Source organism: Caballeronia sp. ATUFL_F2_KS9A, from assembly GCF_023630765.1.
Lineage (GTDB): Bacteria > Pseudomonadota > Gammaproteobacteria > Burkholderiales > Burkholderiaceae > Caballeronia > Caballeronia zhejiangensis.
Genome location: NZ_JALQEK010000050.1, coordinates 1 through 57,671, shown reverse-complemented (window position 1 = coordinate 57,671; position 57,671 = coordinate 1). Strand labels below are relative to the sequence as shown.

The 57,671-nt window shown below is 60.2% G+C and carries 50 protein-coding genes (1 of these 50 running past the window's edge); 25 read left to right on the top strand and 25 right to left on the bottom strand.

Annotated features, from left to right (window positions below):
* The 3 genes from NCS67_RS28690 to NCS67_RS28680 form a co-directional block, all read left to right on the top strand.
* Positions 1–576: the 3' portion of an EamA family transporter gene (locus tag NCS67_RS28690; protein ID WP_250437591.1), read on the top strand. The gene continues 267 nt to the left of window position 1, outside the view; 576 of the gene's 843 nt are visible here — the last part of the coding sequence; its start codon lies off the left edge, out of view; its stop codon occupies positions 574–576.
* Positions 577–723: 147 nt separating this feature from the next.
* Entirely contained in the window at positions 724–2,652 is a 1,929-nt protein-coding gene (locus tag NCS67_RS28685) for a bifunctional diguanylate cyclase/phosphodiesterase (RefSeq protein WP_250437590.1), read from the top strand.
* A 260-nt stretch (positions 2,653–2,912) separates the two neighbouring features.
* The gene (locus tag NCS67_RS28680) at positions 2,913–3,131 is read left to right on the top strand and encodes a hypothetical protein (RefSeq protein ID WP_008346335.1); all 219 of its coding nucleotides are present in this window, start codon (positions 2,913–2,915) and stop codon (positions 3,129–3,131) included.
* Between the two features lie 65 nt (positions 3,132–3,196).
* On the opposite strand, the gene NCS67_RS28675 is transcribed toward NCS67_RS28680, so the two are convergent.
* From NCS67_RS28675 to NCS67_RS28655, 5 genes are all read right to left on the bottom strand, one after another.
* Positions 3,197–3,838, bottom strand: a complete 642-nt coding sequence (locus tag NCS67_RS28675; protein WP_208456986.1) for a hypothetical protein — start codon at positions 3,836–3,838, stop codon at positions 3,197–3,199.
* A 504-nt stretch (positions 3,839–4,342) separates the two neighbouring features.
* Positions 4,343–4,801, bottom strand: coding sequence for an SLATT domain-containing protein (locus NCS67_RS28670; RefSeq protein WP_250437589.1), 459 nt, complete (start codon positions 4,799–4,801; stop codon positions 4,343–4,345).
* 50 nt (positions 4,802–4,851) lie between these two features.
* The gene (locus NCS67_RS28665) at positions 4,852–5,265 is read right to left on the bottom strand and encodes a VOC family protein (RefSeq protein ID WP_008346331.1); all 414 of its coding nucleotides are present in this window, start codon (positions 5,263–5,265) and stop codon (positions 4,852–4,854) included.
* Positions 5,262–5,771 carry a helix-turn-helix domain-containing protein gene (locus tag NCS67_RS28660; protein ID WP_008346330.1) on the bottom strand — a complete coding sequence of 170 codons (510 nt, stop codon included), beginning with the start codon at positions 5,769–5,771 and terminating at the stop codon, positions 5,262–5,264. The genes NCS67_RS28665 and NCS67_RS28660 overlap by 4 nt, the downstream gene beginning before the upstream one ends.
* Positions 5,772–5,982: 211 nt before the next feature.
* A complete protein-coding gene (locus NCS67_RS28655) occupies positions 5,983–6,867 on the bottom strand; it encodes a LysR family transcriptional regulator (RefSeq protein WP_250437588.1) in 885 nt (294 codons plus the stop codon).
* 76 nt (positions 6,868–6,943) lie between these two features.
* Here NCS67_RS28655 and NCS67_RS28650 point away from each other — a divergent pair, with 76 nt between their 5' ends.
* A complete protein-coding gene (locus NCS67_RS28650) occupies positions 6,944–8,245 on the top strand; it encodes an aspartate aminotransferase family protein (RefSeq protein WP_008346328.1) in 1,302 nt (433 codons plus the stop codon).
* A 6-nt stretch (positions 8,246–8,251) separates the two neighbouring features.
* On the opposite strand, the gene NCS67_RS28645 is transcribed toward NCS67_RS28650, so the two are convergent.
* Positions 8,252–9,217, bottom strand: a complete 966-nt coding sequence (locus tag NCS67_RS28645) for a GlxA family transcriptional regulator (protein WP_175980239.1) — start codon at positions 9,215–9,217, stop codon at positions 8,252–8,254.
* 131 nt (positions 9,218–9,348) lie between these two features.
* Positions 9,349–9,510, bottom strand: coding sequence for a DUF1328 family protein (locus NCS67_RS28640; RefSeq protein ID WP_008346326.1), 162 nt, complete (start codon positions 9,508–9,510; stop codon positions 9,349–9,351).
* A 514-nt stretch (positions 9,511–10,024) separates the two neighbouring features.
* Between NCS67_RS28640 and NCS67_RS28635 the strand changes: the two genes are divergently transcribed.
* Entirely contained in the window at positions 10,025–11,941 is a 1,917-nt protein-coding gene (locus NCS67_RS28635; RefSeq protein ID WP_033536019.1) for an AAA family ATPase, read from the top strand.
* Positions 11,942–11,953: 12 nt separating this feature from the next.
* Here NCS67_RS28635 and NCS67_RS28630 read toward each other — a convergent pair whose 3' ends face one another.
* Together NCS67_RS28630 and NCS67_RS28625 are read right to left on the bottom strand one after the other, a co-directional pair.
* Entirely contained in the window at positions 11,954–14,161 is a 2,208-nt protein-coding gene (locus NCS67_RS28630) for a xanthine dehydrogenase family protein molybdopterin-binding subunit (RefSeq protein WP_250437587.1), read from the bottom strand.
* Entirely contained in the window at positions 14,162–14,617 is a 456-nt protein-coding gene (locus NCS67_RS28625; RefSeq protein WP_250437586.1) for a (2Fe-2S)-binding protein, read from the bottom strand.
* A 106-nt stretch (positions 14,618–14,723) separates the two neighbouring features.
* Here NCS67_RS28625 and NCS67_RS28620 point away from each other — a divergent pair, with 106 nt between their 5' ends.
* Positions 14,724–15,629, top strand: a complete 906-nt coding sequence (locus tag NCS67_RS28620; protein WP_250437585.1) for a LysR substrate-binding domain-containing protein — start codon at positions 14,724–14,726, stop codon at positions 15,627–15,629.
* Here NCS67_RS28620 and NCS67_RS28615 read toward each other — a convergent pair.
* Positions 15,607–16,500: a LysR substrate-binding domain-containing protein gene (locus NCS67_RS28615; protein ID WP_175980242.1), complete on the bottom strand. Its 894-nt coding sequence runs from the start codon at positions 16,498–16,500 to the stop codon at positions 15,607–15,609. The two genes, NCS67_RS28620 and NCS67_RS28615, sit on opposite strands and share 23 nt — an antisense overlap.
* 241 nt (positions 16,501–16,741) lie before the next feature.
* On the opposite strand from NCS67_RS28615, the gene NCS67_RS28610 reads away from it, so the two are divergent.
* Genes NCS67_RS28610 through NCS67_RS28580 form a run of 7 tightly spaced genes read left to right on the top strand, consistent with a single transcriptional unit; the run spans position 16,742 to position 24,452 of the window.
* Positions 16,742–17,674: an amidohydrolase family protein gene (locus tag NCS67_RS28610; protein WP_175980243.1), complete on the top strand. Its 933-nt coding sequence runs from the start codon at positions 16,742–16,744 to the stop codon at positions 17,672–17,674.
* Entirely contained in the window at positions 17,674–18,606 is a 933-nt protein-coding gene (locus NCS67_RS28605) for an amidohydrolase family protein (RefSeq protein WP_175980244.1), read from the top strand. The genes NCS67_RS28610 and NCS67_RS28605 overlap by 1 nt, the downstream gene beginning before the upstream one ends.
* 54 nt (positions 18,607–18,660) lie before the next feature.
* Positions 18,661–20,046 carry a UbiD family decarboxylase gene (locus tag NCS67_RS28600; RefSeq protein WP_250437584.1) on the top strand — a complete coding sequence of 462 codons (1,386 nt, stop codon included), beginning with the start codon at positions 18,661–18,663 and terminating at the stop codon, positions 20,044–20,046.
* Entirely contained in the window at positions 20,043–20,618 is a 576-nt protein-coding gene (locus NCS67_RS28595) for a UbiX family flavin prenyltransferase (RefSeq protein ID WP_250437583.1), read from the top strand. The genes NCS67_RS28600 and NCS67_RS28595 overlap by 4 nt, the downstream gene beginning before the upstream one ends.
* A 17-nt stretch (positions 20,619–20,635) precedes the next feature.
* Entirely contained in the window at positions 20,636–21,664 is a 1,029-nt protein-coding gene (locus NCS67_RS28590) for a CobW family GTP-binding protein (RefSeq protein WP_250437582.1), read from the top strand.
* Positions 21,665–21,704: 40 nt separating this feature from the next.
* A complete protein-coding gene (locus NCS67_RS28585; protein WP_250437581.1) occupies positions 21,705–23,042 on the top strand; it encodes a nucleobase:cation symporter-2 family protein in 1,338 nt (445 codons plus the stop codon).
* A gap of 30 nt (positions 23,043–23,072) precedes the next feature.
* Positions 23,073–24,452 (top strand): isoxanthopterin deaminase, encoded by a 1,380-nt coding sequence (locus NCS67_RS28580; RefSeq protein WP_502801883.1) that lies wholly within the window; start codon positions 23,073–23,075, stop codon positions 24,450–24,452.
* Between the two features lie 109 nt (positions 24,453–24,561).
* Here NCS67_RS28580 and NCS67_RS28575 read toward each other — a convergent pair whose 3' ends face one another.
* Positions 24,562–25,551 (bottom strand): GlxA family transcriptional regulator, encoded by a 990-nt coding sequence (locus NCS67_RS28575; protein ID WP_175980250.1) that lies wholly within the window; start codon positions 25,549–25,551, stop codon positions 24,562–24,564.
* A 588-nt stretch (positions 25,552–26,139) separates the two neighbouring features.
* On the opposite strand from NCS67_RS28575, the gene NCS67_RS28570 reads away from it, so the two are divergent.
* Positions 26,140–26,907 (top strand): class I SAM-dependent DNA methyltransferase, encoded by a 768-nt coding sequence (locus NCS67_RS28570; RefSeq protein WP_175980251.1) that lies wholly within the window; start codon positions 26,140–26,142, stop codon positions 26,905–26,907.
* A 37-nt stretch (positions 26,908–26,944) separates the two neighbouring features.
* On the opposite strand, the gene NCS67_RS28565 is transcribed toward NCS67_RS28570, so the two are convergent.
* From NCS67_RS28565 to NCS67_RS28555, 3 genes are all read right to left on the bottom strand, one after another.
* Entirely contained in the window at positions 26,945–28,321 is a 1,377-nt protein-coding gene (locus NCS67_RS28565) for an undecaprenyl-phosphate glucose phosphotransferase (protein ID WP_175980252.1), read from the bottom strand.
* A 35-nt stretch (positions 28,322–28,356) separates the two neighbouring features.
* Positions 28,357–29,859 (bottom strand): mannose-1-phosphate guanylyltransferase/mannose-6-phosphate isomerase, encoded by a 1,503-nt coding sequence (locus NCS67_RS28560; protein ID WP_502801882.1) that lies wholly within the window; start codon positions 29,857–29,859, stop codon positions 28,357–28,359.
* A 105-nt stretch (positions 29,860–29,964) separates the two neighbouring features.
* Complete coding sequence (locus tag NCS67_RS28555; RefSeq protein WP_008346305.1) at positions 29,965–31,083, bottom strand: DegT/DnrJ/EryC1/StrS family aminotransferase; 1,119 nt, start codon at positions 31,081–31,083, stop codon at positions 29,965–29,967.
* A gap of 362 nt (positions 31,084–31,445) precedes the next feature.
* Here NCS67_RS28555 and NCS67_RS28550 point away from each other — a divergent pair, with 362 nt between their 5' ends.
* Entirely contained in the window at positions 31,446–32,396 is a 951-nt protein-coding gene (locus tag NCS67_RS28550; protein WP_250437610.1) for a GDP-L-fucose synthase family protein, read from the top strand.
* A 39-nt stretch (positions 32,397–32,435) separates the two neighbouring features.
* Positions 32,436–33,401, top strand: coding sequence for an O-fucosyltransferase family protein (locus NCS67_RS28545; RefSeq protein WP_250437579.1), 966 nt, complete (start codon positions 32,436–32,438; stop codon positions 33,399–33,401).
* Positions 33,402–33,432: 31 nt separating this feature from the next.
* On the opposite strand, the gene NCS67_RS28540 is transcribed toward NCS67_RS28545, so the two are convergent.
* From NCS67_RS28540 to NCS67_RS28525, 4 genes are all read right to left on the bottom strand, one after another.
* The gene (locus NCS67_RS28540; protein ID WP_250437578.1) at positions 33,433–34,845 is read right to left on the bottom strand and encodes a hypothetical protein; all 1,413 of its coding nucleotides are present in this window, start codon (positions 34,843–34,845) and stop codon (positions 33,433–33,435) included.
* Between the two features lie 28 nt (positions 34,846–34,873).
* Positions 34,874–36,463 (bottom strand): endo-1,3-alpha-glucanase family glycosylhydrolase, encoded by a 1,590-nt coding sequence (locus NCS67_RS28535; RefSeq protein ID WP_250437577.1) that lies wholly within the window; start codon positions 36,461–36,463, stop codon positions 34,874–34,876.
* Positions 36,460–38,766 (bottom strand): GNVR domain-containing protein, encoded by a 2,307-nt coding sequence (locus NCS67_RS28530; protein ID WP_250437576.1) that lies wholly within the window; start codon positions 38,764–38,766, stop codon positions 36,460–36,462. Before NCS67_RS28530 ends, NCS67_RS28535 begins: the two co-directional genes overlap by 4 nt.
* A gap of 187 nt (positions 38,767–38,953) precedes the next feature.
* Positions 38,954–40,393, bottom strand: a complete 1,440-nt coding sequence (locus NCS67_RS28525) for a lipopolysaccharide biosynthesis protein (RefSeq protein WP_235366189.1) — start codon at positions 40,391–40,393, stop codon at positions 38,954–38,956.
* A 379-nt stretch (positions 40,394–40,772) separates the two neighbouring features.
* Here NCS67_RS28525 and NCS67_RS28520 point away from each other — a divergent pair, with 379 nt between their 5' ends.
* Positions 40,773–41,792, top strand: coding sequence for a phytanoyl-CoA dioxygenase family protein (locus NCS67_RS28520; protein WP_250437575.1), 1,020 nt, complete (start codon positions 40,773–40,775; stop codon positions 41,790–41,792).
* A gap of 70 nt (positions 41,793–41,862) precedes the next feature.
* Here NCS67_RS28520 and gmd read toward each other — a convergent pair whose 3' ends face one another.
* From gmd to NCS67_RS28505, 3 genes are all read right to left on the bottom strand, one after another.
* Positions 41,863–42,981 carry a GDP-mannose 4,6-dehydratase gene (gene gmd / locus NCS67_RS28515; protein WP_250437574.1) on the bottom strand — a complete coding sequence of 373 codons (1,119 nt, stop codon included), beginning with the start codon at positions 42,979–42,981 and terminating at the stop codon, positions 41,863–41,865.
* A gap of 79 nt (positions 42,982–43,060) precedes the next feature.
* On the bottom strand, positions 43,061–43,540 hold the full coding sequence (locus NCS67_RS28510; protein ID WP_175980258.1) for a cupin domain-containing protein: 480 nt from the start codon (positions 43,538–43,540) through the stop codon (positions 43,061–43,063).
* Positions 43,541–43,743: 203 nt separating this feature from the next.
* Positions 43,744–44,901: a glycosyltransferase gene (locus NCS67_RS28505; protein WP_250437573.1), complete on the bottom strand. Its 1,158-nt coding sequence runs from the start codon at positions 44,899–44,901 to the stop codon at positions 43,744–43,746.
* A gap of 316 nt (positions 44,902–45,217) precedes the next feature.
* Between NCS67_RS28505 and NCS67_RS28500 the strand changes: the two genes are divergently transcribed.
* From NCS67_RS28500 to NCS67_RS28490, 3 genes are read left to right on the top strand one after another with little or no spacing between them, the layout of a single operon-like run.
* Complete coding sequence (locus NCS67_RS28500) at positions 45,218–46,636, top strand: glycosyltransferase family 4 protein (RefSeq protein WP_250437572.1); 1,419 nt, start codon at positions 45,218–45,220, stop codon at positions 46,634–46,636.
* Positions 46,637–46,696: 60 nt separating this feature from the next.
* Positions 46,697–47,323, top strand: coding sequence for a DapH/DapD/GlmU-related protein (locus tag NCS67_RS28495; protein WP_250437571.1), 627 nt, complete (start codon positions 46,697–46,699; stop codon positions 47,321–47,323).
* 55 nt (positions 47,324–47,378) lie between these two features.
* Positions 47,379–48,635 (top strand): glycosyltransferase WbuB, encoded by a 1,257-nt coding sequence (locus NCS67_RS28490; RefSeq protein ID WP_250437570.1) that lies wholly within the window; start codon positions 47,379–47,381, stop codon positions 48,633–48,635.
* 11 nt (positions 48,636–48,646) lie between these two features.
* On the opposite strand, the gene NCS67_RS28485 is transcribed toward NCS67_RS28490, so the two are convergent.
* From NCS67_RS28485 to NCS67_RS28470, 4 genes are all read right to left on the bottom strand, one after another.
* A complete protein-coding gene (locus NCS67_RS28485) occupies positions 48,647–49,738 on the bottom strand; it encodes a GlxA family transcriptional regulator (protein WP_250437569.1) in 1,092 nt (363 codons plus the stop codon).
* Between the two features lie 673 nt (positions 49,739–50,411).
* Entirely contained in the window at positions 50,412–50,852 is a 441-nt protein-coding gene (locus NCS67_RS28480; protein ID WP_033536022.1) for a cupin domain-containing protein, read from the bottom strand.
* 553 nt (positions 50,853–51,405) lie between these two features.
* On the bottom strand, positions 51,406–51,708 hold the full coding sequence (locus tag NCS67_RS28475) for a protealysin inhibitor emfourin (protein ID WP_033536023.1): 303 nt from the start codon (positions 51,706–51,708) through the stop codon (positions 51,406–51,408).
* Positions 51,709–51,805: 97 nt separating this feature from the next.
* Positions 51,806–52,879, bottom strand: a complete 1,074-nt coding sequence (locus NCS67_RS28470; protein WP_250437568.1) for a M4 family metallopeptidase — start codon at positions 52,877–52,879, stop codon at positions 51,806–51,808.
* Positions 52,880–53,414: 535 nt separating this feature from the next.
* Between NCS67_RS28470 and NCS67_RS28465 the strand changes: the two genes are divergently transcribed.
* The 5 genes from NCS67_RS28465 to NCS67_RS28445 all read left to right on the top strand — a co-directional run bounded on the left by NCS67_RS28465 (position 53,415) and on the right by NCS67_RS28445 (position 57,455).
* Positions 53,415–55,172, top strand: a complete 1,758-nt coding sequence (locus NCS67_RS28465) for an alpha/beta hydrolase (RefSeq protein WP_250437567.1) — start codon at positions 53,415–53,417, stop codon at positions 55,170–55,172.
* Positions 55,173–55,485: 313 nt separating this feature from the next.
* Positions 55,486–55,743, top strand: a complete 258-nt coding sequence (locus NCS67_RS28460; protein WP_008346270.1) for a hypothetical protein — start codon at positions 55,486–55,488, stop codon at positions 55,741–55,743.
* Between the two features lie 43 nt (positions 55,744–55,786).
* A complete protein-coding gene (locus NCS67_RS28455; protein WP_008346268.1) occupies positions 55,787–56,044 on the top strand; it encodes a hypothetical protein in 258 nt (85 codons plus the stop codon).
* A 448-nt stretch (positions 56,045–56,492) separates the two neighbouring features.
* Positions 56,493–56,750 carry a hypothetical protein gene (locus tag NCS67_RS28450; RefSeq protein WP_008346266.1) on the top strand — a complete coding sequence of 86 codons (258 nt, stop codon included), beginning with the start codon at positions 56,493–56,495 and terminating at the stop codon, positions 56,748–56,750.
* Between the two features lie 447 nt (positions 56,751–57,197).
* Complete coding sequence (locus tag NCS67_RS28445) at positions 57,198–57,455, top strand: hypothetical protein (protein ID WP_008346270.1); 258 nt, start codon at positions 57,198–57,200, stop codon at positions 57,453–57,455.
* Positions 57,456–57,671: the final 216 nt, after the last annotated feature.

Genomic DNA, 57,671 nt, shown 5'->3' with positions numbered 1-57,671 from the left:
CCGATCGCGCGCGGATCGTCGCCGATGCTCGTCACGCTCGGCGCGGCCATCTTCGCGCACGAGGCGATCGGCCTGCTGCATGCGCTCGGGATCGTGCTGATCTCGGGCGGCATCATCGCGCTTGCATTGCAGGGCGGCCGCGTATCGCGCGCGGGCGTGCTCGCCGCGTTGACGACGGGCGTGACCATCGCGATCTACACGGTGATCGACGGCATCGGCGTGCGCCTGTCCGATGGCGAAGCGCTCACCTACACCGCGTGGATGTTCATGTTCTATTGGTTCATGCCGATGATTTTCGTCGCGAAACGCGGGCCCGCGGCGCTATGGACGCCCGTGAAGCGAGCGCCGATGGCCGTGGGTTCGTCGCTCGCGGGCGGCCTCGTGTCGATCGCGGCTTACGGCATCGTGATCTGGGCGATGCAATCCGGCGCGATGGGCACGGTCTCCGCGTTGCGCGAAACGAGCGTCGTGTTCGCGGCGCTCATCGGGCGCGTGTTCCTTCAGGAAGCCGTCAGCGCGAGGCGCTGGCTCGCCTGCGTGGTGGTCGCGGTCGGGGCGGTTTGCCTGGGGCTCTGACCGCTCTGCGTCATTTCGTCCGTAAGGCACATCTCGCGAACTGAGGGAAAAGCCGGCCTTTGATCGGCGAATCGGGATTGCGGAAGGTTCGATAAATTGCTCATCGTGGCATTGGGCCCGATGGCGAATACCGAATCGAGAAGAACCTTGCAACCCGTACACGAATGGCACACGGCGCCTCTGCCCGCCGACGAAGCGAAGCGGCTCCAGTTGCTGCACAGTCTCGACCTGCTCGACACGCCACAGGAAGAAGTGTTCGACCGCGTAACGCGCGTCGTCGCCGAGCTGTTGCAGGTGCCGATCGCGCTGGTATCGCTCGTCGATGAACATCGGCAATGGTTCAAGTCGCGTGTCGGACTCGATGTATGCGAAACCGCGCGCGACGTGTCGTTCTGCGCGCACGCGCTTCACTCCGAACGTCTGCTGCTCGTCGAGGACGCTCACGCGGATGCGCGCTTCGCCGGCAATGCGCTCGTCAGGGGCGCGCCACACATCCGCTTCTATGCGGGCGTGCCGTTGCGCTCGTCCAGAGGTCTCGTGCTCGGCACGCTTTGCGCGATCGACACGAAGCCGCGCAAACTCACGGCAAGCACGCAGGCCGCGCTGTGCGATCTCGCGGCGACCGTCGAGCGCGAGATCGTGCAGCGCGAAGCCGCGCGCGAAACGCGTGAGATTCAGGAAGCCGACCGCCGCAAGCTGCGCCTGTCCGAGACGCGCTTTCATACGATCTTCGAACAGACGCCGACGGGCAAGGCTATCGTCGATCTGGAGGGCCGCTTCGTCGAAGTGAATCCGAAGCTGTGCGAAATCACCGGTTATAGCGCCGATGAACTCGTCACGATGACCTTTCAGCAGATCACCGACGAAGCGGATCTGTCGGTCGATCTGCAACTCGTCGCGGAACTGCTCGACGGCACGAGCAAGACGTATACGCTGGAAAAACGATATCGCCGCCGTAACGGCGAGCCGGTTTGGGTCGAGCTTTCCGTCGCGTTGATTCGCGACGAACGCGGCGAGCCGCTGCATTTCGTGAGCGTCGCGCACGACATCTCGAGCCGCAAATACAGCGAACAGGTGTTGCGCGATTATCGGCAGGAACTGGAGCGCCGCGTGCTCGAACGCACGCGCGAGCTCACCAGCAATCGCGCCGCGCTGCAGACGATCACGGACAATCTGCCCGTTCTCATCGCACACGTCGATGCTGACCTGCGCTATCGCTTCAACAATCAGGTGTATCGCGAGGTGTTCGGCGTCGAGCCTTCGGCGTTGCGTGGCAAGACTGTGCGCGACACGATCGGCGCGTCGACCTTCGAGCGCTGTCTGCCTTACTTTCGCCGCGTGCTCGCCGGCGAACGCGTGACGCACGAGGACATCGTCTATGAAGGCGCGCCGAGCCGCGTCTGGAACGCGACGTATATTCCCGAGTTTCAGCGCGAGGAAATTGCCGGTTTCTACATCATGTCGCAGGACATCACCGAGACCAAGCGGCGCGAACATCAGATGCGCTCCGAAGTCATGCTCGACGCGCTCACGGGCCTGCCGAACCGGCGCGCGCTCGCCGAGCAACTCGCGCTTTCCGTCGATGCCGCCCGCTATGACGCCGTGCCTTTCGCGCTCTTCTTCATGGACCTCGACGGCTTCAAGAGCATCAACGATCAGCACGGTCACGACGTCGGCGACGCGCTGTTGATACAGGTGGCCGCGCGCCTGAAAAAGACGACGCGCGCGGGCGATCTCGTCTGCCGCCTCGCCGGCGATGAATTCGTGCTGCTGGCGCGCGGGATTTCGTCATCGAGTGCATGCAGCCGCATCGCGCAGGACATTTGCCGCGCGATCGGACGGCCGTTCGAACTCGGCCGCGTCGAAGCGCATCTCGGCACGAGCGTCGGCATCGCGATGTGCGCGGGCGGCTTCGACACGTCCGCCGAAGCGATGCTCGGCGACGCGGATCGCGCGATGTACGAAGCGAAGCGCAAGGGACGCAACGGCTTTCGCTTCGCATCCGTCGCGGCGGACGTCCCGCCGACGATCAACAACTATCTCGATGCCGATCGCCGCAGCGCCGTGCATCACTGACTTCCACGATATGCAATGAAGGTCCGTTTCACGAAAACGCGCGCTGCATGGCAGCATGCCGCGAGTTGCATATTGGAGAATGGGCTTTCTCATCATGGGAACCCGCAACTAGAGCATTGATTTACTTCGATAATTATTTGCTTCGCGACGTCGCGCATCGTCGCCGGCCGCGTCCCTTTCTTCGCTAACCTCTTATACAAGAGGCGCACGTTCGCCAATGCGAACCGCCCGGTGCTTTCCAATCAAGCTGGAGAAACGCGATGCAGAATGTCTATGTCGAACCGATGCCGAAGGGCCAGTGGGGACCGATCGACGGTTACGCGCTCGAATTCCCTGACGGTACGAGAATGACGCAGCAGAGTTATCGTTCGGAGCGGCTCGCCGTCGATGAAATCAAGCTGCGCGGCTATGCGCCCATGGTTGCGAAGGTACGCGTAACCGACAAGACCGTCGACGAACACTGGGAAGCCGTCGAATAAGATCGTCAGCGCGCTTCGCGTCCCGCGCGAAGCGCTTCCCTTTCCTTTCCGATCCGCGCGGGTTTTCAGTTCTTTTTCTTGCTCGGACGCCAGCTATCGTCGGCGGTCATCGCGGGCTTCACCGCCGGAGCGATGGCCGCGACCTTCTGAAATTCCTTCGTGTCGGTTTTCGCTCGTGCGACGGGCGCAGCAGGCGGCGCCGCGCGCGTCTGACGCTGCTTCGGCTCGGTCCTGGATACGCGGCCTTTCGCTGCTTCAGCGCACGCGCGCTCGGACTTGCGCGAACATGCAGAAGCCGACTTCGATACGGGTTTCGCTTTCGATGTCTTGACCGATTGCTTCGCGCCGTGCGTCGACGGTTTTTTTGCGATCGAGCGTTCGGGAATCACGCTCTGCCGCGTGCTGTCCTTGCTCGATGCCGTGACAGGAATCAGTGGCGACGCAGCTTCCGCTGACGGACGCGCGGCGGAGCGCAGCGGGCCGTCCACGATTCTGTCCGCCGAATCGATATTGATGGCGGCGATCGGTGCGGCCTTCGTCTCGATCGGACGGACCGTGCCTGCGACGGCCACAGGCAGCGTTCCCGCGCGCGGTGTCGATCCGTGCTGCTCGAAGTAAGCACGCGCGAGAAAACACGCACCGAGCACGACGGCGGCCATGACGACCGTTGCGAGTATCGAATGCGATGGACGCCCCGTCGCAAGCACGGCAGCGCCATTGGCGATGGAGGCAGGCGCAGGCGCGGGTAAACGCGCTTCGTATGTTCTCGAACGCGCCGGCCATCGCACGCGGGCCACTTCGCCCTGTGGCGCAAACTGGCGCGTCACGCCTCGCGCCGCCTCGACTGCCCGCAGAGCTGTCTCCGCGCCCCTCGTCAGCACGGCCCCGTGGCGGTCGGCGCCGCAAAACGGGCACACGCTTTCTTCTACTGATGAAAGGGTTTCACATCGGGGGCAGATGACGAAATAAAGCGAGCCATCGCCTCGCTGTTCCATTGTCACACTCCATCCGAATCAGTTCGGAAGGCCGATCGACAATCAGCGATCGTCCGGTCGCAAGTAATACATACGAATTACCGTAGCACACCGGGCATTGTTTCGGAAGCACAAACAACCCCTTTGAACTGGGTCATTTGTCAGTCGAATAGCGGGTTTCGCTTCGCTACGTCTAATAAATTACTAATCAGCACTCGGAACTTTACTAATGATTAGTCATGCGCGTGGCAAATGCGGCGCCGTCTGTGCGATCTGGTCGAGTTCATCGCGCACCGCATCGACGACACACGCATCACGCAGAGAAACATCTGCCGCATGAATCGCTTCGAGACGCCGCCGCACGGCGCCGTACTGCGCACCCGTACGGCGATGCAATTCCGCACGCTCGCTATAGCGCAAAAACGTCTGCAACGAGGCGAGCACGGCGGCGCTCAGACTCGTCATCCCGATCAGGATGTGCACGTCCGGCGACACCGCCGTCGCTACGAGCGATAAAAACGCGGACGTGCCCGTCGCCGCCGTGATGCCGATGACCGCAAGCCCGAGCCGTCTGCCGCAGCGCGTCAGCCGGTCGGCCATCGTGTAATGACGAATCTGCGATTCGCGCGCGCGCCGGATCCACGCCAGCACGAGCGTCGACATGTCTCGGGGCGGTTGATATGAGGTTTCGGTCATGTTCTAAGCACTCTACGAACAGACTTCATCCTCCCGGCTAATCAGGACATTTACCGTCCGGATGGCGCTTGAATCATCTTCCAGCCATTGCCCGCGGGATCGCGAAAACCGGCATCGACGCTGCCGTAGCGATCGACCGGTTCCTGCGTGAACTCCACGCCGCTCGCCTTCAGCCGCTCGTAAGTCGCGCGGCAGTCCGCGACGGACAGCACGAGCGGCGGCATCGCGCCCTTTGCGACCATCGCGCGCAGCGTTTGCGCGGTCGCATCGTCGTGGATCGGCGCGCCCGGCGCGAACAGGCCGAGCTGAAACGACGGCTGATCCGGATGCTGCACCGTGAGCCATCGATACGTGCCGTTGCGCACGTCGGTATGAACCCGAAAACCGAGCTTGTCGACGTAAAACGCAAGCGCTTCGTCCTGATCGTCGACATAGATGCCCACCACGCCGATGCCCTGATTCATGTGACCTCCTTCGTTGAAGATGGCCGCACTGTACCTTTCGCACCGCGCCGCCGCTTCTCCAAAACTGCGATCGTGAGATCGGGTCGTTGCGCTGCCTTCAGCACGCACGCGGGCACGCGATCGAGCGCGTCGACGCCGGCGCGCGCTTGCACGCGCATCGCGCTCGGACTGTGGCCGGTGATATCGCGAAAGATGCGGCCGAACGTTCCGAGACTTTCCCAGCCGGTGACGAAGGCAATATCCGTGATGGCGAGCTCGGTGTCGCGCAACAGCGTGACGGCCTGCTCGATGCGCCGCGTCAGCAGATAGCGATGCGGCGGAACGCCGAACGCGCGCTTGAACGATCGCGCGAAATGCGCTTCGGAGACCCCGCTGACTTCGGCCAGACGGCTGACCGGCCAGTCCTCGTGCGAACACGCGTCCATGCGATCTTTGGCGCGCAACAGACGCCGCAACAATGCCGGATCTTGCAACGCATCGGCGGTGGCGGGTTTGCGAGTCGGCATGGCGTTCGGGGTGCGGAAAACGAGCGGCTAGTGTAGCCCGGCGCGCACAAAGAAAAACGTCGTGCAGAGGCTATCCGCACGACGCAAAAGTCGCTCATTCCCTGAGAAGAAAGAGCTAGAGGAGATGGAAAGTATCTTAGCCCGCGTCCCCGATGCGCGATGTGCCGGAAAGCGGCCGTTTTGCGGCCCAATTCGCGCAATCGGTCTTGCATCACAACAACGGCAGCGTGAGACGGATGTGTTCCGCGAACGCCGATGTCAACATCGAAGGACGCTCGCGCGCGAACTTCAGCGATATGCCGACGCCCGGCAACGCCGGCAGCCCGGCATCCGCGTTCAGCACGCACAGATCGGCGGGCACGGCGGTCTGCGTGATGACCGCGAACGCCTGCCCCGAGCGCACCAGCGCCGTGAGCCCCGCGAGACTGCTGCTCGCGTACGCGATGCGATACGCCCTGCCCGCGCGCTGCAAGGCTTCGCATGCGGCGATGTGATCGAGCGTGTCCGGATCGGAGAGCGCGAGCGGCAACGGATCGTAATGCGCGGAATCCATCCCCGGACAGCCGATCCAGACCAGTTGCTGGCGCCGGATGACCTCGCCGCCGGGTTTGTCTTCGGGAAGCGAGAGCATCGCGAGATCGAGTGCGCGCTTTTTCAGTTGCTCGGCGAGCCGGGGCGTCGGCCCGCACACGACTTCCACCAGCGCGTGCGGATGCTGACTCGAAAATTGCCGCAGCAGGCTCGGCAGGAACACGGCGGCGTAATCGTCCGGACAGCCGAAGCGGATGCTGCCCGACAAGCCTTTTCCGCACAGATCGGCCATCGCCTCGTCGTGCAGACGCAGGATGCGCTGTGCGTGAACCAGCAGGCGCTCGCCGGGATTCGTCAGCACGACGCCGCGTCCGGTGCGCTGAAAAAGCGGCTGATCGACGATATCCTCGAGCCGCTTCATCTGCTGGCTCAGCGCCGATTGCGTCCGTCCGATGCGCTCGGCCGCGCGGCTCAGCGCGCGCACTTCCGCGATGACGGCAAACGAGCGCAACAACTCGATTTCCAGTGACAGGCTCAAGGTATTAGCGCCTCTTCTATCTCGCATTAGAACTATTCGATTCTATAAAACCCGAGCGTTGTCTACACTGCAGATTCCTTCCTATCCCGCCAGGAGAAGCACGGTGTCCCTGAACAACGACGCAACTTTCTGGCGCAACGCCAGACAGCACCTCATCCGCTACGGCGGCACGTTCGAGCCGATGATCATCGAGCGCGCGCAAGGCAGCTTCGTCTACGATGCCGATGGCCGCGCGATTCTCGATTTCACCTCCGGACAAATGAGCGCCGTGCTTGGCCACAGCCATCCCGAGATCGTGTCGGTGATCGGCGAATATGCGGGCAAGCTGGATCATCTCTTCAGCGGGATGCTGTCGCGTCCCGTCGTCGATCTCGCGACGCGTCTCGCCGATATCACGCCCGCCGGTCTCGATCGCGCGCTCTTGCTGAGCACCGGCGCCGAATCGAACGAGGCCGCGATCCGCATGGCGAAGCTCGTCACCGGAAAATACGAAGTCGTCGGCTTTGCGCAGTCGTGGCACGGCATGACGGGTCACGCGGCGTCCGCAACGTACAGCGCGGGGCGCAAGGGCGTCGGTCCCGCGGCGGTCGGGTCATTCGCGATTCCCGCGCCGTTCCCATATCGCGCGCGCTTCGAGCACAACGGCCGATACGACTGGCTCGCGGAACTCGACTACGCATTCGATCTCATCGACCGGCAGTCGAGCGGCAATCTCGCCGCGTTCATCGCGGAACCGATTCTGAGCTCCGGCGGCATCATCGAATTGCCGGAAGGCTACATGGCGGCGCTAAAGCGCAAGTGCGAAGAGCGCGGCATGCTGCTGATTCTCGACGAAGCGCAAACCGGCATCGGCCGGACGGGCACCATGTTCGCGTGCCAGCGCGACGGCGTCACGCCCGACATCCTCACGCTATCGAAGACGCTCGGCGCGGGCTTGCCGCTCGCGGCCGTCGTCACATCGGCGGAAATCGAAGAGAAGGCGCATGCGCTCGGCTATCTGTTCTACACGACGCACGTATCCGATCCGCTGCCCGCCGCCGTCGGCCTGCGCGTGCTGGATGTGGTCGAACGCGATGGCCTCGTCGCGCGCGCGAACGTGATGAGCGCGCGCCTGCAACGCGGCCTGCTCGATTTGATGGAGCGCTTCGACTGCATCGGCGACGTGCGCGGCCGCGGCTTGCTGCTCGGCGTGGAGATCGTCAAGGATCGCCGCACGAAGGAACCCGCCGATGGTCTCGGCGCGAAGATCACGCGCGAATGCATGAATCTCGGCCTGAGCATGAACATCGTGCAATTGCCGGGCATGGGGGGCGTGTTCCGCATCGCGCCGCCGCTGACCGTGAGCGAGGAAGAGATTGACCTCGGGCTCGATCTGCTCGGCAAGGCTATCGAGCGTTCGTTGTAGGCATCGTCAGCGCAGGCCGGCGCGCAGATCGCGCACGCCGCGTCCCAAGCGCTGACGTAAAAGCGTTCGCAAAGTCGCGCCGTCTTCGTAGCCGACTTCGGCGGCGATCGCTTCGAGATCGAGTCCGCTGCCGTGCAGAAGCGATTGCGCGCGTTCGACGCGCAAGTCCTGAAAGTACGCCAGCGGCGATTTGCCGAGCACTTCCTGGCATCGGCGCTGAAGCGAGCGCGTGCTCGTCGCCAGCGCGTTCGCCGCGTGCTGCAGCGAAAATCCTTCCTTCAGATGGTCGCGCGCCCAGCGCTCGAAACGCTGGATCAGCGGATCTGCCTGCGCGAGATGGTTCGGGATGATGTACGGCGCCTGCGACGTGCGGATATCGGCGAGCAGAAAGCGCGACACGAGCGCGGCCAGCTCGGGGCTCGACTTGCGCACGAGCCACAGCGCGAGATCGAGATGCCCCATCGCGGCGCCGGCCGTCACGCCGATATCGGTCGGCACGAGCATCCGCGATTCGTCGAGCAGAACATGCGGATAGCGTTGCCTGAAAAGCGGCGCGAGCGACCACGTCGATGTCGCCTGCCGATGATCGAGCAATCCTGCTTCCGCGAGCAGAAACGTCCCTATGCAGGACGCCCCGATCGATACGCCTTGCGCGCGCCACTTCTGCAATTGCCGCACGGCGTCCTTGACGTCGGCGCGTTCCAGTGCGGGCAGCAGCAGTTCCGGCGTCGTCGCGGCGAGCGCCGGAACGATGACCCAGTCCGGCTTCAAATCGGGCGTGACGGGTTCCACCGGAATCGCGAAGCCGTGACCCGAACGCACGCGCTTGCGCACGCCAACAGTGGATACATCGAAGCGCGGGGATCCGCCCATCGTGCGCGCGGCCAACCCGTTCGCGGCTCTGAGCGTGTCGAGCGTCACGGCGAGGCCGGTATCGAAGAGACCATCGAGAGCGAGTATCGCGATGTGCATGGCGCAAATGACCCAGAAGTTGTCATTTGCGACGATACCGATCTTTCGTCCAGGCGGCTACGTTAAACGAGGAACAAAAAAAAGGCGTCGTGCCGACCAGCCTCGGCACGACGCCTTTTGCGTGAGAGCCGTCAACGTCGCATGAGGCCCATTACCAGCGTCACGAGGAAAATCACGAGGAATATGAAGAACAGGATCTTCGCGATGCCCGCCGCGCCCGCCGCGATACCGCCGAATCCGAGCGCGGCAGCGATGATCGCGATGATGAAAAAGACCAACGCGTAATACAACATGATGTTATCTCCCTCTCGTCCGAGTACGCCGCGCGCCCCATGTGCACGGAGTTCTCTAGCGTAAGCAAGCAGTATTCCTTACCGGATGGAGCATCGTTTTCTGCCGTGCTATCCTTGGCCTCGTCCTGCATACGCCATCAAACCCGCATCACGCTGCGAGCGCGGATCACGCGTTTTTTACACTGCCGTCAAGAAGACCCGTTACCTGCCGTTAATCAAAAAAAGGGGACGTGTATTTGAAACGGCGTGTCGAACGCTCGTTCGCGCGCTGCTTCGCGTTATCGAATGGTCATGCATTACGGGCACCATTCCAGCGAAGCAATCCCTGCAAACAGGGCCATGCTCGCATGGTTGACGATCTGCGGTTCAAGGTCGATCGCTTCGCCATCTTGAGCATCAAGACATGCGCGCGGGCATCCCACCACCGAAGCACGATAAGAGACACACGTTCGGATGCCATTCCTCCGACGATTGCTTTAGGGCGCCGCGCGTGCGGGCCCATTGGACAGAATTGATGAAACCGGCAAGGAATTCGCTGCGGTCACGCGTTGGCCGATATATCGCTTATGGTGTGATCGCGGCCGCGCTCGTGACGGGCGCGGGCTTTCTGCATTGGCGCCATGAAGTGCGGGCCGCGCAATCGCAGACGGCGGCGCTGACGGGCGTCGCCAATCAGATGCGCCATGACGCATCGCCGTGGACGCATCGCGAGAAAGACGCATCGGAAATGCTGACCGATATTCGCGCGAAGAATGTCGCGACGATCGGCGTGAGTCCCGACGCGATTCTCGTCTCCACGACGAAGGGCGAGAAGTATTACGTGGCCGATCATAACGGCGCGTTCTCCAACGCATTGCTGCTCGGCGATATGAAGCCCGACGCGGCCTCGCCGTATCAACTCGTATGGCTGCCCGACGCCAACGTGCGCACGGGCATTGCGCGCTGGAGCGAGATGTTCGACCGTTCGCGCGACGCGCTGAGTCTCTTGCTGCCGCTCCTGATGATCGGCGGCCTTCTCTGGTTCATGCGCCGCGAAATGCGCGGCGGCGCGCAATTGCTCGGCGAATCGCCGACGCTGCGTTTCGATGACGTCATCGGCGCGGGCGAAGCGAAAGCCGCGCTCAACGACGTGCGCGCGTGGCTCACCGAGCCCGCGCAATTCACCGGCATGGGCGTGCGCGCGCCGTGCGGCATCCTGATGACGGGCGGACCGGGCGTCGGCAAGACGCGGCTCGCGCAGGCGCTCGCGGGCGAATGCGGCGCGAACTTCATCGCGATCACGGGCAGTTATTTCAGCGCGAAGTACTACGGCGTCGGCATTCAGAAGGTGAAGCACCTGTTCGAGCTCGCGCGCAAGAATGCGCCGACCGTCATCTTCATCGACGAAGCCGATGGCCTCGGCAAGCGCACCGATACCGGCGGCGGCCCGGTCGAAGCGGAAAGCAATCGCATCATCAATCAACTGCTCGCGGAGATGGACGGCTTCGCATCGAACGAAGGCGTCATCATCGTCGCGGCGACGAATCATCCCGACAATCTCGATGAAGCGCTGCGTCGTCCCGGCCGTTTCGATCGCACGGTGCAAGTGCGTTTGCCGGGCGTCGAAGATCGCGCGGACATCCTGCGTTTCTACGCGGACAGCTTGAAGACGAAGCGCGACGACATCGACTTCGATCAGCTCGCACGTCTGACGACGGGCCTCTCGCCCGCCACGCTGTCGATGATCGTCAATCAGGCAGGACTCGTCGCGCGCAAGGCGGGCGAACGTGAAGTATCGGCGGCGCATTTCCTCGAAGCGATCAAGATCGCGCGCATCGGCGATGTGAACGGCGCGGAACGCGCGCTATCGGATGACGAACGCACGCGCATCGCGGTGCATGAAGCGGGTCACGGCCTCGTTGCGGCGCTGCTCGGCACCGGCGTGCTCGAAGAAGTGACGATCCTGCCGCGCGGCGGCGCTCTGGGCGTCGCGCTCATCACGAAGATGCAGGACAAGCATCTGTATCGCGAAACCGAATTGCGCAACGAGATTCAGGTGCTGCTCGGCGGGCGCAACGCGGAACTGCTCATGTTCAAGGAAGCATCGAGCGGCGCGGCATCGGATCTTCAGGAGGCGTCGCGCATCAGCCTCGATATGGTGTCGAAGTTCGGCTTCAACGAGGAAGGCAATCTGTTCAGCCTCGCGGCGTTGCCGCAGCAGTATGCGGGCTTGCAGCTCAAGAATTCGATCGGTCATGCGAACGCGTTGCTGCACGATCTGAGCGACGAATGCTTCGCCCTGCTGCAAGCCAACGAGCCGGTGTTGCGCGCGATCGCCGATGAATTGCTCGAATCGGAAACCGTGCCGGGCGAGACGGTTTATCGCCTGATCCGCGAGCATGCGGCGGCTGTCGCGAATGTCGAGGCGGCCAACGAAGTGCTGGCCGCCTGAGCGGTTACTTCTTCACGCGAGCCGTCGCAAATCGAACGGCGTCTCGCGCAGGCGCTTGCCGGTCAGCGTGAACACGGCATTGGCAACGGCCGGCGCAACCGACGGGCTCGACAACTCGCCTACGCCGCCAGGCTTCGCCGGATCGCCCTGCATGATGCGTATGTCGATGTCGGGCATGTCGCTCATACGCATCACGCGATACGCATCGAAATTGGTCTGCTGAACCTGGCCGTGCCGAATGTCGATGCGGTCGGCGAGTGCGTGTCCGAGTCCCCACATCAAGCCGCCGTATAGCTGCTCTTCCACACCGCCGGGCGACACCGCGAGCCCGCAGTCGGCCACGCACGTGAGCTTCTCGATCACGATACCGTCATCCTTGCGCGAGACGCGCGCGATCACCGCGACATAACTGCCGTACGCGCGATTCGTCGCAATGCCGAGCGCGGTGCCGCGCGGCAACGGCTTGCCCCAGCCGGCCCGCATCGCGGCCTCGCGCAATACCGCGACATGGCGCGCGTCCTTCATATGCGCGATGCGAAAGTCCACCGCATCGCGATGTCCCTTATGCGCGGCTTCATCCATGAACGATTCGACCGCGAACACGTTCGGGATATAACTCACCGCGCGATACCAGCCCGTTGGCACGCCCGTTTCATGACGCACCCAGCCGATATCCACATTCGGCGCGCCATACGCGAACTCGAACTTGCTGATTGCTTCCGTGGTGCTGTAGTCCATGCGATCGGGACGATCGAAATAGCCCGGCTCCCATTGTTCCGGCGATGCCGGCATCACCGCGCGCAGTTGCAGCGCCGAAAGATTGCCGCGTGCATCGAGCGTGGCCTTTGCGCGATGATGACTCGCCGAGTGATAGAAGAGCGCGCGCATTTCGTCCTCGCGGCTGTTCATCAGCTTGACGGGCTTGCCGGTTTGCAACGCGAGCCATGTGACTTCGAAGAGCCAGTACTTCGATTCGCGCGCACCGAAGCTGCCGCCCGAAACCAGTTCATGCAGCACGACACGATCGGCCGGAATGCCGCCGATGACTTGCGCCGCCTCCTGCGCCGTCGACGGCACTTGCAAGCCGCCCCAATACGCAATGCCGCCCTCCTTCGACCACGCCGTCACGTTGATGGGTTCGAGCGGATTCGCGGCCTTGTACGGCATCGAATAAGACGCCTGAATCACGCGCGCGCCATGCTTGAGAATGGCATCGGCGTCGCCGTTCGTGATGGTCGGCACGACGCGCGCAGCGGGATCGTCGAGCCATGCAGCCTGGCGCGCGGGCATATCGCGGCTATCGAAGTTTTCGAACGGACTGTCTTCCCATTCGACGCGCAATGCGGCTTGTCCCTTGTGCGCGGACCAGTAGTCGTCGGCGAGAATGGCGACGCCCGCCTGATTGCCGCCGAGCACATCGGGACGTCCGGGTATCGGCAGCACTTGCCGCACGCCGGGCACGGCGAGCGCCTCTTTCGCATCGACGCTGCGCACGCGCGCGTCGATGACGGGCGCACGCGTCACGACCGCGACGAGCATGCCGGGCAAACGCACGTCGATGCCATACGCGAACGCGCCGCATACCTTCTGCGCCGCGTCGCGCTTCTTGCTCAGCTTGCCGATGTACCTGAATTGCGATGCGTCTTTCAACGGCACGTCTTTTGGCGCGGGCACGCTCGCGGCGATGACGGCAAGCGATCCATAGCTCGCACGCGCGCCGCTCGCGTTGTCGATCACGAAGCCGTTATCGGTCGAGCACGTTGACGGCGATACCTTCCATTGTTTCGCGGCGGCTTCGATCAGCATGGCACGCGCAGTCGCGCCCGCGCGCCGCAAGCGATCGTATTCCAGCGAGACGCTCGTGCTTCCGCCCGTGGAAAACACCTTCCACAAGGGATGAATGTAATCGGCATAGAAAGGATTCTCGGGCGTGATGACGTCGATGCGAAACGGATCGACATCCAGCTCTTCGGCGACGAGCGCGGCGAGCGCGGTGCGCGTGCCCGTGCCCGAATCGTGCTTGTGGACGACGAGCTTGATCGTGTCGTCGGGCAGCACGCGCACCCATGCGTTCGGCTCGAATTCGCCGTCACGCGGAAGAGCATCGCCGTTCTTCGCCAACGCATCGGGCAATCGAAATCCAACGGATAGTCCCGCTGCCAGCAGCGCCGAACTCTGCTTGATGAAACGACGGCGCGCTGCGTGATGTTCGATACGCATTCAGACCTCCGCCGCCGCGCGCTTGATGGCCTTGCGGATGCGCGCATACGTTCCGCAGCGGCAGATGTTGCCGGACATCGCAGCGGCGATGGCGTCATCGCTCACGGACGGTTTGCCCTTCAGAAACGCCGCTGCCTGCATCAACTGTCCCGACTGACAATAGCCGCATTGCGGCACGTCTTCCGCAATCCACGCGCGCTGCAACGGATGCGTGCCGTCCCTGGAAAGACCTTCGATGGTCGTGATGCGCCTGCCCGCCACGGCCGCTATCGTCAGCAGGCACGAACGCACGGCCTCGCCATCGAGATGCACCGTGCATGCGCCGCAAAAGCCCCCGCCACAGCCGAATTTCGTGCCCGTCAAACCGATGCGATCGCGCAGCACCCACAACAGCGGCATGTCTTCCGGTACATTGTCGAGCGAGTGCCGCGCGTCATTGACGACGATTTCGATCATGCGCTGTCTCCTGAATGTCGTTCGAGCTTGCGGCCATTATCGGAAGCCGTCATGCAAGAACGCCAGCGACGATTTCTTTGATCACCCGTAAGCCTGGCTAACACCCATGTTGAAGCGCTACCCTTCGATCCAGTCGATGCAGGCCTTCTTGCAGGCGGCGCGCGCCGGCAGCTTTTCGAGCGCGGCGCGTCAGTTGTCGCTCACGCATAGCGCGATCAGCCAGCAGATCCGCACGCTCGAAGAGTTCGTCGGCCAGCCGCTGTTCGTGCGCGAAGGCGCGCGCGTCGTGCTCACCGATGCCGGCGCGCTCTTCGCGAATCAGCTAGGCGATGGCTTCGAGCAGATCGATCGCGCGTTGTCGTCGGTGAAGGAGCGCGCGGTGAAGCAGTCGATTACGCTCGACGTCGATCCGGAGCTTGCGCAAAGCTGGCTCGTCGCGCGCCTGCCCGCGTTGCTCGGCGCATTGACGGGCGCGTCGCTGACGATGCTTTCCGCGCCACGTCATGACCGCAGCGCGTTCGAACGCGTCGATCTCGCGCTGCGTTACGGCTATGGCGAATGGGACGGCTTCGAGAACGCGCTCATCTGCGGCGACCGTCTCACGGTCATGGGCTCGCCCGCATTGTTGAGCGCGCGCGGACTCAGCGTGCCGCTCGCGCCGGAACAAGTGCTCGCGCTGCCCTTGCTCGGCTACACCAAGCGCTCGTGGATTCCGTGGCTCGCCGCGGCGGGCCTGCCGGAAGCGGAGCCGCACGCAGTCGCCGTCTTTGACAACGCTGCGGGGCTGATCGCCGCCGCGAGCGCGGGCGTCGGCGTGGGACTTGCGCGCGGCCTGCTCGCCGCCGACGCGCAACGCGACGGCAAGCTCGTCGAACTCACACGCGTCGAGATTCCGACGCACTACAACCTCTACGCCGTGTGGCCGCGCGAGAAGTCGGCACGCGTTGCGCCGCTCGTCGATGCGATACGCGAGCTCGTCGCGCAAACGGTCAACGCGCGCGATCCGGACTGACGACTTCGCGCACGGTATCGAGAAACCGCGCCAGCACCGGCGACGGCGTGTCCGCGCGATAACGCGCATGAAGCGAGACTTCGGGCGCGGGCGCTGCGAGCGGCACGAATGCCACGCCGCCGCCCGACAGCTGTTGCGCCGATGCCGGCAGCAGCGCAATGCCGAGCCCTTCGCGCAACAGACATAGCAGCGTATGCAGTTCGACGACTTCCTGCTCGATGCGCGGCGTGAATCCCGCTTCGACGCAACAGTCGCGCAGAAACCGCGCGAGTTGCGATTGCAGCAGACCAAACGACAGAAAGCGCTCGGCTTCGAGATCACGCAGCGCGATATCCGCGCGTGAAGCGAGCGGATGCGCGAGCGGCAATGCGACCACGGCAGACTCGCGCAACACGACTTCGCTGACGATCTCCGGATCTTCGTGCGACACGCGAAAGAAGCACACGTCGAGCCGCCGCTCTTTCAGCGCCTGAATCTGCGCGGCGGGCGTCATCTCGTGAAGCGTCCATCTGACTTGCGGATGCTTGCGCGCGAACTCGCCGAGCGCGCGTGGAATCGGCTCGACCATCGCCGAGCTGATGACGCCGATCTCGAGACTTCCCACTTCGCCACGTCCCGCGCAACGCGTGAGATCGATCGCGCGCTCGAACTGCGCGAAGATCAGCGGCGCCTGTTCTTTCAGTGTTTTCCCTGCCTCGGTGAGTTCGACGCGATGTTGCGAGCGCAAGAAAAGCGCAGTGCCCATTTCCTCTTCAAGGATGCGGATCTGCTGACTCAGGGGCGGCTGCGAAATGTGCAGGCGCGCGGCTGCGCGGCCGAAATGGAGTTCATCGGCGAGCACCGCGAAGTACCGCAAAAGCCGCATGTCCATATCGCTAACGTATCAAGATCGTGGTCAAAAAATATTGTACAGAGCGCGCATAACTTGTGAGACTGCATCGCAAGCAGCAGTGCACGTCAGTGTGACACTCGATGCCGGCGAGGGGAAGGCGCATCAACGCGTCTTGCAAAAGGCCGCATGGGCAAGCTCGCAAGAGCTCTTGTTCCATCGACGCGCCTGCCCGCGATCCGGCGACTGGACACGCCAGTTCCCCTCAAGGAGATCGAGACCCATGATCATCGACACAAGCTGTTATCCGACCAATCTCGTCGACCTCGCCTGGCGCCATGACGGCGAACCCTTTTCGGGCGAGCGTCTGATCGAGGTGATGGACGGCCCGTACATCATCAACGGCAAGCCGCGTCGCATCGACAAGGCATTCATCCAACCGCCGCAAGGCAACACCATCTATACGTGGACCGATGGCGTGAGAAGCGGCCGCGAGTCGATCGACGACTACATGGCGTACACCGTCGAGATGACGCAGAAGTATCCCGACCGCCTGCTCGGCTGCTTCGTCTATAACCCGCGCTGCGGCCCCGAGAACGGCGCCGACGCAATCGAGTTCTACGCGAAGGAACACGGCTTCAGGATGGTGCAGTTGCAGGCCAACATGCACGCGTATCGGCCGGACCGCGCGCTCGACTGGCTGCGTCCCGCGTTGCGCAAATGCGCGGACCTCGGGCTTATCGTCAAGCTGCACACCGGCGACGGACCGTACAGCATTCCGAGCGAATGGTATCCGCTGATCCGCGAGTTTCCGTCGGTGCCGTTCATCATGGCGCACTTCGGCGTGCAGACCGGCGGCGTGTATTGCTTCGAGCCTTATCAGATGGCGCTCGATACGCCGAACGTCTATTGCGAATCGAGCTGGTGCCTGCAATCGCGCATCGTCGAATTCGCGAAGGTATTGCCGACGCACAAGATTCTCTATGGCTCGGACACGCCGCCCAACGAACCGGGCATGTGGCTGCGCCTGCTCGAAGTGCTGTGTCACGAACCGCCGCAAGGCCTCAATCTCGACGAAGACACGCTCGAGGATTATCTCGGCAACAACCTCGCGCGCATGCTCGGCATCGAACCGAGCGCGCCGCCCAAAAGCGTCGAAGAAGCGCAAGCCAATCTCGACCAATACAAAGAAGCTGACTACGCAGGAGCGCGCTGATGATCATCGATACCCATCTGCATCCGACCAATCTCGTCGACGAAGCCTGGCGGCACACGGGCGAGCCGTTCACCGGCGAACGCCTTCTCAAGATGATGGACGGTCCGTACATCATCAACGGCAAGCCGCGCCGCATCGACATGGGTTTCATCCAGCCGCCGCCGGGAAACACCGGCTATCGCGACGGCAACCGGCGCGGGCGCGAAGGCATTCGCGATTACATGTCGTATATCGCGGAGCTGACGCAGAAGTATCCCGATCGTTTCATCGGCAACTTCACGTATAACCCGCGCTGGGGTCCGGAAAACGGCGCGGCGGAACTCGAATTTCACGTCAAGGAATACGGCTTCAAGATGCTCAAGCTGCACGCGAACATGCATGGCTATCGGCCGGATCGCGCGCTCGACTGGCTGCGCCCTGCGATGAAGAAATGCGCCGAGTTGGGCGTCGTCGTGCTGATTCACACAGGCGATGGACCGTACACGATTCCCACGCAGTTCTATCCGATCATCCGCGAATTCCCGATGGTGAATTTCATCATCGGGCACTTCGGGATCCAGACGGGCGGCAATTACTCGTTCGAAGCCTTCTGGATGGCGATGGATACGCCCAACGTGTATTGCGAATCGGGCTGGTGCTATCAGTCGCGCATCGTCGAGTTCGCGCGCGAGTTGCCGCGCAACAAGATCGTGTTCGGCACCGATTCGCCGCCGAACGAGCCGGGCATGTGGCTGCGCGAACTGGAGATGCTGTGCGGTCCCGCGCCGCAAGGCATGGACCTCGATGAGGACGGTCTCGAAGACTACATGGGCAATAACATCGCGCGACTGGTGGGCATCGAGCCGACCAAACCGCCGAAGGACCTTGCCGAAGCGGAGAAACGATTGAAGGCCACGTATGTAAAGAACGACGAAGTCGCGCAGACGGCCTGATGTCATGCGGGCGCGGTCGCTCACGCGCCCTTCTTTCTCTCGACGGAGCTCACGATGGCCGATAACCTCTTTCGCGCCACGCAGGACTTTCATTGCTTTGCGCACGCCTATCGCGAGCAATATCCCCACGATGTGCTGACGCTCACGCAACAGTTGTCCGCCGATCAGGACGTCAGCGCGATCGTCGCTGCGCTTGCCGCGCGCGGGCAGCATCCGATGCTCGTATGCGAGCACGTCGAAGGTATCGCAACGCCTTTGACGACCAACTTCTTCGCATCGCGCGAGCGTATCGCCCGTCTGTTCGATGTCGATGCGCGCGGCCTCTTCGACGCCTATCAGCAACGCGCGAATGCACCGATCGCGCCGCTGTATGTCGCGCGCGGTCCCGTGCTCGATGAAGTCGTCGAAGCCGACGCGGTCGATCTCGCGCATGTGCCGATGATTCGCCACTTCGCCACCGATCGCGGCGCGTACATCACGAACGCGGTATTCGTCGCCGAAGATCCGGTGACCGGCATCGCGAACATGAGCTATCACCGTTCGATGCTTCATGCGAGGAACGCGCTCGCAACGAGCCTGCATTCGCGCGGTCATCTGTGGCGCATGTTGCAGACGGCGAAGGCGCGCGGCGACACGCTCAAGGTTGCGATGGTCATCGGCGCGCATCCGATGTTCATGCTCGCGGCGGCATCGCGCGTGCCGTTCGGCACAGACGAGCGCGCCATCGCCGGCGGACTGTTCGGCGCACCGCTCGAACTGGTACGCACGCCGCGTTATGGCATTGGCGTGCCGGCGGCCGCGGAGTTCGTGCTCGAAGGCACGATCGATCCCGATGCGCGCGCCGATGAAGGTCCGTTCGGCGAGTTCACCGGCTATTCGTCGGACCGTTCGACCAACAACGTTATGCGCGTCGATACGATGATGCGCCGCCGCGATGCATGGCTCGTCGATGTCGTCGGTGGTCCGTATGCCGAGCATCTCACGCTCGCTCGTCTGCCGCGCGAAGCGGAAATGAGCGAGAAGCTGAAGGCGCGTTTCCCAGCGGTCACTGCGCTGCATTACCCGAACTCCGGCACGCATTTTCATTGCTATGTGGCGCTGAATCAGACGCGCGATGGCGAAGCGCGTCAGATCATGCTCGCGTTGCTGGGCTGGGATCCGTATCTCAAGCATGTCGTCGCCGTCGATGGCGATATCGACATAACCGACGACTCGCAAGTGCTCTGGGCGATCGCGGCACATGCGCAACCGCATGACGATGTGTTCATCGTCGGCGGATTGCCGGGCAGCCCGCTCGATCCTTCGTCGTCCGTCGAAGGCACCACATCGCGCATGGGCATCGACGCGACGCGCGGCTCGCAATTCGACGGCATACGTGCGCGCATCGGCGAAGATGCGATGCAACGTGCAGCCGCCATTTTGAAAGGAGCCGCACGATGAGCACGCGGCGCATCGCGGTCGGTATCAGCGGCGCATCGGGCTTCACGTACGGCGTGCGCCTTCTGGAATTGCTGCGCGAACTCGACATCGAAACGCATGTGACGATCTCGCGCAGCGCGCTTCTGACGATGCAGCAAGAGACCGAACACAAGCTCGCCGATGTCAACGCGCTCGCGAGCTTCACCTATCGATGCGATGACATGGCCGCCGCCATTTCGAGCGGTTCGTTCAGCACGCTCGGCATGATCGTCGCGCCGTGCTCGATGAAGACGCTCGCCGAAATCGCCGTCGGACTTTCATCGAGCCTCATCTCGCGCGCCGCCGACGTCACGCTCAAGGAGCGACGCCCGCTCGTGCTGCTGGCACGCGAAACGCCGTACACGCTGGCCCACCTGCGCAACATGATCGCCGTCACCGAAATGGGCGGCATCGTCGCGCCGCCGGTGCCCGCGTTCTACGCGCGCCCTGCTTCGCTCGACGAGATGATCGATCACACGCTCGGCCGCGTGCTGGATCTCTTCGGCCTCGATTGCAACGTGGTTCGACGCTGGAAAGAACATAAAGCTGACTGACTCAAAGGAGACAAGCAATGACTCACATCCATACGACTCATAACGCGTTCCAGAAGATTCCGGTCACAGTGTTGACCGGCTTTCTCGGCGCGGGCAAAACCACGCTGCTCAACTACATCCTCCGCGAAAAGCACGGACACAAGATCGCGGTGATCGAGAACGAGTTCGGCGAAGTCGGCATAGACGGCGGGCTCGTGCTCGAATCGACCGAAGAGATCTACGAGATGACGAACGGATGCGTATGCTGCGTCGGCGCAGTGCGCGAAGACCTCGTGCGCATCGTGAGGATGCTGGTGGAGCGGCCCGAGCGGCTCGATCACATCATCGTCGAGACGAGCGGGCTCGCCGATCCGTACCCTGTCGCGCAGACCTTCTTCGTCGACGATCCGATTGCGCAACGCGTGACCCTCGATGCCGTCGTGACGATGGTCGATGCAAAGCATATCGCCGCGCACCTGGACGATCTCGTGCTCGACGGCCGCGACAACCAGGCGGTCGATCAGATCGTGTGCGCGGATCGTATCGTCGTCAACAAGGTGGACCTCGTGACGGCGCAGGACATCGCTTCATTGAAAGAGCGGCTGCGCGGGCTCAACGCAACGGCTGAAATCGTCGAATCGAGTTTTGCGCAGATCGATCTGCGCGCGATTCTCGGCGTGGGCGCGAATGAGTTTGCCCAGCAACTCGTCGAAGCGGACGACGATCACGATGACCACCACGACGATCATCACCACGACGAAAGCGTGAGCTCGGTAGGCATCGAAGTCGATGCCGATATTGAACTCGACGCGCTGCAAGCGTGGCTCGCCGAACTGCGCGCATCGGATGCGACGAACCTCTTTCGCATGAAGGGCATCTTCGCCGTGAAAGGACAGCCGTATCGCTACGTGCTGCAAGGCGTGCACGACATCATCGAATTGCGCGCGGCGCAGGCGTGGGGCTATGAGCCGCGTTCGAGCCGAATCGTGTTCATCGGACGCGAACTCGACCGCGCCGCGCTGACCGAGCGCTTTCATGCCTGCCTTGCGGTGCCTGTCGCGGCCTGACGAACGCAGCCGCCGATAACGATAATCAGGAGACACGTTGATGAACACCGACCAACATCCCGTCGATCGCATCCTGCCCAAGCGGCAGATGATCACGCTCGGCCTGCAACATATGCTCGTCGCTTACATCGGCGCGATTGCCGTGCCGTTGATCGTCGCATCCGCATTGAAGATGTCGCCCGCTGACACCACCGTGCTCATCAGCACGGCGCTTTTCTGCTCGGGCATCTCGACGGTGCTGCAAACCGTCGGCGTATGGAAGTTCGGCGTGCGTCTGCCTATTCTGCAAGGCGTCGCGTTCAGCAGCGTGGGACCGGTCATCGCGATCGGCCTGAGCCCCGGCGTCGGCTTCGCGGGCGTGTGCGGCGCGGTGATCGGCGCGGGCGTGTTCACGATGTTCGCCGCGCCGCTCGTCGGACGTTTGCGGCGTTTCTTTCCGCCTGTCGTGACCGGCTGCATCGTCACCGTGATCGGACTGCAACTCTTTCCGGTCGCGTATCAATGGGCGGGCGGCGGTGAGAACGCGCGGCACTTCGGCGCGTTGCCGTTCCTTTGCGTCGCGTTGTTCGTCGCGCTCGTGATTCTCGCCGTCAACCGCTTTGCCAATGCGTTCCTGCGCAATCTGTCGGTGCTGATCGGACTTGTCGCGGGCAGCGTGCTTGCCTGCTCGCTCGGCATGGGCGACTTCGCCAACGTCGCCAACGCGCCGTGGTTCACGATGCCGTTGCCGTTTCACTTCGGCATGCCCGTGTTCTCCGTGGTGCCCGTTCTGACGATGATCGTCGTGATGGTCGTGCAGATGATCGAATCGATGGGTCTCTTCGTCGCGATCGGCGATATCGTCGACAAGAACATCAGCGAGGAAGACGCGGTGCGCGGCATGCGCGCGAATGGTCTCGCGAGCGCGATAGCCGGAATGTTCGCCGCGTTCCCGTTCATCGCATTCATGGAGAACGTGGGACTCGTGATCCTGACAGGCGTGCGCAGCCGATGGGTCGTGGCGGTGAGCGGCGTGCTGATGTGCGTCGTCGCGCTGGTGCCCAAGATCGGCGCGGTCGTCGCATCGACGCCTGCCGCTGCGCTCGGCGGCGCGGGCATCGCGATGTTCGGCGTCGTGGTCGCGGCGGGGGTGCAGACGCTCTCCAAAGTGGACTTCGAGCGCAACCGCTACAACGTGCTGATCGTCGGCTTCACGATCGCGACCGCGCTCATCCCGGTGATGGCGCCGCAAGTGTTCAAGCAGATGCCCGACTGGACGCAGCCCTTCGTGCACAGCGGCGTCGTGCTCGCGTGTCTCGTGTCGGTCGTGCTGAACGCCGTGCTCAACGGCGCACATGAGGAAGACGTCGTACCTTCGCCCAGCATGGTGCGCGAGTAAAACGTGTTGAAAGGACAAGCGTTCATGAACATCTCAAACGAAGCATTACTAATCAAACATCCCGTCGCGGTGATGAGCGGATTGTGTGGCGACGCCGCACGGCTCGGCAACGTCGATATTCGCATCCGCGATGGCGTCATCCGCGCCATCGCGCCGAATCTCGACGCACGCGACGACGAACGCGTCATCGATGCGCGCTCGTGCGTCGCCTATCCAGGCTGGGTGAACACGCATCATCACCTGTTCCAGAACCTGCTGAAAGCGGTGCCTTCAGGCGTCAACGCCGATCTGCAGGAATGGCTCGCCGCGGTGCCGTATCCGCGACTCGCGCGCTTCACGCCGGACCTCGCGCGTGTCGCTGCACGCCTCGGCATGGCCGAACTACTTTTGTCGGGCGTGACGACGTGCGCGGATCATCACTATCTCTATCACGCGGAAGGCACCACGGAAACAGGCGATCTGCTCTTCGACGAAGCGGCGTCGTTCGGCCTGCGCTTCGTGTTGTGCCGTGGCGGCGCGTTGCAGGCGGCAGGCGATCATCCGGGCTTCTCGAAGGTCGCGTTAAAGCCCGAGACGCTCGATCAGATGCTTGCCGATATCGAACGCCTGAAGGCGCGCTATCACGATGCCCGCGCGACATCGATGCGCCGCGTCGTCGTTGCGCCGACGACGCCGACCTTCTCTCTGCCGCCCGATCTTCTGCCTGAGATCGCAAGCGCGGCACGCGGCATGGGCTTGCGCATGCACACGCATCTTTCGGAGACGCAACGTTATGTCGATTTCTGCCGCGAGCGCTTCGACAAGTTGCCGGTCGAATTCGTCGCCGATCACGAATGGCTCGGACCCGATGTGTGGTTCGCGCATCTCGTGCATCTCGAAGCGAGCGAGATCGCGATGCTCGCGGAGACCGGCAGCGGCTGCTCGCATTGCCCGGTGAGCAACGCGCGGCTTGGCAGCGGCATCGCCCCCGCACCGCAAATGTCCGCGGCAGGCGTGCCGATGTCGCTCGGGGTCGATGGCGTCGCGTCGAACGAATCGGGCAGCATGATCAACGAGGCGCATTTCGCGTGGCTCGTGCATCGCGCGGCGCAGGGCGCATCGGCGACGACGATCGAGGAGACGATTCACTGGGGCAGCGCGGGCGGCGCAAGCGTGCTCGGTCTCGATGCAGTAGGCACGCTCGAAGTCGGCAAGGCGGCGGACCTCGTTCTCTATGACATCGACGATCCGCGCTTCTATGGCTATCACGATCTCGCCGTGGCGCCCGTGGCATCGGGCGAGCCGGCGCGCGTTCGCTACAACATCGTGAACGGCCGCGTGGTCGTGGATGACGGCGTGATCCCGGGCCTCGATCTCGACGCCCTGCGACACGAAGCCGCCGAGGGCGTGAAAGTGCTGTTGGCAGATTAGGGGGACATTGCCATGGTTAGGATGCGCTTTCCGCCCGACGTGGATATGCCTGCGCTATCGAGTTGGAGGAAGTCATTCCGGCTGCGCCTGTGAAGCGCGAAACGTGCGATCACACTGCGTCACCGCTCTTCTTTCGAGACCGGTATTCCGTTGGCGACATCAGAAATTGCTTTCTGAATACCTTCGAAAATCTTTCACCATTGGTCAAACCGGTCCGGCGCGCAATCTTGTCGATCGGCAAGTCGCTCTTAATAAGCAATTCGCAACTCAAATCGAGGCGCGCACGCAAAAGATATTGCGAAGGCGTCAGACCGATCTCACGCTTGAACAGCCGCAGAAAGTTGCGCTCGCTCATCGCAACGGTGCGAGCCGCGTCGCCGACGGAGATGGGACGGCCGCAATTGCGCTCCAGCCAGCGCGCGGATTCCTGCGCTTTCTCTGCGAGCGTCGTCGTGCCGATGGTACTCAGCATGATTGGCAGATGCTGATCGTTGGACGAGGCCAGCCGGTCTGCCAAAGCCGTTGCGATGTCATAGCCGAGATCGCGCTTCACCAGCGCCAGCGAGTTGACGAGCGCATCGCCGCGTTCGGTCGACGTCGTGCTTTTCAATGTTCCGCCGCCCCATACGCCGCGTCCCATCGAAGCCCAGTCGCGCCGGGCGACGCCCGCGGCGGCGAGCAGCGCGTCGCCATTGCCGAGCGAACCGACCGCGCCGCTTTGCGAACACGCGATCCTCAATGACTCGAGGAGACTTTCATCCGCAGCTGCGCGCGTCACGCCAGCGCCGCCTGCAATGTATAGCGCGTCGAAGCCCTGAAAGCGCTGGCCACCCAAGCGCTCGGTCCACACACAGACCGACGATGAACAAGCTATCGCGCCACCGCGGGCGGAGACGAGACGAACGCTATAGGTCACGCCATTGCTCAGGATAGCGGATTGCAACTCGTTGGCGATATGAAGCGCCTCGGCAAGCGTTCCAGCGCCCAGAAGAGAAAATCCGTCATACAACATGATTCCTATGAGCTTTGTGCTTCTCTCTTCCGCTGCATGATAGAGACCGCTCGACTCTGCATCGCCGAAGGCTGTAACGTTCGACATGGCGTTATCTTCCTATGTTTCGGTTGCAGGTCTGCGGATCGCAAGCCGTACCAATGCCGTCGATTCCGTACTATTTCGGGAGCGTAGTTTCCTATTGCATCCGTTCTTTCCGCCATGGCGGCGAAAAGCATGGTTTTGGCCGAGATCGGCGCGTTCGGCCGCGATAACAACACGACTGTTCGATCTCTTCGGCTGTTTGAAAATAAGTACATGAAAGTTATGGAAAGGCGCTTAATACGGAGTTCGAACTATGTCGTTTCGCGGCGCCTGAACAAAAGACCGTGTTGCGGAATGACCTATTCGGATCACCTTCATCCTCCGGGATCGATGACTCGATGATCTCCGAAACATAACTTCTATTTCCGTCATCGCCTTGTCAAAACCGGCCTCGCGGCCTGCACAGGCGGCCCGGCCAACATCTTGCCGAATTCCGTCACGCATGAAGTCGCGATTCGTGCGAAGGCTACGCTCTGTCTTGAACCGGAACGTCAAGTGAGACTTGTTATCGAGCGGCGCTTCGGTCACCTGGACGAATGCGCCATTGCGCGGACATGCGTTGGGCACCAACTCTAAATCGGAGTGGCTCACATGAGTTTCAGCACGCGATACTCGCAATACTATGATCTTTTCTATCACGAGAAGAACTACAAGGCGGAGGCCGCGTTCGTCACCGACCTGCTCGGTCGATATGGAATAGTCAGCGGCCATCTTATGGATCTCGGTTGCGGGACAGGACGCCACGCGGCGGAGCTTGCGGCCACCGGCTTTTCGGTTTCCGGCATCGACATGAGTTTCGACATGCTGGCACGCGCCGATGCGAGACGGACTTCACTGCCGGGCACGGTGGCGAAGAGACTGAAGTTTCAGCAGGGCGATGCGCGAAGCGTCCGCACCGAAGAGCTATATGACGCGGTCGTCTCGCTGTTTCATGTCGCAAGCTATCAGACGACGAACGCCGATTTCATGGCGATGTGCCACACCGCAGCGACTCATCTGCCGCGCTCAGGACTCTTTCTGTTCGATTGCTGGTACGGTCCCGCCGTGCTGGCCGACCCGCCCAAGGTTCGCATCAAGCGCGCCACGAGCGATGAAACCGCGGTAATCCGCATCGCCGAACCGCTGATGCGTCCTCATGAGAATACCGTCACCGTCAACTACACCATCATGATGACGGACGGAAAGACGCAATGCGTCGAAACCGTTCTCGAGACGCACGTCATGCGTTATATGTTCAAGCCTGAAGTCGAGTTGATGCTGGATCTCAGCGGCTTCGAAGTGCTCGACAGCGTGAGATGGATGGGCGGCGAACTTAGCGCCGCCGATCTGTCGGCGACCTTCGTCGCGAGAAAGAGATGATGCCTGCATCGCGCACGCCGGGCGCGATGCTTACGCTTCAGTAAGCGTTGGCCCCGCGCAGACCCTTGAATACCGTCGCGGCAATGATCCGCATATCGAGTGCGAAAGTCCAATTTCCCAAATAGTACAAATCATGGGCCACGCGCGCCTCCATCTTTTCGATCCGGTCCGTTTCCCCACGAAAGCCATTGACCTGCGCCCATCCGGTGATGCCCGGTTTGATGCGGTAACGATGGATATAACCTTGCACGACTTTCTGGTAGAGATCGTCATGTTCGAGCGCATGTGGACGCGGTCCCACGACCGACATGTCGCCGAGCAGGACGTTGAAGAATTGCGGCAGCTCGTCGAGACTCGTGCGCCGGAGAAACGCACCGACACGCGTCACGCGCGGATCATTGCGCGTAGCCTGTTTCAGCATGCCGGACTGTTCGATATGCAGGCGCATCGACCTGAACTTGTAGATGGTGAATTCGCGTCCGTCCGCGCCCTTGCGCCGCTGTCTGAAGAATACGGGCCCGGGCGAACTAAGCTTGACCGCGATTGCGATAACGATCAGAAGCGGCGCGACCGCGATGAGCGCCGCGAGCGCGAACAGCCGGTCGAAAACATCCTTCTGCAATAGCGCTCTTTGCGAAAGCGGCGAAGCGACGAGATTGATCGCCGCCACCCCGAGCAAATCGCTCACGCCGCTTTCGAAGAGGGCCAGGCTGCGCACGTCGGGAATGAATCGCACGTTGACGAGATCGTCGCGAAACTCATTCACGAACCGCAGAATGGCTTTCTCCTGCGATAGCGGCAATGCAAGCCAGACTTCATGCACATGCTGCTCGCGAGCGTGGCGCACGAAGGTGTCAAAATCTTCGAAGACCGGCACTGTTGAAGTTATCGGCAATTCGGGCGATGCGTTGAATACCGCGACCGTACGAAAACCCGAATGGCTCGCGCGCTCGATTCTTTTCATGATCGACTCGCAATGCCGCCCGCAACCGACGACCGCCACGTCATGAAAGTTCATCCCGGCGTGACGCATGCGCGCGAGCACCGCATGCGTGACGAGACGGCCCACGATCATCAGCGCGCCCGACATCGCAGTCCAGTACGCGAACCAGAGGCGCGAGACATCATCGAGCCGATGCAGCGAGAACATCAGCACGAGGACGCACGCCTGCACCACGAGCCATGAGAGCGACACGCGGCTCGTCAGCACGAGCTTGCTGCGCCCGCGCCACGACTCGTATACGCCGAAGCCCGGGAACAATACGAGCGAAAACGCCGCAGCAAAGGCCACGAACGGCACGTAATAGCCCGGTTCGGCGATGTTGTCGAACCTGATCCGCGATGCAACGGTGGCCCCTCCGACGACCATCGCGACATCGAAGAGCCTTGCCAGCAATCCTTGAATATCGCGCATGTCATGCCCCGCCTTCGTGAGCTTTGTCGATAACATCAGATACGGCCATAGCAGTCATCCAGCCGCACGATATCGTCTTCGCCGAGATACGAACCCGATTGAACTTCGATGATCTCGAGTTGCACCTTGCCCGGATTTTCCAGCCTATGCCGGACGCCGAGCGGAATGTAGGTCGATTCATTTTCCGACAACAGAAACTGATCGTCCCCGCGCGTGACGAGCGCGGTGCCGCGCACGACGACCCAATGTTCCGCACGATGATGGTGCATTTGGAGCGAAAGTCGTGCGCCAGGCGCCACGACGATGCGCTTGACCTGGAAACGCTCGCCATGTTCGATCGAATCGTAAAAGCCCCATGGACGACGAACCTTGCGATGCGTTTCGGCCTCGGGCGCATGCTGTTCGCGGATGCGCGCGACAAGGCGCTTGATGTCCTGCGCGTGCGAGCGATCGGCGACCAGGACGGCATCGTCGGTATCGACGACAACGACGTTCGACGTGCCGACGCACGCGACGAGCCGTCCGCCATCGGAGCGCGCGTAGCTCGACCTCGCGCCTTCGAAGACCACGCGGCCGCTTCCGACATTGCCCAAGCCGTCCTTTTCCATGGCCTCCCATACTGCGTCCCACGATCCCAGGTCTGACCATCCCGCCGACAGCGGCACGACTACGCCGTTGCAAGGCGAGCCAGCGTCGCCGATATGCTCCATCACCGCGTAATCGATCGAATCGGAAGGCACACGGCCGAACTGATTCGGACACGGACGAAAGAAATGGCCATCGGCTTTGCCGTCTTTCAGTGCCGCCGTGCATGTCGCATGCATATCGGCATTGAGATGCGCCAGGGCATCGAGCCACACGCTCGCGCGAACGACAAAGATGCCGCTGTTCCACCAGTATGTTTGTGCAGCGAGGTATTGCGCGGCGAGTTCGGCGGCAGGCTTTTCTACGAAGCGGTCGATAAGATGAGCACCCTTCTCCAGCGCTTCGCCGAGACGAATATAGCCGAAGCCGGTATCGGGACGCGTCGGCGGAACCCCTAACGTCACGATCATTCCGCTATCGGCGTAGTCCGCGGCGATCGATATCGCTTCATGCAGCGCGCCAAGATCGGCGATCGAATGATCGGAAGGCATCGCGACGAGAATCGCGTCTTCGTTTTTTTCGACGGCCGCAAGCGCCGCGAGCGTCAGTGCGGGCGCAGTATCACGACGCGCGGGCTCGAGAATGATCCGCGCATCGACGCCGCATAACCGCACTTGTTCCTCGGTCGTGAAACGATGCTCTTCGCCACACACGATGATCGGATGCATATCGACGTCGAAGTCGCCGGAGAATCCGTCCATTCGTAACACGGTAGCCTGAAGCAGCGAGTCACGTCCGACCACGCCGATCAGTTGCTTCGGAAACTGCTCGCGCGACATCGGCCAGAGGCGCGTGCCCGATCCTCCCGCGAGTATGACCGGCACAATGCGACGGCAAGACTGCATATGCGGCGCTAGCGCGTTGGCCATCGACATCGAGTCGGTCGAACGCATTGCATTCTCCATGGCTGCACTCCGTGGTGTTACGACCCATCATCGATGTGACTGATGACGGTCATATGAAGCAGGCAATGTCCGCGAGCATGGCTTGCGGAGCTTCTAGACATACTCGGCCATCATGTTCCGGACCGCGGCCACCGCTTGATCCTGCTGCGCTTCGGTTAGTGCAAGTCCGCTCGGCAAATAGAAACCGCGCCGGCTCATGCGCTCGGCGACCGGATAACTTTCGCCCTCGAATAACCCTTGCTTGCGAAATACAGGCTGCTCGTGCATGGGCCAGAAGAATGGCCGCGCGCTGACGCCGGCATCGGCGAGTATTGCGCGTGCTTCGTCCGCGCCGATGGGCAGGCGATCATCCAGCACCACGCCGAACACCCAATAGATGTTCTCGGCATAGGAACACGCAACAGGAGCAAGTTCCAGGCCCCTTACATCATGCAAAAGCGCTTCGTAACGCCGCCCCAGTGTGCGCTTTCTCGCTATGCGTTCATCGAGCTTCTCGAACTGCGCAAGCCCGACCGCAGCCTGAAGACTGCTCATACGATAATTCCAGCCTAGCTCCTCATGCACGAACCGCCTCTCGGGCTTGAAGCAAAGATTTCGCAAACTCCTTGCGCGCGCCGCCAGTGCATCGTCGTCGCAGAGAATCATGCCGCCTTCGCCCGTCGTGATGTGCTTGTTCGCGTAGAAGCTGAAGCAGGAGATATCGCCGAAGCTGCCGCATTGCTTTCCTTCATAGGTGAGCCCGATAGCCTGCGCCGCGTCTTCGATCACAGCCAGGCCGTACTTCTTCGCGAGGTCCAGCACCGGCTTCATGTCGACCGGCAAGCCGAAGGTATGTACGGCCATGATCGCGCGCGTGCGGCTCGTGATGGCCGCTTCGATTTTCGCTACGTCCATGTTCCATGTATCCGCATTCGAATCGACGAGCCGCAGTCGCGCGCCGGTTCGAACGATCGCCGATGCACAGGAGATGATCGTGTGCGTGGGGATGATGACTTCATCGTCCGGCTCGAAACTCAGTGCAGCGGCGGCGACGTCGAGCGCCGCGCTTCCGTTTGCGACGGCGATCGCATGCTTGCGGCCTACATATGCAGCCATTGCGCGTTCGAAGCGCTCGACGAATACGCCGTCCGACGAGATCCAGCCGCTTTCGATGCATTCGTTCAGGTATGTCCTCTCGTTTCCCTCGAGCAGGGGTTCGTTTACTGGAATCATCAGGTCCCTCTCCTGGTGTCAAGATCGATGCTTGATGGCTCGTCTGAGCCGGTCCGTTCAAGGACGAATCGATCCCGTAACGGCCTGCATGCGTTCACGCAGCATAGGATTGGGGAAAGCCGCGCCAGGCGGGGTGGCCGAATCTGCCATGACGTTGGCTGAGGCGGGTCTCGCGGGTAATGAGCCGTCCATGGCGCATAGATGGCGGCCGCGTCATCGATGACGAGAAAGCCCGGTCGCGACAATACCTTGCCAACGTCCGCCACAAGCTGATGATTGACCGAATGCCTCGCTAATCTGGCAATCGCACATCGGGCCTCACGTTCCGATCAACGCACATCAATGGACGATTGAGCACCAACATGAATAAAGGCTCTCGGATATTTATTGCCGGGCATAAGGGCATGGTCGGCTCGGCCCTTCTCCGGCATCTCGCCAGTCGCGGCTATCACCATTTGGTTACCCGTTCCAGACAGGAACTCGACTTGCTCGATCAGCGCGCTGTGGCCGATTTCTTTGCGCACGAGCGCATCGATGTCGTGCTGCTCGCCGCTGCGAAGGTCGGCGGCATACACGCCAACTCCACTCAACCGGCCTCGTTTCTCTATGAGAATCTCGTCATCGAAACGAATGTGATCCACGCGGCCTTCAAGAAGCGCACGCCCGAGCTGGTCTTCTTCGGTTCGTCGTGCATCTACCCGAAGTATTGCCCTCAACCCATCAAGGAAGAATATCTGCTGACGAGCGCCTTCGAGCAGACCAACGAGGCATATGCAGTCGCCAAGATTGCGGGGCTCAAGCTGTGTGAGGCATATAACCGCCAGCATGGGATGCGGTATATCTCGGTGATGCCTACGAACTTGTACGGTCCGAACGATAACTATGATCTGCAGAACGGGCACGTTCTGGCCGCGCTGATCCGAAAGGCACACGAAGCGAAGCTGAACGGACTCCAATCGATCTCCGTCTGGGGATCGGGCTCGCCGAAACGGGAATTCCTGCACGTCGACGATCTGGCGTCGGCGGTATTCGCGTTGCTCGACAGCCATAACGCCGAGGGCATGTTCAATATCGGATGTGGACGCGACATAGCAATCGCGGACCTCGCCCGCCTCGTCTGCGACGTCGTAGGCTTTCAGGGCTCACTGGAATTCGATAGCTCGAAACCGGATGGCACGCCGAGGAAATTGCTGGATGTATCCAGGCTATCCGCTTTGGGCTGGACGCCCACGATCTCGCTCAGAGAAGGCATCGCGGCCACTTATGCCGACTTCACGAAGAACGCACAGCGCACCGGGTACGTCGACGCGTGACGCTGGTATTCACGCGAACATAATCAACAGGAATCGAACATGTTTCGCATGGTGGTGGATCAATTGAGGAAACTCCGTCGTAGTGAAACATTCAAGTACTCGCTTGCCGCGCCCAGCCGCGCGATGTTGTTTGCACGGCAGCGGCAGAATCACGGTGTGTTTTCGATCGAGATCAGGGAAAACTGCGGCTTCTTCGCGATCATGCAAATGGTTCTCTTCATCCTTATGCACTGTGAAGAGAACCGCCTGACTCCGCGAATTTCGGCCCGAGGCGGCCTGTACGGCGATGTGAAAGGAACGATCGACTGGTTTTCGGCGCTCTTCGAAAGCGTCCGGCCGGAGAACGGGCACGCCACGTCGCATAAGGTTCGGACATCCACCGTGCGCGATCCGGTTCAACTGGGTTTCCGGCAACGGTATGACGCAGCGCTTCGTCTGCGAAGCGCGAGCGATCTGTTCCGCTCGCATTACCGGCCCGCGGCGCACATCCGCGAAGAAGTCGAATCGACCTGCGCAAGACTCGGGATCAGCGCCTCCACGTTGGGCGTGCACTTCAGAGGCACTGACAAGAAATTTGAAGCGGTGACGCTTCCGTGGGTCGATTTCTGCCGGCTTGTCGATAAGACGCTCATGCTCAACCCGCAATTGACCAACATATTTGTTTCCAGCGACGAGCCGGCTTTCATCGAATTCTTCAGTGCGTGGCCGTTCGAGCGTCCGATCAATGTCGCGCCCGCGAAACTGTTATCCAACGGCGATAAGCCAGTGCACTTCAGCGGTCATCCCGGGCTGGAGATCGGACGAGAAGCGCTGGTATCGAGTCTGCTGCTTTCGAACTGCGGCCATCTTGTGAAGATGCCGTCCTATCTGTCGGCCTGGTCAAAAATATTCAATCCTGACTTGCCAGTGACATTGGCTGCGCCGCCAAAATCCAGAGAGTTCTGGTTTCCCGACAGTCAGATCTGGATTGGGCAAGAGCAGAACATGAGCGGCGTCCCCGCCTGAAGCACTCACCGTTCTCTAAACCGGCGAGAGGTTACTTTCGACGTGCCATGCCGCTATAGAGCGGCCTCGCCGTGCGCGGCTCGACGCGTCTGTTCTCTCGCGATGTGAGGAGCAAGGACACGAGTTGAAACGTGACGAGAACGGGCACCACGTAAGCGACCGCGACCATCAATGACCCGCGCAGGACGAACACGACGTAGAACGACAGATAGCATCCCAGCGCTCGCCGAAGCGGTATCGGCGATTCGACCAACGCGTCGGCGCGGCGCGAGAAATAACCCAGCAAGAAACCATAAGCTACGACGCCCGCCCACGAAAAATCGAAATAGCCTTCGGCAGGCAACGGCGCGGAAAGGTTTAGAAACCACATGCTGTAATTTCGCTGCAGATATTCGCCCACCAGAATCGCGGTCGCCAGAGGCTTGTCGGGCCAGACAGCGTGTGGAACGAAAAACAACAGGGAGCCCGCGAGCTGCCTGCCCGCATTGATTCCTTCCCGACTCACCATTTCCACAATGGCTTCCGTATTGGCCCACGCGTCATAGGTCGTGGATGCGAAGTGTTCCTCGAAGAAGCTCTCTATCGTGGCCCAAGAAAGCGGCCACTTATCGATTCTGCTGTTCGTGAACAACTCGGAAAAAGGAAAAAACAGTCCGCTCAAAACGAAGATTGCCCAGAACACTCGGGATGGACTCTTGAGGTGCCGCTGAAACGCCAATGCGAGCAGCGTCAGATAGATGGGACCGAGTGCGTTTCGCTTTTCCGTCAGCGGATTCTGGCAAATGAGTAGCAAGACGAACGCGAAAAGCGCGAGCGCAATCCACACCAGTCCGATTCGACGAGGACGATGCAACACGATAAGAATGAACACGGGCACGATCAGAAAGAAAAGCACCTTCGCGCGAATCATGTCCAAAGGGGTGACGTCGATTCCGTCCAGATCGCCGGCCTGCAGTTGGCTGGCAAAATTGAATGCGCTCATCGCAGCCACGACGCAGATCGCCAGAGCCGGAATAAGCGCCGCATAACGGATCGTCAATGGTTCCGAAGCGCGGGCCGTCGACGCTTGAATCGTGCGCGGAAGAAGATGTCGCGCGCCAAGGTAAGTGACAATGAAAACGATAAATATGAGATTCGCATGCAGCGCCGAAGTGTCGTCGAAGGGCATCGTATTCACGAGCACTTGCGCGTCATGCGCCAACTGAAGAGCCGGTGCGAGTATCAGGAAAGTTATCTCGAACACCACGACAGATGCGTCCGCAAACGACGGCTTGCTGTCGAACAAGTGCATGCCGAGGTGAAAGAGGACCACGCCAAGTAAGAGAACGTGAGACACGAGCATCAGCGGGCTATGCCCGGGACTCATCCCCAGGGTATAGAACTCGGCCGCGAACAAGAAGATACCCAATGCAAGATATGAAACCACGTTCGCCGGACTTTTCATGTGGCCGCCATGTCGTTTGTTGAGCGCGCTACTGGCTGCATACCAGACTTACGGGCGAGCGCGCCGATCCTCCGCCGATGTATAACGGGTCCTGCGCCGCGCCTACCGAGACGATCGATGTGGTCGACGTTACCTGTGCGACTGTGGCTCCATTGCGGATAATGGCGAAGCTCGGTACGCCGGAAACCGCCGGAACACGGAATACGTTCAAGCCCGCCACGCCATTCGACGTGTGGTCCGTTCCGCCGGAGGTTATCCGCAAGACAGCGGGCGCGGTCAGGAAGGCGACCATTTCGATGTCGTTGACGACTGAGCCCACGCCTTCTTCGACCATCGCGGTCTCCGGCGTCGAAGACCGGCCCGGCGTAAAGATCTGCCTGCGATGAAAGTAGAGAATGCTATCCCGAACGATCGGCGGCGGATTTCCGGTCTTGGCCCATTCGATGTAGTAAGCCGCGAGATCATAGAAGGCATACTGCGTACCGACAGAGGGCGAGACGTGAGTCGATTCCGAGTAGTCGTTCCAGGTGACGAGCTGCACGTAGGCTGGATCTCGCGACGTCACCTGAGACCACTGCGCCCGAAAGAGTGCGGAATTCTGCGCTTCCCAGAACACCGAGTCTTTTGGCCGTGAATCCTGAGGCGCGACGGGCGTCATGATATCTGCACCGAACGATTCGAGATTTGTAAGCGCCTGATCTTCCCAACCGCCTTTATCGGTCGATTCCGGCACCGTTCGAACGCCCCAGAACGAAAAGGAATTCGTGATTGTGCGAAAGTCGGCGGATTTGGCGGGATCGAGGAGAATAGGAATCAACGTGACGTTCACGCCTGCAGCCGCAGCTCCGCGAATCACATCCGACCAGAAATTCTGGCTGACGTTCTCCGCGTAGAACGGCGCAATTGCAAGGCTTCCGTCGGCCATTCGATACCCGTTCTTCTGTCCTGCAATGACACGTATGGCCGCGACCATATCCGACACACTGACACCATCGAGCGCCGCCATATCCGGTTCGGCCAGAATCTTGAAGTCGGGCGCGACATGCTGTGCAACGGAATAGACCCGCATCACGTCGTCCCATAGCGAGCCGCTGTTGATTTGCAGAAGGTCTACGCCGAAGCCGTCTATGTCAATCTTCCTCGCGCGCAGTATCTCCACGGCCAGGGCGCGCTGCTTATAGACGTTAGTGGTGTAACGGGCCAAAGGTAAGGGCCGGTCGCGCAGATAGCCGCCAACGCTCGCGTATTTGCTTCCTTCACCGGAGCGATTCAGATACTCCGTGCAATAGTAATCGGAACGTGCCGGAAGGTTATCGATAGAGAGAGGAAATGGAGTGAAGTAATGAGCAAATACAATAGGTCGACGCCCGGTTCCTATGAGCGCAGTGCTTACCGTGAAAGGCAATGCCGATGCCGGTGATTCCGTATCGACGATCGACTGTGCGTTTTTCTGCAAGGCGGTCCATTGGGCGCTGGTAAGATCGGCGGCGCGCGTCGAAGTCGACGCCACGGAGACCACCGAGGCCAGCGCAAAGACCGCTACAGCGCGACGGGATCCGTCATGACACCCGCGGGCTGCGGCGGCCCGGCCGACGCTACACATTTGCAGATCGTTCATGTCTCGTGAAGTCCCGATGGACGAGGCGCGATGCCGTCGCGAATCGCGTCGCGTTGCGTGGTCAGTGAAGCGCCGCCGAAGGCGCTCGGCGAAGCGCGCGAGTTGCCGGCCGTCGAAGACGACTCGGCGCCGACGACGGGGGCGGCTGTCAGCGCGTTATGTTTTCTGCGGCCCAGGGTATTAAGCACGGCCCCGGTTACCCGAACGCCGATCGATTCGAACGCGTCGACGCAAGCTGTCAGATCGCCGATTCTCGATAAATTCGCTCGCGCGACAATGAACACACAACCCGCCTGCCGCGCCATGACGAGCGTCTCGGCCGCGCTGAGCACCGGCGCAGCGTCAAGGATGACGAACTGGTAACGCTCGCCAACCGATGTCAGCGATTTTCGTAGTGTATCCCTCGAAAGGCTGGAAGGTACTCCGTCCGTTCGCACTCCGCTCGGCAATAAGTCGAAGTCACCTGCGGAGCCGATTCGAACGACCTCGTCGAACGTGCTGCGTCCGGAGATAACATCCGATAGCCCGGGCGCAGATCCGGCGTTTCGCCTCTTGGATAAGCGTCCCGCGCGCGCGTCGGCATCGATCAAGAGCACGCGCGCGCCGCTCTGAGCAAGTTGAGCCGCGACTTGCTCCGCTACGAATGATGTTCCCGTCCACGCATTGACCCCGCTAAAAATCGCAATGCGAGAACCGGACTCGAGCATCTTATGCTCGAAGATGGCAGAAAATCGACGCAGGCTCTCGATCGACGGCGCTCTGGATGTGGTATTCGCGCCTGCACGAGCAACGTCGATACCTTGGCGATACGATGCGGCCCCTGCTACGTTTCCGAACGCGCCACTCACAAACACAGGCAAACCCGTGCGCCGCTCGATATCATCGGGACCGTCGATTTTGCCCGACCATGCTTTTCTCGCGAGCGCGAGCAGAATTCCCAGAAAAGCGCCGCCAACAATTCCGAGCACAACAATGAGCAATCGCCGTGGCTTTATCGGATCTTCAGGAAGCGTGGCGTCGTCGATCAGTCGTACTTCATTCACCCGGCCGGCCTTGATGAAGCGTAACTGCTGCATGTTCGCCAGCAAGCCTGCGTAGAGTTGATTGTTGACGCTGATATCGCGTGAAAGCCGAAGCGCCTGTTGCTCGAGTTCCGGCAACATTCGCGCTTCGGCTTCCAATTGCGTGGCACGCGCGCTCAGTGTAGTGATTTGCCGATCCACCGCAAGCACCGTGCTGTCGTCTTTCGTGAACCTTCGCAGAAGTTCCTGCCGTTGCACTTGGAGATCCGTCATCTTGGCCTGCACGTCGGCCAGCTGTCTGATGACGACGTTCGCTTGCTCGCTAAGATTGACTGAGCCCGTCTCGTTCTTGAACCGGCTGAACCGGTCCTCCGATTTCTCTATCTGACCCTTCAGTATCGGCAGTTCCGTGCTCAACGCCTCCATCGATTTCTGTGCGTCGGCGCTTCTTCTCGCCTCTTCACTTGCGACATAGGTCGTGCCGATTGCATGAAGTATGTTTCGAATGAAAACCGGATCGGTGCCTTCCAGGGATGCGCTGACGATATTCGATTCTTTCCCTCGCTCCGTGACGCTCAGTCTTTCCTGAAGCTTTTCGACCACTGCCGATCGCGATAACCGCCGAAGATCGAAAACCTGACCGGCACCTCCAGGAAGCGCATCGATCTTCAACGCGATCGCACCGCGCTTCGTCTCGAAGTTTTCCAATGTCGATACGTTGCCCTTAAAAGTCTCTCCGTCGGGAGTTAAAAGACGATAGCGTCCGTTGCCTTCCGACACTACTTCCAGTGCCTTCTTGCGCAGGCTTTCGGGCACTTCTGCAATCGAAGCCAAACCCGGTTGAACGCCGCCTACCTCGGCCTCGCCCGTGATTCTGCGCCACGCGGCGCCAAACTTCGATTGCGCGCGAGTCCAGATATCGCGACGCGGAGTGAGCGAGATGTCCAAATGCATCGGTGCGATAGCTGATTCCAGCACGCTGCGCGACGTGATCTTCTGGACTTCGGCTGCAGCGCGAGGCTTCACCGCGAACAGTGACGACACATCTTCGAGCGAGCTTCTGCCCGACGATTCGGGAGGCTCCTGAACCTGCAGCAATATGCTTGTTTGATAGATCGGCGTTGCGAGGATCGCGTACTCGCACGCGACGCTGCCAACGATTACGGTCGTCCCGACGATAACCTTATAGTTGCGCTTCAGAAACCGTATATACGATTCCGTGACCGTTTCCGCGCTATCGCCACGTGGCAAGGCAACGTCGTCTGCGAAGTCCTTAGTCATCTGTAGCGCTCCGGCAATCGTCAGAAAAGAATGCTCGTATAGCCGATCCAATACTCCACCCGCTCCGACAGCCTTGAATGTAGCCAGCCCGCCGCTGCGCCGGCTTGCTTGACCGAATGTGGCAAGACATTGGCGCGAACGGCATCGTGGTTGAAGACGTTACTGCGCTTTCCTGCCGGTCGTTCGCTTATGCGGAAGTCGCACCTTTGTCGTCGAACACGCTCAGATGCGCGAATATGCGCTTTCTGAACAGGAACAGGTACACGCAGTAGTCAGACACCAGGCTTGCGATCACCGTCGACCACACCACCCAGGCGACTTCATGGAATGTGGACACGAGCCAGAATTTGAGCGACAAGGCGAGCGCACAACTCACACACACCGCGACCAGTTGTGATTTCAGCTCGCCGACGCCGTTTAGAAAGATGCCGAACGCATTGCCGAACGCATCGACTACCGACATGACCGCAACCGCGCAGAGCAGCGCGACGGGAATACTAAGGTGGTTGCCGACCCACTTGCTCAGAAGCCACGAGGAGGCGGCGAATATCGATCCGCTGGTCACGATGGCGATCGCACCGGTGCCGAGCATCGACAGCTTTAACGTCATCGACAGGAAATTCGTGTCGCCCCTCGCCTTCGCATCGGCATAGAGGCCCCACAGCGGCACCGTCAGCATCGAGATCCCGACAGTAAGGAACTGGAACAGACGCTGTGCGACGGCGAGCTTCGCGACTTCCGTCACGCCCAATAACTTTGCGACGATGAGCGCGTCGAAGCCGCTTGCGCACATGACGCCGACCTGCAGTCCGAAAAACAACGATCCCATGCTGAGGATCTTCTTCGAATCAGTCCACATCGTCGAGTGCGCCCCACCCGAAATCAAGCCGAGCAATCCTTGTCGATTCAATCGCACAACGAGACACGACGACATGCAGATCTGAATGCCATAGGTGACGAACAAGAGCCACGGAATGGATGCTTGACGCAGACAACACCAATACAAGAGCGGCAGCGATATCAGATAACCGATCGAGCTGACGATATGCTGTTCCCAGCCTCTTTGAAGGCCATGACATACACGCTTCACTCCACCGAGAGGAATGTTCAGGCAGGTTAGAACGAGAAAGAGCGTCGCAGCCACCAGCGTTTCATCAGCGGCGTCAGCGCTATGGCCGAAGACGAGGCGCAAGTCGAATATGTGGAGCGCAGCGTACAAACAGATTCCGCAAATCGCGCCGACAGTGCCGAGCAGCCATACCCCATGTGTGATCAGCTCACGAATGCGCCGAGCATCTTCATTCGCTCGCGCCCCTGCAACGAGATTGAGAAGCGCATTGCCTATGCCGAAGTCGAGCATGGCGAGCGTTGCGGCGAGACTCGAGAACGTCATCCATACGCCGAAACGTTGTTGGCCCAGATACGGCAGCGTCCACGAGACGGATGCAATCAGGACAATGAACGCCAGGCCGGAACTGCAGACGTTGCACGCGATCGTAAGCGCAGCTCGCCGATATCGATCCCTGTCGCGTCCTTCCGATCTGCCGACGCCGAATGGCAACATTTCGAACAGACGCGAGGACATCGCGAAGAGGGCACGGCGCGAGGCGGCCAAAGGTGGTGGCATCGCTCAGGCTCTGTCGAGCATCGCAAGCACGCATTCGATCTTCGTCACGTCCATGCCTCTCCCCGGTGGTTTCACGCCCGACGCGATCCTGCGGAAATTGGCTGCTCGCGGCACATGTCGACCCGTGAACCACCTTCGCACGTGCACGAAGCATAGGAGCGCACGTCTGGCCGATGACGGAGTTGACGGAATATGCCATGAGGTTGGCCGAATCGGGTCGATGTGTCGGGAGAGCGCTCACACCTCGCCCTGTCTCGGCCAATTCCTTGCCGACATCCGCCTTGCATCGGTCAATGAGCTGTGCGCGACTAGTATGGCCTGTTGACGATCCACCGCGTGCCGTGTCGGCTTGACACGCGACTTACGACCGGAGAATCAAATGGCAAGCTTGCCTTTCGACGCCGCAGAACCAGGTCTCAATGAAGAGGCGATCGAGCACTCGTCGCCTGACATTTCCGTTCGAGCTGGCTTATCGTGGAGCCAGACGGAGAAGGCGCTCTTCACTCGCGAATTCCTTTCTGTCAATCCCGAACAGGTAGTCGCAGAGCTGAATCAAAAAGGATACTTTGCGTTTCCTTCCGCCCTTGCACCAGCGGCCATCGAACGCATAGAACACGATTCGACTGCAACGAAGCTGGGCCTGAACGTCAACAAGGTCGCCGGTGTATTCTGGGAGAAGCAATACTATCTGACGAACCTGCTCGCCGTGTCGAAGACCTTCTACGACTTCGCGACCTCATCATTTGTTTTCAGGGTCTGCGAAGGATATCTGGGCGACAAGTTCAGACTCAAGGCGCTGAGATACTACGAAACGTACGGCGGGCACCACATGCAGTGGCATACCGACAACAAGACCGACAAAGCCTTCGCTCATATTCCCGGAATCATCTTTATCTTCTATGTCTCCGATGTCGACGACGGCGAGTTCCAGTACATCGAGGGCTCGCATCTCTGGTCCGGAGAAAAGGCGTATAGCGACTACACGGATGAGTTCATCGCTGATAACCTCGCGTCGGACGTCAAGAGCTTCAAGATGCCGCGCGGATCGCTCGTCATTTACAACACCTACGGCATTCATCGAGCGAGACCCGTAACCGACAAGAACTTCGTCAGGAAAAGCGTGTTCTTCCAGGTCGACAGTGAAATACAGAAGTCCGAGCCGATCATCGTGAACACGGAATTCATTTCCGAAGTCAACGAACGAACGTCGATGTTCCTCGGATTCGGACAGCCCTCGGAGTATGACGTCTTTCCAAAGACCTCGATGAACACAGCGCCGCTCAATCGAACGATGATGTCCGTGCTGGGCGAATATCTTTTCTTCCGCTTGACACGCGCCGGATTCGCGAAGCTGGCTCGGGGTCTGCAACCGCTGATCCGCAGGTTAGCCGGAAAATGAACCGACTCTTCGATCAAAGGTCCGCTGGCCGCGAAGCCAGCGGGCCCGGTCGACACTCGCACGTGCGCGCTTATTCGTGATGTTCCAGCGCACGGTATCCGGCTAGGGTTATCAGAGCATCGCGCTTCGCTATCTGATAATCGGACTGCACCATTTCCTTGACGAGCGCTGGAAAAGTCACCGTTGGCGCCCAACCGAGTTTCGCGTGAGCATTCGCCGGATCGCCCAGCAGGGTCTCTACTTCCGTCGGCCTGAAGTAGCGAGGATCGACACGCACAATCACGGTCCCTGGCGCGACACGGCATTCCTTGCTGGTGATCCGCTCCACGATCGCGACCTCGTCGACACCGCTGCCCTCGAAGCGCAGAACGATACCGAGCTCCGCGGCAGCAAGTTGCACGAATTCCCTCACACTGTATTGCACGCCGGACGCGATCACGAAGTCCTCCGGCTCGGGCTGTTGCAGCATGAGCCACTGCATCTGAACATAATCGCGTGCGTGTCCCCAGTCGCGCATTGCGCCCAGATTGCCGAGATACAGGCAGTCCTGCGATCCGATTGCGATGCGAGCAATCGCGCGCGTGATCTTACGCGTGACGAACGTCTCTCCACGAACCGGCGATTCGTGGTTGAACAGAATGCCGTTGCACGCATAGATGCCATAAGCCTCGCGATAGTTCACCGTGATCCAGTACGCGTACAGCTTCGCAACGGCATACGGGCTTCGCGGATAAAAAGGCGTGGTCTCCCGCTGGGGTATTTCCCGGACCAGCCCATATAACTCGGATGTCGATGCCTGATAAAAGCGAGCGCGTTTCTCGAGACCCAATATGCGCATCGCTTCCAGTATTCGCAGAGCGCCCAGACCGTCCGCGTTGGCCGTGTATTCGGGTTCCTCGAACGAGACCGCTACGTGACTTTGCGCGGCGAGATTGTAGATCTCGTCCGGTTGAACGCGCTGGATGATACGCAGGATGCTCGAAGAATCGGTGAGATCGCCGTGATGCAAATGAAACCTTCGCTGCGCTACGTGATCATCTTCGTAAAGATGGTCGATACGGTCGGTGTTGAAGAGCGATGAACGGCGTTTGACGCCATGCACCTCATATCCTTTATCGAGCAGGAATTGAGCGAGATAGGAACCATCCTGACCGGTTATTCCGGTAACAAGCGCGACCTTATTCGGCATCGTTTCTTCTCCTCTTATGCCAAGTCACATGCGAACAACAATCTCAGGGTCTTGATGCCGCTTTCTTCAACGCCGTAACTCACGACCGCGGTTCGAATCGAACCTTGTCGTGATCGCCCATGTAAGGCCCTTGTTTCACCTCGATGAAGGCCGCGTCCTCGAGCATTTCGAAGCCGTGACCGCCCGCGGACAGCAATATGACGTCTCCGGGCCCAAGTGTCCGGCTCGTCACATAGTGCAGGTTCGCACCATAAAGATCGACGCGAACGCGTCCTCTTTTGATCAGCAGAACTTCTTGCGTCAGCTTTACTTCACGCGCCATGATGTTATGCACATGCGCGCATATCTTCGTTCCGGCGGCATGCTCCATATGCGCGAGTTGCTGCGAGTATTCGCGCGGCGTGAAAAAATTCACGCCTTCTCTCGAGAAGGAAGCACGGATGATAAGAGCAAGTGTGACGCCGTCGTGAGCGATGATATCGACGCTTTCTTCAACCCCAATGTCCTGCTCGGCCGAAAATACCCGCATGATGTGTCCCGACTGGAGAATGTCCGACATGGACGCGCTTTGAAACGCGTAGCAGAGGCCGGAACGCGCATCGTCCGCAACTGAAGCTTAGCGCCCGTTGTGATTCGTCTCTCGTCAAGTGACGGAATCTGGCAAGGTGTTGACCGATTCGCGTCGCGGCTCCACCCTTTCTCGTCATATAAGTCGCGCATGCGAAGGTCGCGCGCACGAACGCACGTATCTTGCCTCGATCATTAGGCGCGGCCGTCACTCATCAGCGAAATATAGTTCCTGGCCGCGCGAGATACATGAAAGCGGTCGTCGAAGCACTGCCTCGCAGCTGATCTCATCGCATCCTTTTCATGCTCCGGCAAGCTCGTCCATTGCATGAGCAACCGAGTGATGCCGGGCAGCGTATCCACATCGACGAGGCCCGCTCGGTCCGCCACGACTTCCTGCCAGATTCCGACCTTGTCGGTCAGTAGCACCGGCACGCCGCATGCGAGCGCCTCGGCCACCACGACGCCGAAGTTCTCCTGATGCGAAGGTAAGACCATGACGTCCGCCGCCCGCAACAAGGACCACTTGTCCGCGCCCGTCACCATATCGATCCAGGTGATTTTCCTGGCAAGCCCGAGTTGTTCGGCTTCACGACGCAGCTTCGCCGCGACGCCGTTGTTGTCAGGCCCCGCGATAACTAGTTGATAATCGTTCGCGGCGTCTCGCAGATCGTGAAAGGCGCGAATCAACAGGTCGCAGCCTTTCTTTTCATGGAGCCGCCCTAGAAACAACATCAACTTCTTGTCATTCGAATGCCCCGACGCGCGCCACTTTATAACCTCTGCCTTTTCGATCAGAGGTGGCGGCACGGTGCCGATCGTCATGGTGTTTTCCTTGGCGCGATATAGCGGGAATGCTTTGCGCGCCAGGGTTCGCTCGCTATCCGTAGTGAAAAGAACGCCTTTCGCGTTGCTCAGGACGTGTCGTTCAACGAATAACCAATAGACAAGCTTCTTCGCGAACTTCAGTGGATGGCCTATGTTGAACCATGGATCCAGCATTCCGTGCGGCATGACGAAGTATGGAATCTTCCGCGGACGCAGCGAAAACACGGCCGCCGCGCTATGAAACTGCCAAATGCCATCCACGACAATCGCGTCATATTGGCTGCCGTGCTCGATCAGCCAGCGAACGAGGCGGAAGTTGAACGAGTATTTCCCTGCACGGTGTCCAAGGCGGACCACTCGATCGAACACAGCGTCATCTGACGTGTCGGCATGGACCGAAGGATCGAGACAGACGATATCGACCGTGTGTCCAAACAGCCGCAGTTCTGCAGCGAGCTTCTTGATTGCCTCCGCCGGACCGCCACTCCTTGCCTCGATAGACGGAATGATGTGGAGCGTTTTCAAAGACGTTCTCCAGTGAGCCAGGACGCATGCGGGAGCGGCAATGTTCGTCGACACCTTTCGACAGCCTCGTGCAACGCCCCGGAAAGGCATCGTAGCGCCGCGGATGCCCGGCAAGGTCCGTTGGCGGAAATCATCAAGCTTTTGGCCGGGCACCCGCGTGCTGAGTCCGCGGCAATGGCGGGCGCGGTCTCACTCATCGGTCAGCCAACGTCTTGCCGTCATCCGTCATAACGGGTCGCGCGGATATACGGCAGCCTATCGTTAGACCAGCCCACGATAGACGATCCGATATTGATCGTGTCGCTGTGAACGCAACATGTCCTTTCTTCTGCGGGGAACTCAAGATATGTTGTTCAAGAGAGCCGCTTCGAGCACTACCTATCAAAGTGATCTGGCAGTTCCCCGATTCGCCCATCGCCGCGTTGAAACTCGTGAACATGCGAGCGGCGCGGATGTCACCGGCATCGGCTTTCATGTCCGGCCGATCCGGATGGTGGTCTTTATCGAACTGGACAATTCAGTAGGCGGAGGATTTCAGCAAGCGACGAACGCTGCGCTTCTGGCCAAGCGCCTGCCGCCCGAACTCTGTAACGTGACCTTCATCACGACGCGCAGGTCCGCGATCGAAGAACTGCATCGGGTTGGAATCGATGCTCGCTATCTTCGCGTTCACCGCTGGCAAAAGCTGCTTGCGCGTTTCCATGTCATGTGGCGCCTGCTCAATCCGCCTCAACTATTCAGAAAGCACGTGTACTTCAATTGGCTCGACCGGTCTTTACGGGAAATGGGCGCGGACCTCGTCTACTTCACGGGTCCGTCCTATCTGGCTCTCGTGACTGCACGTTTCAGCTATCTCTTTACGGTCTGGGATCTGGCGCACCGCGATGAAGTGGACTTTCCTGAAGTTCGCTGTGGCGGCGAGTTCGAGCGCCGCGAGCAGATCTATCAACTTGCGCTGAAGAAAGCGACCGGTGTCGTAGTCGATTCAGAAGCGGGACGCGATAACGTGATCCGACGATATGCCGTCGATGAGGAAAGAGTTCATGTGATTCCCTTTTCTCCCGCGATTGGAACGCAGTTGTCCGAGCATGAGCTTGATCATCCGGATCGCTTTATCGACATCAAGGCAAAGTATGGCCTGGATTGCGACTACGTCTACTATCCCGCCCAGTTCTGGCCGCATAAGAACCATGTCTATCTATTGCGGGGATTGCGCAGCCTGGAGGATCGCTTCGGGATCAGGGTCGGCGCCATATTCTCTGGGCGCGACTTCGGCAACCTGGCTCATGTACGCTCAGTGGCCGATGAGCTCAGGCTGGCGGACCGAATCCGCTTTGCAGGCTTCGTGTCCGATATCGAAGTGACCTGCCTCTATCGTCAGGCGGTCGCATTGGTGATGCCCACGTATTTCGGGCCCACGAACCTGCCGCCCTACGAGGCGTTTCAGCTTCGCGTGCCCGTGCTGTATTCCGACCTGAAAAACCTGCGAGACCAGATTGACGACGCGGGGCTTCTCATCGATCTTGTGAACCCGGACAGCATGGCCGATGCACTTCGTGAGCTCATCATCGACCCCGACCTGAGAATGCGGCTGATCCAGCGAGGCAAGCACCGCATCGAATCCTTGACGGACGACCGCAGGCTGTCGGTGCTTCGTCATGCACTGGAGACGTTTCGAGTGCGCCGTATGTGCTGGCAGCCCTCTCCGAAGATGTCCCGGATTGGCGACAGTTAAGTCGATCTGTCCGCACCGCCAATACCTGAAACGTGCAACGACTGCTGGGAGAGCTTCCAAATGGCATCAGAACTCCTCACCGACAATGCGGTGTCGAACGCGGAAACCGTTGTCCACGACGTCAAGGACGAGCACCCTGCCAATCGCGTCATCGATCTGAGCCGAGCAGGAAAGGGCAACTATGAGAAGGCGCGATCGACGCTCATCGAAGCACTATGGTTTGTTGTCGAAGCGTGCGTCATCAATAACAAGCTCAACCCGTTTTCGAATGTGCGAGTTGCGTTACTCCGTCTCTTCGGCGCGAAGATAGGCGTCGGTTGCCGCTTCCTGCAACAGCTTCGCGTGAAAGCACCGTGGAATCTCGAAGTGGGCGATCACTCATGGTTCGGCGCCGATGTGTGGATCTATAACCAGGCGCCCATCCGCGTCGGATCGCATGTGTGCATTTCACAAGGCACGTTCCTCACAGCCGGCTCGCACGCAATGAGCACGACGATGAATCTGAGCGTTGCACCGATCGTCATTGAAGACGGCGTGTGGATCACGGCGAATTGTGTCGTGCAAATGGGCGTGACCATCGGCCGTTCGGCGGTCGTTACACCGCTTTCCGTCGTACATCGTTCGCTCGAGCCCGAAGGCGTTTATGGCGGCAACCCATGCCGCTTCATTCGCAAGCGCTTCGATTGAAAGTCAGCGCGTTCGGCGCGCCGACTTTTCAGTTTCAACCACATTGGGTGGCTCGATGAAAGTGCTGATGATCTCGCTCAACTACGCCCCGGAAGTAACCGGGGTTGGAAAGTATTCTGCCGAGCTGGCGGAATGGCTCGCATTGCGCGGACATACGGTACGCGTAATCACCGCTTCTCCGTATTATCCGGAATGGCGCGTTCGCGCCGGCTATAACTCGCACACATACGTGACGGAACAGCTCAACAATGTTTCGGTGATACGCGTGCCCTTCTGGTGCCCGAAACGCCCTTCGGGCTTGAAGCGCATATTGCATCTGATGAGCTTCGCACTCTTCTCCATTCCCGCCGCGGCAGTGCAAATCGCGTGGCGTCCGCAAGCCGTATGGCTCGTCGAGCCGCCCTTGTTCGCGTCGCCCATGGCGCTGTTGGCAGCGCGCATCGCGAGTGCATCGTTCTGGCTTCACGTACAGGACTACGAGGTCGATGCCGCTTTCCGGCTTGGAATCCTGAAGGGCCGTGCGGCGAAGAAGCTCGCATCGTCCGCTGAAAAATGGCTGATGTCGCGCGCCGACGTGGTCTCCACACCTTCAGCCGCGATGACGCGACTGGCGGTGCAAAAAGGCGTCCTATGCGAGAACGCTTTTACATTTCCGAATTGGGTCGACATGCAGCATGCACAATCGGACAGCGCGGACAACTCGTATCGCGCGCAACTCGCTCTCGGTCGCGGCGTGCAGGTCGTACTTTATTCCGGCAATCTGGGGCTCAAGCAAGGTCTGGAAGTTATCGCGGATGCGGCAAAGCTTCTCGCGTGGCGCGAGGACATCATGTTCGTGATCTGCGGTGCCGGGCCCGCAAGATCGTTCCTGCTCGATAAGGCCCGCGACTTACCCAATGTCAAATTCCTCGATTTGCAGCCTAAAGAGCGCTTCCACGAACTGCTCGCGCTCGCGGACATGCATGTTCTGCCGCAACGCGCCGATGCCGCCGATCTCGTCATGCCATCGAAGCTCGGCGCCATGCTGTCGAGCAAGCGGCCGGTTATCGCCACGGCGAATGAAGGCACCGAGCTATGGGACGTCGTGAATTCCGTCGGCCTCGCGGTCGAACCCGAATCTCCGACTGCATTGACTAAAGCCATACTTCGTCTCGCCAATGACCGCTCGCTTCGTGAGCGTCTTGGTGCGCTCGGCCGACAATACGCGGCATCGAATCTCGCCAAGGAATCGATCCTTCTGCAATTCGAGGCGCGTCTGCGTAGTTCGGTCAAGGCCAAACGAGGTGTCGGCGATCAGGCGCCGACAACCTGAGCGCTTCGCTCTCAGCGCTTATTCCGGCTTCGTGCGCGAAATTCGGTTGGGGACATCGAGAATTCCTTGCGGAATAGCTTCGACAGTCTCTCTCCGTTGCTGAGGCCCGTTCGACGGGCGATCTTGTCGACCGGAAGATCGCTATTTTCGAGCAGCTTGCAAGTGAGATCGAGCCGCGCGCGAAGCAGATATTTCGAAGGCGTGACGCCGATCTCGCGCTTGAACAGACGCAGGAAGTTGCGCTCGCTCATCGAAGACATGCGCGCTGCATCGACGACGGATATCGCCTTTGCGCAGTTCAGCACGAGCCAACGCGCCGCCGCGCGCGCCTTCTCGGCCAGCGTCGTGTCATACATCTCTTCGAACGCCGCCTCGAGCGACAAGCCTCCGCCCGATTCGAGACGGTCCGCGACACGCATAGCCAGATCGGCGCCCAAGTCCTTCTTGACGAATGCAAGCGATGTCATCAATGCCTGATCGCGTTCATGCTCTGATAGGGTTTTGGTCGCCGAACTGGGCGGAATATCCTGCTTCATCGAAGGCCAGTCCCGCGGCGTAACGCCCGCGGCCGACAAGAGCATGTGCGCGTTTCCCATCGCGGTAATGGTGACGCTCTTCCCGCTCACGCGTCTCAGGAGCTCCATAAGATTGTCGTCCGAGGACGCGCGTGCCACGCCGCTGCCTCCTGCGACGAAAAGGTTATCGAGACTATCGAATTTTCCTCCGGCGAGTTGTTCCGTCCACACGGACATGGAAGAAGAACACGAGACCGTACCCCCGCGAGCCGATACCAGATTCACGCGATATTTCAAAGAATGATTCGCTGCTTCGGATTGCAACTCGTTCGCCACATGCAGCGCTTCGGCGAGGGTGCCTGCGGCCAGCAAAGAGAAACCATCGTATAAAACAATGCCGATGTGCTTGATTACCGTCGAATCATGCATCGCATACGCGCAGTCGCCAGCGACGGACGTAGCTTCGAGGACGTCAGTTGAGGTTGACATCGCGGAGCCTCCAATTCGTTGCGTTAGTGTTATTCCTTCCGAACGAGCGTGTCGACTGTGGACGTCGTTTAACTTTTGGGAGTCACCAGGCGTTCTCACAGACGCAGGTTACAGGTAAGAAAAAATTGCGTCGAGGAAACGATAAAAATAGGCATCCATATGAAAAAACTTCTTAATCGCTCGCGGCGTTGAACGGATAGGCACGTTCGTATGGACAGACGGCATAGTCGTGGACGATACATTTGCAAACGCCGGCATGATCGCACTCGCAATCGTTTGCTTTCGTAGCGTTTCGCGAAGTTAGGTGAAGAAGCGTATTCGCGCAGTGCCGAGCAATACAAAAACGGGCGCGAATTCGCGCCCGCCTCTCGCCGGAAGTATCTTTACGGATGCAGCAGAATCAAAAGCTATCCCGCGTTGCGTTCAAATCATATGTTATGACGAGCGTGCGTCGATTGATTCGCCAAAGGCGAATGCGACGTTTCGCGAAAAGTTCTCCATGAGCAAAGAGCCAATTCGCATCACGCGCGGTCATGCATGCCGGCATTGGCGCGTTTGATTCTTTTCTGCGAATCGGCGGCAGATGGCATCGGCAATGAACTAAAGCGCTGGCGTATTACGGACTACTCCGGCGTGCCACGCGCCTCGCAGGAACTCGGGAACCGTGCGCTCTCCTGCCTGATCCGTTCGCAATGCCTTGACCAATGGACGAGGTTATCCATCGCGTGACTCATCACTTCGATCGTTCCGTGATGTTCTTCGAAGGAGATTGTCAGAGCGACGTGCGAGGCAGATAGCCGCTCGGCTTGCCCTGCAATCTGCGGCTCACCTTGAGCGCGAACAACACAGGCTTCGTGATGTGCGGACGAAGGATGGCATGCTTGCGCACATACTTAGGAACGTACCACTGAGATCGCGTGCCCGCGTAAAACAATGCGGCGTGTCCCGCGCGCAGCGTGCGCGGTTCCTGACCTTCGGCGGTAATGATGACTTCGCCTTCGATCACATAGATGGTCTCGTCTTGCTCGAAGTACCAGTTGAAGCGGCCGGCGGTGCAATCCCAGACCCACGAGGAGGTCGTCGTGTCGAGACTTTGCGACCATCTGCCACTGCGGGCGACAGGATTGCCTTCGAGTATCCATGCGGGGTCGATCGGATCTGGTTCGAGCAACACATCGTCTAGACGTACGGACTCGAAAACGGGAGTTGGCATGAAGTCTCCTTATGGTGCGGCTTGATCGGTCATCGAAAGAGCGGGAGAGAGTCTGCGCTCGCTCATTCAGCAATCTGGCTCCGTCAAGGTTTCGGCGCCTTGCGCATTTACAGACAAAGAGGCAAGGAAAACGTTCATCATTAACATTACATTCTGTAATGTTTGGCAATCTTATACAGCACGCCGGAATTGCGCAAACGAAAAACCGGTGTTTTGTATGAGCCAACGCACATACATAATTCTTGAATCCTTGCCTCGGTCTAAGGCTGGTTTGATAGCTCGCGGGTGAGGTGATCGACCGCGAGAACGGCAATCGCCGAAGTTATCGAGCGATTGCCGTTCTGCCTTTGATTGACGTGTAGATGCTTCTGATCGCCGCCGATCGATCGACGGAGGGCATCTCAATGATGATCGAAGCAGAACTTTGGCGGGCTTCATAGATACTCCGTTTGAATGTATGGAATCAGCAAACTGCAAGCACATCTTACGAAAGCAGAGTTAGCTGGGGAATTATCCAATTCAGCCGAAGTGTTGACGCACGCACAGCCGGAAGTTAGCGATGTCCATGCCGCTTGATGAACTCCATCAAGGCGGCAAAGGCAGGGGGTATGGAAGGATCGGCGGCCTGAAGGTGAAGCGTATCGTCGCCATCGACATGGATCCGATAGGTGCGGCCGTCCGGAACAGGTTTCGTTGCGCGTGGCCTCGATGCGCTCGCCTCGGCGCGCGCCGCCACGACGAGATGCGCGAATGCAACGCCATCGTCGGGCGAAAGATCCTTCTCGTCGAGAACGATCGGCCGTGCAAGTCCGGGAAAGGCAGCTAACCCGCCATCGGTCGTCAACTCCGCGTGCATTGAAGGCTCCCACGACGATTGATGTGAAGCGCAGCCCGCGCACACCAGCGCCGCGCCCGACAACAGGAGCGCGGCGAAGATGCGAGCGCGCGCACGATCACAATACACCGACTTCGTGCCATCCCTTCTTGACCGCCGATGCCTCCGCGCTGCTCGCGCCATATAGCCTGCTCGCCGCAGTTAGCGTCAGCTTCGCGAATGTCTTGAAGGTCGCGGTCGGCTTGAGGTGCGAGTCGGTCAGCGTCTCATACCAGATTCGCCCCGCCTTCTCCCAAGCATATCCGCCGATTTCAAGAGCGGTCATGCAGAACGCCTTGTTTGGAATGCCTGAGTTGATATGCACGCCGCCGTTGTCCTGCGTCGTGCGAACGTACTCGCTCATGTCGGCGGGCTGCGGATCCTTTCCGAGCCTCGGATCGTCGTAGGCCGTGCCGGGATTCTTCATCGAGCGAAGCGCGACGCCATTGACGCCCTTCGCGAGCAATCCCTCGCCGATAAGCCAGTCCGCCTTGTCCGCCGTCTGCTTGTGCGCGTATTGCTTGATGAGCGAGCCGAACACATCCGATATCGACTCGTTCAGCGCGCCCGCCTGCGTCATGTAATTCAGGCCGGCGGTATGTTCGGTCACGCCATGCGTCAATTCGTGACCGATGACATCCAGTGCAATGGTGAAGCGGTTGAAGAGCTCGCCGTCGCCATCGCCGAAAACCATCTGCTGCGAGTTCCAGAACGCGTTGTCATAGTCCTTGCCGAAATGGACGGTGCCGATGAGCGGCATGCCCGCATCGTCGATCGAATTGCGATGAAACACCTCCAGATAGAACTCGAAGGTCGCACCGAGACCGTCATAGGCTTCGTTGGCGGCATCGTCTTTTACGGGCTTTGCGCCTTCGGTACGAATGACCGTGCCGGGCAACGTTTCAGTTTCGTCGGCCGTGTAGATCGTGCGATGCGCGGAAGGCGCGGCGGCAGTGGGCATCGGCGCTGCGCGCCGGACTGCGAGCGTGGCCTCCACGGCACGGAAGGACCGCATCGTGTGATCCTTCGACAGCGTGTCGATGGCGATCTCGCGCTGCTTCGCGTCGCCATGCTTCGCGATGTGCTCCAGCATGTGCGGCGGCAGAATGCAATAGATGGAGTGAGGGCGTCCGGGTTTCAGGCGAGTGCACATGATCGTCTCCTTGGCGAATCGAATCGATGGATTGAGCGCGGCCACGACGAAAATCTAGACGATGCCTCCGAATAGTCAATAGATGCCCTTCTACCATTGCCAAGCGTTATGGCGATCCTCGCGAACCGCTTCATTCCGGCTTCCCGTTCATGTAGATCTCCTTAGCTTTTTTTCGTGCCAAGAGACGCGAATGTGCGATAGCGAACATTGCATCGACGTCTAGACGTCCGGTCTCGTGCATGCATGGCGGTATACCCCATGCATGCGGCAAAACATCACTTTGTTGTCCAGCGCACCGAAGGCCAGAAACGAAAGGAGGTTAAATCTTGCAAAACGTGCAATGAGAACCTCAACAAATGCGCGACCTAAATAAAACATCGAGCGGCCCAGGGATTCAGTGCGTTGCCAATATCGCTTCTTACCGAAGCGAGCGCCTATGCGTCGGTAATTTTGGAAGTGGGGCCGACGCATGACGCCGATCGTCTTCGGAGGCCGCTTCGGGTGGCTTCACGTCGGCCATGGAAGCCACGGCGTCGTGCTATGCAACCCATTCGGGCATGAGGAAGCGTGGGGCCACAAGGCCATGCGCTATCTGGCCGAAGAGCTTTCCCGACGCGGTGTTCCGGTCTTGCGCTTCGACTATCTGGCGACCGGCGATTCAGTCGGCATCGATCATGAGAGCGATCGGGTCGATCACTTCATCGCGGATATCGGCGCGGCTATCGAACGTTTGCGACAGGAAACGGGCGTAACGAAAGTCACGCTGTGCGGCTTGCGTCTGGGCGGCACACTGGCTGCGCTGGCATCGCATCATCCGCTGGTGGATTCGCTCGCGCTCCTCGCGCCCGTGGTCAACGGACGCCACTATCTGCGCGAACTCACCGCGCTGCGACAGACGTGGGTCGAAAATCTTCCCGTCGTCGTGAGAGCGGTGCAGGTCGATTCGCCATATCACGTGCTCGGTCAGGTTTATAGCGAAGCGTTTCGCAGCCGCCTGAGCGGGCTCGATCTCGGCAAGGCGATGAGTCATCAGTCCGCTCTGCCCAAGCGCGTGTTCGTGGCCGACTTGCGGCCGGGCGCGAGCCGGTCGCTATGCAACGTATTGCTCGATCGAGGCGTCGACGTGCAGACGGAAGCCTTCGACGACTACTTCGAATTCATGCAGGAGACTGCATCGTCGGTCTTGCCCGAGAAGACGCTCAAGCGCGCCGCGCAATGGATCGAGGAGGGCGTGGCCGAAGGCATGGCCCGCGATCTCAAGCCGGCCCGCGCGAGAAAGGCAGCGCGGCCGAGCATGAGCGACGATGCGATCATCGAAACGCCGGAAGCGATCGAGCGCCCGGTGATCTTCGGCGCTGCAGGACTCTTCGGCATCTTGTGCGAGCCGCGCGACGGACTGCCGGGCGGCCCTGTGATCGTCATCACGAATACGGCGGGCAGCGTGCATCAAGGCGACAGCCGGCTGTCCGTCCGCATGGCGCGGGAGATGGCACAACGCGGCATCGCATCGTTGCGCTTCGATGCGCGTGGCATCGGCGACAGTCCCGCACGTTCGCCGGATGGCACGCACGACACGGTTGCGTCGATTCATGCGCAAACCACGATCGAGGATGTCGCGACCGCAGCTGCATGGCTCAAACGCAAGGGCTACGATAACGTCGTTGTGTTCGGCATCTGCTCGGGTGCATATAGCGCGTTGCGCGCGTCGCTGATCGAGCCGGCTATCGGCGCTGTCATCGCCGTGAATCTGCAGCGCTTCCATGTACCTGAGCATCTGACGCTGCAAGAGCTCAGAGCGCAGCGGCGCAACACGATGGCGCGTCTCGGACCCGCGATCCTGAAGCCGCAAAAATGGTGGCTCGTGCTGAGCGGCAAGCGCGGACTCAAGCCGATCCTGAAAGCTTTCGCATCGAATGCGGCGGCGCGGCTGCAATCGCAGATGCCCGGTGTGACGCGCAAGAAGGTCGTTCAGGCGGATCACGGTTCGCTCACGGATCCGCACAGCATCGTCCATGCGCTCGAACGCAAAGGCGTGCGCACGCTGCTCGTGTACGGCGCAGGCGACGAAGGTCTCGATCAACTGAACGCGCATTTCGGCAGGCACGGCAAGAAGCTGTCTCGAACGACGCGCGTCCGGGCCGCCGTGTGCGGCGACGTCGATCACGCGCTCTACGACACGCGCGCGCTCGCCACCGTGATCGCGATGTCCGACACCTTCATCAAGGATCTGAAGCCGGAAAGCGCGCCGGTCATGGAACCCATTGCGCCGCTCGGTGTTTCTCCGCAGCTCTAAGCTGATCTTCATCTCATCGACTCTGATACGGGACGCGGCTCGTCCGCGCACGCGCGTCCCGTATCGTTGACCACGCTGTTCGTCGGAATCCGACAAGTCCCCGCCCTCTGTTTCTCTGCGGCCCACACTTCGGCCTCGCCTATTGCGGATGGTTTCGGCGCGCGAATCGCGCTTCCACCCCGCAATCCCTTTCCTATCAGGCCGGCGAGTTAACCGAACAGATCCTCTAGTAGCCGCTGGCACAGCCCTCGCATATGTAGCTGCGAGCGCAACGATTGGTGCTCATCCAACCAACCAAGTCAGGAGCTACATCATGTTGAAGATCGACAACCTCGCTGTCAGCAAAGAACTCGGCCGTGCTGAAATGGGCGCCATCGTCGGCGGTTCCAGCATCTTCCAGAACAACGGCATCAACGCCAACGTCAACGGCGGCTTCTCCTTCGCCAGCCCGCAAACGAACGTCGCGCCCGTCACGCAAGTCGATGCCTCGCAACACACCGACGTCGACGTGAAGAACATCACCAAGTCGCTCGCTTCGGTCGGCAGCCTGCTTGGCGGCGTCGCACTCTGATTCCCCATCTCATCGCAATCATCCACGCATCCGGAGAACCATCATGTTGAAGATCGAATCCCTCGCAGTCAGCAAAGAACTCGACCGTGAAGAAATGGGCGCCATCGTCGGCGGCTCCAGCATCTTCCAGAACAACGGCGTCAACGCCAATGTCAACGGCGGCTTCTCGTTCGCCAGCCCGCAGACCAACGTCGCGCCCGTCACGCAAGTCGATGCGTCGCAACATATCGACGTCGACGTGAAGAACATCACGAAGTCGCTCACCACCGTCGGCAGCGAAATTCTCGGCGCGAAGCTGTAAGCATCATCCCTCGAAGGGAGAAGGAACCGACGACGTTTCCTTCTCCCTCTCGTCATTGTTCCGAAGGCCGCACGCGCGCAATGCGCGGATTGACCAGGCCGCTCCTCTTTTGGCTTTTTTCCGCTAAGGCAATCGCCTGCAAGTGGCTTTGTCACCAGCGTTGTACGGCGCGTGCATGTGATATGGGCTGTTTCACTGAGCCCGTCGCATTCGTGTACGCGGACCGTCGGTCGTGCGCCGACATGTCCGGCGATCTGTCATCGCGCAGCCGACGAATCGATGCGCCGCTCGTTCGTGAATGATGCTGTAGATGCCCGGTGAGCCTTGCTATTCAATGGATCGGCCTAACCGGACAACATCCGGACGCTTCTGGCACAGCTCTCGCATATGGAGATGCGAGCGCAACGATTGGTGCTCGTCCAACCCAACCCGTCCCAGGAGACACATCATGCTGAAGATCGAAAACCTCGCCGTTAGCAAAGAACTCGGCCGTGCTGAAATGGGCGCCATCGTCGGCGGCGCGAGCATCTTCCAGAACAACGGCATCAACGCCAACTACAACGGCGGCTTCTCGTTCGCCAGCCCGCAGACCAACGTCGCGCCCGTCACGCAAGTCGATGCTTCGACGCACACCAACGTCGACCTGACGAACGTGACGAAAACGCTTGATTCCGTCGGCAGCCTGATCGTGGGCGGAAAGCTGTAAGGCATCGTCTACAAGGGGAGAAGGGACAACGCTGCTTCCTTCTCCTTGCTTCTCTTCGCTGTACTCCCTTCCTGCCTGTTCTTCCTTCCCCAAGTTGCGCCCCAACGCTCGATGCGAGCGCTGTTCGTCTTTTTCATCGATACTTCGTATTCCATAGTTTCGTCTCTCTTCTTGCGGCGTGAAACGTGTCGCGTGTCTGATTACCTTGCGTGTTCGCCGGCTCCAGACATGTTTCGAGTATCTGTCTTTGGACGGCCGACAGCCGGCGACCATTAGCGACCTGGACTGCGCGTAGAGATCTGCTTTGAGTACCTCGATTTTGTATGTCGATCAACGACTTGCATTAACCGAACAGATCCTCTAGTAGCCGCTGGCACAGCCCTCGCATATGTAGCTGCGAGCGCAACGATTGGTGCTCATCCAACCAACCAAGTCAGGAGCTACATCATGTTGAAGATCGACAACCTCGCTGTCAGCAAAGAACTCGGCCGTGCTGAAATGGGCGCCATCGTCGGCGGTTCCAGCATCTTCCAGAACAACGGCATCAATGCCAACGTCAACGGCGGCTTCTCCTTCGCCAGCCCGCAAACGAACGTCGCGCCCGTCACGCAAGTCGATGCCTCGCAACACACCGACGTCGACGTGAAGAACATCACCAAGTCGCTCGCTTCGGTCGGCAGCCTGCTTGGCGGCGTCGCACTCTGATTCCCCATCTCATCGCAATCATCCACGCATCCGGAGAACCATCATGTTGAAGATCGAATCCCTCGCAGTCAGCAAAGAACTCGACCGTGAAGAAATGGGCGCTATCGTCGGCGGCTCCAGCATCTTCCAGAACAACGGCGTCAACGCCAATGTCAACGGCGGCTTCTCGTTCGCCAGCCCGCAGACCAACGTCGCGCCCGTCACGCAAGTCGATGC

Excerpts from the sequence above, each read along its gene's own strand:
- NCS67_RS28680 (WP_008346335.1), top strand. The coding sequence starts at position 2,913 with ATGCAGAATGTCTATGTCGAACCGATGCCGAAGGGCCAGTGGGGACCG.
- NCS67_RS28670 (WP_250437589.1), bottom strand. The coding sequence starts at position 4,801 with ATGACCGAAACCTCATATCAACCGCCCCGAGACATGTCGACGCTCGTG.
- NCS67_RS28665 (WP_008346331.1), bottom strand. The coding sequence starts at position 5,265 with ATGAATCAGGGCATCGGCGTGGTGGGCATCTATGTCGACGATCAGGAC.
- NCS67_RS28660 (WP_008346330.1), bottom strand. The coding sequence starts at position 5,771 with ATGCCGACTCGCAAACCCGCCACCGCCGATGCGTTGCAAGATCCGGCA.
- NCS67_RS28655 (WP_250437588.1), bottom strand. The coding sequence starts at position 6,867 with ATGCGAGATAGAAGAGGCGCTAATACCTTGAGCCTGTCACTGGAAATC.
- NCS67_RS28645 (WP_175980239.1), bottom strand. The coding sequence starts at position 9,217 with ATGCACATCGCGATACTCGCTCTCGATGGTCTCTTCGATACCGGCCTC.
- NCS67_RS28640 (WP_008346326.1), bottom strand. The coding sequence starts at position 9,510 with ATGTTGTATTACGCGTTGGTCTTTTTCATCATCGCGATCATCGCTGCC.
- NCS67_RS28635 (WP_033536019.1), top strand. The coding sequence starts at position 10,025 with ATGAAACCGGCAAGGAATTCGCTGCGGTCACGCGTTGGCCGATATATC.
- NCS67_RS28630 (WP_250437587.1), bottom strand. The coding sequence starts at position 14,161 with ATGCGTATCGAACATCACGCAGCGCGCCGTCGTTTCATCAAGCAGAGT.
- NCS67_RS28625 (WP_250437586.1), bottom strand. The coding sequence starts at position 14,617 with ATGATCGAAATCGTCGTCAATGACGCGCGGCACTCGCTCGACAATGTA.
- NCS67_RS28620 (WP_250437585.1), top strand. The coding sequence starts at position 14,724 with ATGTTGAAGCGCTACCCTTCGATCCAGTCGATGCAGGCCTTCTTGCAG.
- NCS67_RS28615 (WP_175980242.1), bottom strand. The coding sequence starts at position 16,500 with ATGGACATGCGGCTTTTGCGGTACTTCGCGGTGCTCGCCGATGAACTC.
- NCS67_RS28610 (WP_175980243.1), top strand. The coding sequence starts at position 16,742 with ATGATCATCGACACAAGCTGTTATCCGACCAATCTCGTCGACCTCGCC.
- NCS67_RS28605 (WP_175980244.1), top strand. The coding sequence starts at position 17,674 with ATGATCATCGATACCCATCTGCATCCGACCAATCTCGTCGACGAAGCC.
- NCS67_RS28600 (WP_250437584.1), top strand. The coding sequence starts at position 18,661 with ATGGCCGATAACCTCTTTCGCGCCACGCAGGACTTTCATTGCTTTGCG.
- NCS67_RS28595 (WP_250437583.1), top strand. The coding sequence starts at position 20,043 with ATGAGCACGCGGCGCATCGCGGTCGGTATCAGCGGCGCATCGGGCTTC.
- NCS67_RS28590 (WP_250437582.1), top strand. The coding sequence starts at position 20,636 with ATGACTCACATCCATACGACTCATAACGCGTTCCAGAAGATTCCGGTC.
- NCS67_RS28585 (WP_250437581.1), top strand. The coding sequence starts at position 21,705 with ATGAACACCGACCAACATCCCGTCGATCGCATCCTGCCCAAGCGGCAG.
- NCS67_RS28575 (WP_175980250.1), bottom strand. The coding sequence starts at position 25,551 with ATGTCGAACGTTACAGCCTTCGGCGATGCAGAGTCGAGCGGTCTCTAT.
- NCS67_RS28570 (WP_175980251.1), top strand. The coding sequence starts at position 26,140 with ATGAGTTTCAGCACGCGATACTCGCAATACTATGATCTTTTCTATCAC.
- NCS67_RS28565 (WP_175980252.1), bottom strand. The coding sequence starts at position 28,321 with ATGCGCGATATTCAAGGATTGCTGGCAAGGCTCTTCGATGTCGCGATG.
- NCS67_RS28560 (WP_502801882.1), bottom strand. The coding sequence starts at position 29,859 with ATGCGTTCGACCGACTCGATGTCGATGGCCAACGCGCTAGCGCCGCAT.
- NCS67_RS28555 (WP_008346305.1), bottom strand. The coding sequence starts at position 31,083 with ATGATTCCAGTAAACGAACCCCTGCTCGAGGGAAACGAGAGGACATAC.
- NCS67_RS28550 (WP_250437610.1), top strand. The coding sequence starts at position 31,446 with ATGAATAAAGGCTCTCGGATATTTATTGCCGGGCATAAGGGCATGGTC.
- NCS67_RS28545 (WP_250437579.1), top strand. The coding sequence starts at position 32,436 with ATGTTTCGCATGGTGGTGGATCAATTGAGGAAACTCCGTCGTAGTGAA.
- NCS67_RS28540 (WP_250437578.1), bottom strand. The coding sequence starts at position 34,845 with ATGAAAAGTCCGGCGAACGTGGTTTCATATCTTGCATTGGGTATCTTC.
- NCS67_RS28535 (WP_250437577.1), bottom strand. The coding sequence starts at position 36,463 with ATGAACGATCTGCAAATGTGTAGCGTCGGCCGGGCCGCCGCAGCCCGC.
- NCS67_RS28530 (WP_250437576.1), bottom strand. The coding sequence starts at position 38,766 with ATGACTAAGGACTTCGCAGACGACGTTGCCTTGCCACGTGGCGATAGC.
- NCS67_RS28525 (WP_235366189.1), bottom strand. The coding sequence starts at position 40,393 with ATGCCACCACCTTTGGCCGCCTCGCGCCGTGCCCTCTTCGCGATGTCC.
- NCS67_RS28520 (WP_250437575.1), top strand. The coding sequence starts at position 40,773 with ATGGCAAGCTTGCCTTTCGACGCCGCAGAACCAGGTCTCAATGAAGAG.
- gmd (WP_250437574.1), bottom strand. The coding sequence starts at position 42,981 with ATGCCGAATAAGGTCGCGCTTGTTACCGGAATAACCGGTCAGGATGGT.
- NCS67_RS28510 (WP_175980258.1), bottom strand. The coding sequence starts at position 43,540 with ATGTCGGACATTCTCCAGTCGGGACACATCATGCGGGTATTTTCGGCC.
- NCS67_RS28500 (WP_250437572.1), top strand. The coding sequence starts at position 45,218 with ATGTCCTTTCTTCTGCGGGGAACTCAAGATATGTTGTTCAAGAGAGCC.
- NCS67_RS28495 (WP_250437571.1), top strand. The coding sequence starts at position 46,697 with ATGGCATCAGAACTCCTCACCGACAATGCGGTGTCGAACGCGGAAACC.
- NCS67_RS28490 (WP_250437570.1), top strand. The coding sequence starts at position 47,379 with ATGAAAGTGCTGATGATCTCGCTCAACTACGCCCCGGAAGTAACCGGG.
- NCS67_RS28480 (WP_033536022.1), bottom strand. The coding sequence starts at position 50,852 with ATGCCAACTCCCGTTTTCGAGTCCGTACGTCTAGACGATGTGTTGCTC.
- NCS67_RS28475 (WP_033536023.1), bottom strand. The coding sequence starts at position 51,708 with ATGCACGCGGAGTTGACGACCGATGGCGGGTTAGCTGCCTTTCCCGGA.
- NCS67_RS28470 (WP_250437568.1), bottom strand. The coding sequence starts at position 52,879 with ATGTGCACTCGCCTGAAACCCGGACGCCCTCACTCCATCTATTGCATT.
- NCS67_RS28460 (WP_008346270.1), top strand. The coding sequence starts at position 55,486 with ATGTTGAAGATCGACAACCTCGCTGTCAGCAAAGAACTCGGCCGTGCT.
- NCS67_RS28455 (WP_008346268.1), top strand. The coding sequence starts at position 55,787 with ATGTTGAAGATCGAATCCCTCGCAGTCAGCAAAGAACTCGACCGTGAA.
- NCS67_RS28450 (WP_008346266.1), top strand. The coding sequence starts at position 56,493 with ATGCTGAAGATCGAAAACCTCGCCGTTAGCAAAGAACTCGGCCGTGCT.
- NCS67_RS28445 (WP_008346270.1), top strand. The coding sequence starts at position 57,198 with ATGTTGAAGATCGACAACCTCGCTGTCAGCAAAGAACTCGGCCGTGCT.